The sequence below is a fragment of the Zhengella mangrovi genome, assembly GCF_002727065.1.
Classification (GTDB): domain Bacteria; phylum Pseudomonadota; class Alphaproteobacteria; order Rhizobiales; family Rhizobiaceae; genus Zhengella; species Zhengella mangrovi.
In genome coordinates, this window is sequence record NZ_PDVP01000003.1 from 171,919 (window position 1) to 228,709 (window position 56,791).

50 protein-coding genes, 1 other RNA gene and 1 pseudogene (1 of these 52 cut by a window edge) are annotated in these 56,791 nt (G+C 64.0%); 14 read left to right on the forward strand and 38 right to left on the reverse strand.

All coding sequences use genetic code 11. From position 1 onward, the window contains the following. On the reverse strand, window positions 1-145 hold the 5' end (the start) of the coding sequence (locus CSC94_RS07680; RefSeq protein ID WP_099305582.1) for a CreA family protein. 347 nt of this gene lie to the left of the window's left edge; only the first 145 of its 492 coding nucleotides appear in the window; its start codon is at window positions 143-145; its stop codon lies off the left edge, out of view. 142 nt (window positions 146-287) lie between these two features. On the opposite strand from CSC94_RS07680, the gene CSC94_RS24595 reads away from it, so the two are divergent. The 4 genes from CSC94_RS24595 to CSC94_RS07700 all read left to right on the forward strand — a co-directional run bounded on the left by CSC94_RS24595 (window position 288) and on the right by CSC94_RS07700 (window position 3,884). Further along, window positions 288-449 (forward strand): hypothetical protein, encoded by a 162-nt coding sequence (locus CSC94_RS24595; protein ID WP_099305584.1) that lies wholly within the window; start codon window positions 288-290, stop codon window positions 447-449. Window positions 450-479: 30 nt separating this feature from the next. Further along, window positions 480-1,058, forward strand: a complete 579-nt coding sequence (locus tag CSC94_RS07690) for an SCO family protein (protein WP_099305975.1) — start codon at window positions 480-482, stop codon at window positions 1,056-1,058. 97 nt (window positions 1,059-1,155) lie between these two features. Then, entirely contained in the window at window positions 1,156-3,015 is a 1,860-nt protein-coding gene (locus tag CSC94_RS07695) for a cation:proton antiporter (protein WP_099305586.1), read from the forward strand. Further along, on the forward strand, window positions 3,012-3,884 hold the full coding sequence (locus CSC94_RS07700) for a 50S ribosomal protein L11 methyltransferase (protein WP_099305588.1): 873 nt from the start codon (window positions 3,012-3,014) through the stop codon (window positions 3,882-3,884). The genes CSC94_RS07695 and CSC94_RS07700 overlap by 4 nt, the downstream gene beginning before the upstream one ends. A 154-nt stretch (window positions 3,885-4,038) precedes the next feature. Here the strand turns inward: CSC94_RS07700 and CSC94_RS07705 are convergent, their stop codons facing one another. Continuing rightward, window positions 4,039-4,221 (reverse strand): hypothetical protein, encoded by a 183-nt coding sequence (locus CSC94_RS07705; RefSeq protein ID WP_099305590.1) that lies wholly within the window; start codon window positions 4,219-4,221, stop codon window positions 4,039-4,041. A gap of 247 nt (window positions 4,222-4,468) precedes the next feature. Here CSC94_RS07705 and CSC94_RS07710 point away from each other — a divergent pair, with 247 nt between their 5' ends. After that, window positions 4,469-6,334, forward strand: coding sequence for an aminopeptidase P family protein (locus CSC94_RS07710; protein ID WP_099305976.1), 1,866 nt, complete (start codon window positions 4,469-4,471; stop codon window positions 6,332-6,334). Here CSC94_RS07710 and CSC94_RS07715 read toward each other — a convergent pair. From CSC94_RS07715 to mraZ, 25 genes and pseudogenes are all read right to left on the reverse strand, one after another. Beyond that, a complete protein-coding gene (locus CSC94_RS07715) occupies window positions 6,315-6,611 on the reverse strand; it encodes an AzlD family protein (protein ID WP_099305592.1) in 297 nt (98 codons plus the stop codon). The two genes, CSC94_RS07710 and CSC94_RS07715, sit on opposite strands and share 20 nt — an antisense overlap. Further along, window positions 6,608-7,342, reverse strand: coding sequence for an AzlC family ABC transporter permease (locus CSC94_RS07720; RefSeq protein WP_099305594.1), 735 nt, complete (start codon window positions 7,340-7,342; stop codon window positions 6,608-6,610). The genes CSC94_RS07715 and CSC94_RS07720 overlap by 4 nt, the downstream gene beginning before the upstream one ends. 83 nt (window positions 7,343-7,425) lie before the next feature. Beyond that, entirely contained in the window at window positions 7,426-7,839 is a 414-nt protein-coding gene (locus CSC94_RS25310; RefSeq protein ID WP_483446967.1) for a DUF2461 family protein, read from the reverse strand. Then, window positions 7,802-8,119: pseudogene (locus CSC94_RS25315) on the reverse strand (TIGR02453 family protein); the annotation flags it as partial. The gene CSC94_RS25310 and the pseudogene CSC94_RS25315, both read right to left, overlap by 38 nt. After that, on the reverse strand, window positions 8,095-10,209 hold the full coding sequence (gene ligA / locus CSC94_RS07730) for an NAD-dependent DNA ligase LigA (protein ID WP_099305596.1): 2,115 nt from the start codon (window positions 10,207-10,209) through the stop codon (window positions 8,095-8,097). The pseudogene CSC94_RS25315 and the gene ligA, both read right to left, overlap by 25 nt. A gap of 55 nt (window positions 10,210-10,264) precedes the next feature. Continuing rightward, window positions 10,265-11,941: a DNA repair protein RecN gene (recN, locus tag CSC94_RS07735; RefSeq protein WP_099305598.1), complete on the reverse strand. Its 1,677-nt coding sequence runs from the start codon at window positions 11,939-11,941 to the stop codon at window positions 10,265-10,267. A gap of 13 nt (window positions 11,942-11,954) precedes the next feature. Continuing rightward, window positions 11,955-12,827 carry an outer membrane protein assembly factor BamD gene (locus CSC94_RS07740; RefSeq protein WP_099305600.1) on the reverse strand — a complete coding sequence of 291 codons (873 nt, stop codon included), beginning with the start codon at window positions 12,825-12,827 and terminating at the stop codon, window positions 11,955-11,957. A gap of 165 nt (window positions 12,828-12,992) precedes the next feature. Continuing rightward, window positions 12,993-13,931 (reverse strand): UDP-3-O-acyl-N-acetylglucosamine deacetylase, encoded by a 939-nt coding sequence (gene lpxC / locus CSC94_RS07745; RefSeq protein ID WP_099305602.1) that lies wholly within the window; start codon window positions 13,929-13,931, stop codon window positions 12,993-12,995. 288 nt (window positions 13,932-14,219) lie between these two features. Beyond that, complete coding sequence (gene ftsZ / locus CSC94_RS07750; RefSeq protein ID WP_099305604.1) at window positions 14,220-15,965, reverse strand: cell division protein FtsZ; 1,746 nt, start codon at window positions 15,963-15,965, stop codon at window positions 14,220-14,222. 85 nt (window positions 15,966-16,050) lie between these two features. After that, a complete protein-coding gene (gene ftsA / locus CSC94_RS07755; RefSeq protein WP_099305606.1) occupies window positions 16,051-17,370 on the reverse strand; it encodes a cell division protein FtsA in 1,320 nt (439 codons plus the stop codon). Next, entirely contained in the window at window positions 17,367-18,293 is a 927-nt protein-coding gene (locus CSC94_RS07760) for a cell division protein FtsQ/DivIB (protein ID WP_099305608.1), read from the reverse strand. The genes ftsA and CSC94_RS07760 overlap by 4 nt, the downstream gene beginning before the upstream one ends. Beyond that, complete coding sequence (locus tag CSC94_RS07765) at window positions 18,281-19,207, reverse strand: D-alanine--D-alanine ligase (RefSeq protein WP_099305610.1); 927 nt, start codon at window positions 19,205-19,207, stop codon at window positions 18,281-18,283. The genes CSC94_RS07760 and CSC94_RS07765 overlap by 13 nt, the downstream gene beginning before the upstream one ends. A 349-nt stretch (window positions 19,208-19,556) precedes the next feature. Continuing rightward, entirely contained in the window at window positions 19,557-21,521 is a 1,965-nt protein-coding gene (locus CSC94_RS07770) for an acyltransferase family protein (RefSeq protein ID WP_099305612.1), read from the reverse strand. A gap of 8 nt (window positions 21,522-21,529) precedes the next feature. After that, on the reverse strand, window positions 21,530-22,501 hold the full coding sequence (gene murB, locus CSC94_RS07775; protein ID WP_099305614.1) for a UDP-N-acetylmuramate dehydrogenase: 972 nt from the start codon (window positions 22,499-22,501) through the stop codon (window positions 21,530-21,532). Then, window positions 22,501-23,907, reverse strand: coding sequence for a UDP-N-acetylmuramate--L-alanine ligase (murC, locus tag CSC94_RS07780; protein WP_099305616.1), 1,407 nt, complete (start codon window positions 23,905-23,907; stop codon window positions 22,501-22,503). The genes murB and murC overlap by 1 nt, the downstream gene beginning before the upstream one ends. 19 nt (window positions 23,908-23,926) lie before the next feature. After that, window positions 23,927-25,033 (reverse strand): undecaprenyldiphospho-muramoylpentapeptide beta-N-acetylglucosaminyltransferase, encoded by a 1,107-nt coding sequence (gene murG / locus CSC94_RS07785; RefSeq protein ID WP_099305618.1) that lies wholly within the window; start codon window positions 25,031-25,033, stop codon window positions 23,927-23,929. A gap of 3 nt (window positions 25,034-25,036) precedes the next feature. Continuing rightward, entirely contained in the window at window positions 25,037-26,203 is a 1,167-nt protein-coding gene (gene ftsW, locus CSC94_RS07790) for a putative lipid II flippase FtsW (protein ID WP_099305620.1), read from the reverse strand. Next, the gene (murD, locus tag CSC94_RS07795; RefSeq protein ID WP_099305622.1) at window positions 26,196-27,593 is read right to left on the reverse strand and encodes a UDP-N-acetylmuramoyl-L-alanine--D-glutamate ligase; all 1,398 of its coding nucleotides are present in this window, start codon (window positions 27,591-27,593) and stop codon (window positions 26,196-26,198) included. The genes ftsW and murD overlap by 8 nt, the downstream gene beginning before the upstream one ends. Window positions 27,594-27,597: 4 nt before the next feature. After that, entirely contained in the window at window positions 27,598-28,680 is a 1,083-nt protein-coding gene (gene mraY / locus CSC94_RS07800) for a phospho-N-acetylmuramoyl-pentapeptide-transferase (protein ID WP_099305624.1), read from the reverse strand. A 3-nt stretch (window positions 28,681-28,683) separates the two neighbouring features. Continuing rightward, complete coding sequence (locus CSC94_RS07805) at window positions 28,684-30,108, reverse strand: UDP-N-acetylmuramoylalanyl-D-glutamyl-2,6-diaminopimelate--D-alanyl-D-alanine ligase (RefSeq protein WP_245408306.1); 1,425 nt, start codon at window positions 30,106-30,108, stop codon at window positions 28,684-28,686. A gap of 23 nt (window positions 30,109-30,131) precedes the next feature. Continuing rightward, window positions 30,132-31,586, reverse strand: a complete 1,455-nt coding sequence (locus CSC94_RS07810) for a UDP-N-acetylmuramoyl-L-alanyl-D-glutamate--2,6-diaminopimelate ligase (RefSeq protein WP_099305628.1) — start codon at window positions 31,584-31,586, stop codon at window positions 30,132-30,134. A 49-nt stretch (window positions 31,587-31,635) separates the two neighbouring features. Beyond that, entirely contained in the window at window positions 31,636-33,351 is a 1,716-nt protein-coding gene (locus tag CSC94_RS07815) for a peptidoglycan D,D-transpeptidase FtsI family protein (RefSeq protein ID WP_099305630.1), read from the reverse strand. Next, window positions 33,348-33,722 carry a cell division protein FtsL gene (gene ftsL / locus CSC94_RS07820; protein ID WP_099305632.1) on the reverse strand — a complete coding sequence of 125 codons (375 nt, stop codon included), beginning with the start codon at window positions 33,720-33,722 and terminating at the stop codon, window positions 33,348-33,350. Before ftsL ends, CSC94_RS07815 begins: the two co-directional genes overlap by 4 nt. Window positions 33,723-33,730: 8 nt before the next feature. Further along, window positions 33,731-34,747, reverse strand: coding sequence for a 16S rRNA (cytosine(1402)-N(4))-methyltransferase RsmH (gene rsmH / locus CSC94_RS25015; protein WP_245408295.1), 1,017 nt, complete (start codon window positions 34,745-34,747; stop codon window positions 33,731-33,733). Further along, window positions 34,747-35,223 (reverse strand): division/cell wall cluster transcriptional repressor MraZ, encoded by a 477-nt coding sequence (mraZ, locus tag CSC94_RS25020; RefSeq protein ID WP_245408296.1) that lies wholly within the window; start codon window positions 35,221-35,223, stop codon window positions 34,747-34,749. Before mraZ ends, rsmH begins: the two co-directional genes overlap by 1 nt. A gap of 411 nt (window positions 35,224-35,634) precedes the next feature. Between mraZ and CSC94_RS07830 the strand changes: the two genes are divergently transcribed. After that, window positions 35,635-36,747, forward strand: a complete 1,113-nt coding sequence (locus CSC94_RS07830) for a cystathionine gamma-lyase (protein ID WP_099305636.1) — start codon at window positions 35,635-35,637, stop codon at window positions 36,745-36,747. Window positions 36,748-36,756: 9 nt separating this feature from the next. Here the strand turns inward: CSC94_RS07830 and rnpB are convergent. The 7 genes from rnpB to CSC94_RS07865 form a co-directional block, all read right to left on the reverse strand. Next, an RNA gene (rnpB, locus tag CSC94_RS07835) (RNase P RNA component class A) lies at window positions 36,757-37,193 on the reverse strand. A 90-nt stretch (window positions 37,194-37,283) separates the two neighbouring features. Next, window positions 37,284-37,820, reverse strand: a complete 537-nt coding sequence (locus CSC94_RS07840) for a lytic transglycosylase domain-containing protein (protein ID WP_099305977.1) — start codon at window positions 37,818-37,820, stop codon at window positions 37,284-37,286. A 454-nt stretch (window positions 37,821-38,274) separates the two neighbouring features. After that, complete coding sequence (locus CSC94_RS07845) at window positions 38,275-38,835, reverse strand: lytic transglycosylase domain-containing protein (protein WP_099305637.1); 561 nt, start codon at window positions 38,833-38,835, stop codon at window positions 38,275-38,277. A 194-nt stretch (window positions 38,836-39,029) separates the two neighbouring features. Continuing rightward, window positions 39,030-39,794 (reverse strand): N-acetylmuramoyl-L-alanine amidase, encoded by a 765-nt coding sequence (locus tag CSC94_RS07850; protein ID WP_099305639.1) that lies wholly within the window; start codon window positions 39,792-39,794, stop codon window positions 39,030-39,032. Continuing rightward, entirely contained in the window at window positions 39,791-40,501 is a 711-nt protein-coding gene (locus CSC94_RS07855; RefSeq protein ID WP_099305641.1) for a J domain-containing protein, read from the reverse strand. Before CSC94_RS07855 ends, CSC94_RS07850 begins: the two co-directional genes overlap by 4 nt. Window positions 40,502-40,575: 74 nt before the next feature. Then, a complete protein-coding gene (gene rraA / locus CSC94_RS07860) occupies window positions 40,576-41,076 on the reverse strand; it encodes a ribonuclease E activity regulator RraA (RefSeq protein WP_099305643.1) in 501 nt (166 codons plus the stop codon). Window positions 41,077-41,108: 32 nt separating this feature from the next. Continuing rightward, window positions 41,109-41,567, reverse strand: coding sequence for a winged helix DNA-binding protein (locus tag CSC94_RS07865; protein ID WP_245408297.1), 459 nt, complete (start codon window positions 41,565-41,567; stop codon window positions 41,109-41,111). Window positions 41,568-41,759: 192 nt separating this feature from the next. Between CSC94_RS07865 and CSC94_RS07870 the strand changes: the two genes are divergently transcribed. From CSC94_RS07870 to CSC94_RS07880, 3 genes are all read left to right on the forward strand, one after another. Continuing rightward, entirely contained in the window at window positions 41,760-45,425 is a 3,666-nt protein-coding gene (locus CSC94_RS07870; protein ID WP_099305647.1) for a hydantoinase B/oxoprolinase family protein, read from the forward strand. Window positions 45,426-45,506: 81 nt separating this feature from the next. Next, the gene (locus tag CSC94_RS07875) at window positions 45,507-46,226 is read left to right on the forward strand and encodes a VIT1/CCC1 transporter family protein (protein ID WP_099305649.1); all 720 of its coding nucleotides are present in this window, start codon (window positions 45,507-45,509) and stop codon (window positions 46,224-46,226) included. Window positions 46,227-46,317: 91 nt separating this feature from the next. After that, window positions 46,318-47,520, forward strand: coding sequence for a pyrophosphate--fructose-6-phosphate 1-phosphotransferase (locus CSC94_RS07880; protein WP_099305651.1), 1,203 nt, complete (start codon window positions 46,318-46,320; stop codon window positions 47,518-47,520). Window positions 47,521-47,535: 15 nt separating this feature from the next. Here the strand turns inward: CSC94_RS07880 and CSC94_RS07885 are convergent, their stop codons facing one another. Continuing rightward, entirely contained in the window at window positions 47,536-48,942 is a 1,407-nt protein-coding gene (locus CSC94_RS07885; protein ID WP_099305653.1) for a serine hydrolase domain-containing protein, read from the reverse strand. Window positions 48,943-49,072: 130 nt separating this feature from the next. On the opposite strand from CSC94_RS07885, the gene CSC94_RS07890 reads away from it, so the two are divergent. From CSC94_RS07890 to CSC94_RS07900, 3 genes are all read left to right on the forward strand, one after another. Beyond that, the gene (locus CSC94_RS07890) at window positions 49,073-49,858 is read left to right on the forward strand and encodes a glycoside hydrolase family 25 protein (protein ID WP_099305655.1); all 786 of its coding nucleotides are present in this window, start codon (window positions 49,073-49,075) and stop codon (window positions 49,856-49,858) included. Between the two features lie 81 nt (window positions 49,859-49,939). Then, window positions 49,940-50,722 (forward strand): HAD-IIB family hydrolase, encoded by a 783-nt coding sequence (locus CSC94_RS07895; protein ID WP_099305657.1) that lies wholly within the window; start codon window positions 49,940-49,942, stop codon window positions 50,720-50,722. After that, the gene (locus CSC94_RS07900; protein WP_099305659.1) at window positions 50,719-51,936 is read left to right on the forward strand and encodes a glycosyltransferase family protein; all 1,218 of its coding nucleotides are present in this window, start codon (window positions 50,719-50,721) and stop codon (window positions 51,934-51,936) included. Before CSC94_RS07895 ends, CSC94_RS07900 begins: the two co-directional genes overlap by 4 nt. Window positions 51,937-51,945: 9 nt before the next feature. On the opposite strand, the gene CSC94_RS07905 is transcribed toward CSC94_RS07900, so the two are convergent. From CSC94_RS07905 to tsaA, 3 genes are all read right to left on the reverse strand, one after another. Continuing rightward, the gene (locus tag CSC94_RS07905) at window positions 51,946-53,700 is read right to left on the reverse strand and encodes a sugar phosphorylase (protein ID WP_099305661.1); all 1,755 of its coding nucleotides are present in this window, start codon (window positions 53,698-53,700) and stop codon (window positions 51,946-51,948) included. 106 nt (window positions 53,701-53,806) lie between these two features. Beyond that, complete coding sequence (locus tag CSC94_RS07910) at window positions 53,807-54,142, reverse strand: DUF2293 domain-containing protein (RefSeq protein ID WP_099305663.1); 336 nt, start codon at window positions 54,140-54,142, stop codon at window positions 53,807-53,809. After that, complete coding sequence (gene tsaA, locus CSC94_RS07915) at window positions 54,142-54,582, reverse strand: tRNA (N6-threonylcarbamoyladenosine(37)-N6)-methyltransferase TrmO (RefSeq protein ID WP_342585946.1); 441 nt, start codon at window positions 54,580-54,582, stop codon at window positions 54,142-54,144. Before tsaA ends, CSC94_RS07910 begins: the two co-directional genes overlap by 1 nt. Before the next feature lie 198 nt (window positions 54,583-54,780). Here tsaA and CSC94_RS07920 point away from each other — a divergent pair, with 198 nt between their 5' ends. Both CSC94_RS07920 and metF read left to right on the forward strand, forming a co-directional pair. After that, entirely contained in the window at window positions 54,781-55,797 is a 1,017-nt protein-coding gene (locus CSC94_RS07920; RefSeq protein WP_099305665.1) for an ArsR/SmtB family transcription factor, read from the forward strand. 1 nt (window position 55,798) lies between these two features. Then, window positions 55,799-56,716, forward strand: coding sequence for a methylenetetrahydrofolate reductase [NAD(P)H] (metF, locus tag CSC94_RS07925; RefSeq protein ID WP_099305667.1), 918 nt, complete (start codon window positions 55,799-55,801; stop codon window positions 56,714-56,716). The last annotated feature ends 75 nt before the right edge of the window (window positions 56,717-56,791 follow it).

Genomic DNA, 56,791 nt, shown 5'->3' on the forward strand with positions numbered 1-56,791 from the left:
CCTGCGGGTCGGTGATCGCTTCGATGATGATGTCATTGCCAAGCCAGTCCACGCCGACTTCGCCAACCTGTTCGGCGCGCAAGGGCAGAGCCGATGCGGCGGCCACCAGGCAGCCTGCTGCAAGGACTTTGGCGAGTTTGATCATGGGTCGTTTCCTTTCGGCAGAGTGGCAGGCCAGGCGGGTAGGCTGCCCGTTCCGAAAGCCAATATGGGTAACCTGCCCGCCGAGTTCCACATGCGGCGCTTCGCCCTTTGCCGCGCCAGCTCCGGAGCGCTATAAGAGCGGCATGAACGAGGTCGGACATCACAAGCTGTCGGTCTATATCCTTGCAACGGCCGGTCTCGCACTCGTCGCAGGGGTAATCGGGCTGGCCTTCGCCGGCTGGCTGGACCATGGCGCAGCCTTGTTCCTGGCGCTGGCGGAAGCAGGCCTCTCACTCTGCATGTAGACTTCTCGAAAGCGGAAAGAAAACAACATGATGCGCGGCGTTCTCTACGCGATCCTTGCGGCCGTGGTGCTTGCGACAGGTGTACTCGGCTACACGGCCTATCGAACGGTGAACCAGAACGGTGGCACGTTCGGCGGCCCCTTCACCCTCACCGACATGTACGGCAACGAGATCACGGAGAAGGCGCTGCGGGGTCAGCCCGTGGCGATCTATTTCGGCTTTACCCACTGCCCGGAGGTCTGCCCGACGACCCTTTACGAGCTCAACGGCTGGCTATCCAAGCTGGGCCCGGAAGGCCGGAACATCAAGGCATTCTTCTTCACCGTCGATCCCGAACGCGATTCGCCGGAAATGCTCAAGGACTACATCACCAATGTCACCGACCGCGTTGTCGGCATTTCCGGCGATCCGGCGGAAATCGCCAAGGTGATCAAGGACTACAAGATCTACGCCAAGAAGGTGCCGACGGACGACGGCAAGGACTACACAATGGACCACACCGCCTCTGTCCTGCTGCTGAACGCCAACGGCGGCTTCGAGGGCACGATCGCCTATGGCGAGAATCCCGACACCGCCATGGCCAAGCTTCGCCGGCTGGCGGCGGGCTGAACCCTGCGGCGGCTGTCGCGTTGACCGCGCGCGCAAGCCCGGTAGAGTGACGGCAGGACGCTGGTCCTCCCGGCCGTGTTCATGATGGGGAACGACAATGGATGTGGTCGGCCTGAAGATGGCGAGCCTGGCGGCGGCAGGGATCGGTGCCCAGTGGCTGGCCTGGCGCATGAAGATACCCGCGATCGTCCTCCTGCTGGTGGCTGGCGCGCTGGTGGGCCCGGTGACCGGTTTCATCGATCCTGCCCGCGATTTCGGTGACATCTACCGTCCCGCGGTTTCCCTCGCCGTTGCCATCATCCTGTTCGAAGGCGGACTGACGCTCAATTTCAAGGAAATCTCCGAGACGTCGACAGCCGTCCGCCGCCTGATCCTGCTCGGTGGTCCCCTGATCTGGACGATGACCGCTCTGGCGGCCCACTATGTCGGCGGACTGTCATGGCCGACTGCGACCGTGCTCGGCGCCATCCTCGTCGTCACCGGTCCCACGGTGATCATGCCGCTGCTGCGCCAGGCGCGCCTGACGCAACGACCGGCCTCGCTGCTTCGCTGGGAGGCCATCGTCAACGACGCGATCGGCGCCCTGTTCGCCGTCGTGGCCTTCGAAATCTTCCTCGTACTGCATGGCTCGCACCAGGCCAACACGCTCATCGTGTCAGTCATCACGGCTTTTGTCGCCGCAGTTGCCGGCGGCATCATCGTCGGCCGGTTCATCGCCTGGACCTTCATTCGCGGTCTGGTGCCGGAATACCTGAAGGCGCCCATTCTCTTCGCCGCTGTCCTGATTGCATTCGTGGCTACCAACCTGATCCTCGAGGAAGCAGGGCTGCTTACCGTCACGGTGATGGGCATCACCCTGGCCAACACCCGCATCGCCAGCCTGACGGAAATGCGCCGGTTCAAGGAAACCGTGACGGTTCTCCTCGTATCGGCCCTCTTCGTGCTTCTGACCGCCGCGCTCGACGTCGACGCGATCCGGGCACTGGACTGGCGCGCCGCTGCCTTCGTCGGCCTCGTCATGTTCGTGATTCGCCCGGCTGCCGTTTTCCTTGCCACCTTTGGCACGAAGCTCACCTGGCGGGAGAGATTGCTTGTTGCCTGGATTGCCCCGCGCGGCATCGTTGCCGTCGCGGTCTCCGGACTGTTCGGCGCCGCGCTGGCGGACAACGGCGTGGAAGACGCGTCGCTCATGGTGGCCTTCGCCTTCGCAGTCGTCGTCACGACGATCGTTGCGCACGGCTTCACCCTCTCGCCGCTGGCCAGCACCTTGGGCCTTCGCTCTGCCGAAAGCCCCGGTGTACTCATCGTCGGCGGCTCGGGCTTTGCAACGAGCCTCGCCCGCAAGCTGAAGGAACTGAATGTACCGGTGCTCATCGCCGACACGGAGTGGGAACGCATCCGTGAAGCCCGCCTGTCCGATATTCCGGTCTATTTCGGAGAGGTGCTGTCGGAGGATGCGCATCACTCGCTCGCCCTGAACCGCTACCAGAACGTGATTGCCGCAACACCCAACGACGCCTACAACACCTTGGTCTGCACCGACCTGGGGCCGGAAGTCGGGCGCAGCCATGTCTTCCAGATTGGCAGCGCGAAGGAACGCTCGGAGCGGCTTGCGCTCAATTTCACGCTGGGCGGACGCCCCCTCACCCGCGAGCCGGCCCTGGGCTGGTTCGATTTCCAGGTCAACATCGCTCGCGGCTGGGGAATCCAGGCCACGCGCCTGTCGGAGGAGTTTACCTTTGACAAATATCTGGAAACCCGGGCAGAAGGCACGCGCATGATCCTGTGGCGCAAGCCATCGGGCCAGTTGGTCTTCGCATCGACCACCGGCAAGGATGTCGTGCCGCAGGCCGAAACCGTCATTCTTTCCTTCGCTCCGCCCAAGGCCGATGGCCAGGCAAGGTCCACCCGATCCAGGCAGGACGAGAAGGAACCGCAACCGGATATCCGAACGTGAGCCAGATCCGCTACCACTTCACAGCCCAAAAGAAACCGGCTTACGCAGCCAGTGATCGCCTCGAGTTCCAGTTCGAGGACGAAGCCTTTCCCATCGCGGTCCTCGAGGTGAACGAAGCGGCGGAACTCTTCGAGGTCTCGGTCTACGCCGAGGACAGCTTCGCCGGCATCGACGAGGCGATAGCGGCGGTGATGCGGGATCTGGGCATCGGCGGCCAGTTGCAGGCCGAAACCGTCCCCGACATTGACTGGGTCAGCAAGTCGCTCGAAGGTCTGGCGCCGGTGCGTGCGGGGCGCTTTCTCGTCCATGGCGGCCACGATCGCGACAAGGTGCGCACCGGCGACATCGCCATCGAGATCGAGGCCGGCCAGGCCTTCGGCACCGGCCATCACGGCACGACGGCCGGCTGCCTTGAAATGATCGACCGGATCGTGCAGCGGGAACGCCCGCTCAACGCGCTGGATCTGGGCACCGGGTCGGCCGTCCTGGCCATTGCCCTGGCCAAGCGGGGCCGCATCCCGGTCCTCGCCACGGATATCGATCCCGTGGCCGTCGATGTCGCGAGGAGCAATGTTCGGCTCAATGGCGCCGAGCGCCTCGTCACCTGCGTCACCGCGACCGGTTTTCGAAATCGCGCACTCATCGAGTCGAAGCCGTTCGACCTGATCGTCGCCAACATCCTCGCCCGGCCCCTGATGAAACTGGCGCCGGAGATGGCCAATCATCTTGCGCCAGGCGGGTCCGTGATCCTGTCGGGCATCCTCGCCGGGCAGCGCCGGGCCGTTATCGCAGCCTACCGCGGCCAGGGCTTTGCCCACGCGCGCACGATCTGGCGCGAAGGATGGGTGACGATCCATCTCAAGCGGTAGGGAAAGTCACAAGCGGGGTCAGGGAGACGGGACCGAAAGCCGATTCTCCGCCCTGGCGTCGGTCAATGCCCGGCGCGTGCACCAGACCCCATGCCTGACATGAAAAAAGCGGCCGTTGAAGGCCGCTTTTTTTCACTCGATCGGGGAAGCCCGATCAGAGATAGGAGGCGGAGTAGCCCTTGCGGCGCAGGTCCGAGCGGGAATAGCCGCGAGCCTTCAGCGTCTCGTCATCGAGCATCAGGAGGGCGCCGTTGACATACTGGTTGGCCTGGCGCTGGCGGGCTTCCACCATGGCGTCGTAGGCATTGCGAAGAAAACCGCGAGACTTGGTCGGCATTTGTCTGTCCTCTTTGTCTTGGACTGCTGAACTCTTGTTGAGTTGAAGATAGGCACGTCCAGGCCATGCAACCAGAGACAATGCTGCATGGCACCCTTGCGTATTGTGCATGTGCGAAATAACCATTTCGCAACGCACCATCCGAAGGATCGGACAGGCGCCCATGGACAGCGTGCATGGGCTTGGCTACCGTCCCGCCGGCTTCACCATTCGTAGCGCCAAGGCAAAGCCGAGGGGACCTTCCAACATGCACGGACCGCATTTCCAGTCATTCGAATCAGCTTCCGATGCCGGCCAGTCCGCGCCGAGGATGCAGCGTCTCCGCGCAATTCTCACCGAATGGAAGATCGATGGCGTCCTCGTGCCCCGCTCCGACGAACACCAGGGCGAATACGTCGCGCCTTACGCGGAACGGCTTTCATGGCTGACGGGGTTCACCGGTTCTGCCGGCGTGGCGCTGGCCATGGCGGAGAAGGCGCTCATCTTTGTCGACGGGCGATATACCGAACAGGTACGCCTGCAGACCGATGCAGCGATCTTTGGCTACGAGGACCTGGTGGCCAATCCTCCGGCATCATGGATCGAAGCCAACTGGCCGAAAGGTGCCCGCCTCGGTATCGACCCCTGGCTGCATACCATCGGCGAAGCCGATCGCCTGCGACAGGCCATCGAGAAGGCCGGCGGCGAACTGGTCATGCTGGATCGCAACCCCGTCGATGCCGTCCGGACGGACCGGCCTGCCCCGCCTCTTGAACCGGTCGTCATCCATCCGCTGGAAAGAGCGGGCGTTCTCGCCCGTGACAAGCTGGCCGGACTTGCGGCCGAGGTGGCGGCGGCACGAGCCGACGAATGCGTCATTACCGATCCGTCCTCGTTGGCATGGATGTTCAACATTCGCGGATCGGATGTGCCGCACACGCCGCTGGCGCTCGGCTTTGGCATCGTATCGGCCCGGGGCAACCACCAGCTCTTCATGGACAAGCGCAAGATGAGCCGGACCGTCGAGGCCTATCTCACGCAGCTTTGCGACATCCGCCCGCCGTCCGAACTGGATGACGCCGTTGTCGCCCTGGCGAAAGAAGGCAAGGCAATCGGCCTCGACCCGCAACTGGCCGCTGAAAAGCTGCGGCTGCTCGTCACCGGCAATGGCGGCCAGTGTGTCGCCATGCCGGACCCGGCCCGCCTTCCGCGCGCCTGCAAGAATGCAACGGAACTCCAGGGAAGCCGTGCCGCGCATCACCGGGACGGTGTCGCCATGGCCCGTTTCCTGGCCTGGCTGGACCGGCAGGAACCGGGAACCGTTACAGAGACCAGCGCGGTGACGGCTCTGGAGAGTGCCCGCGCACAGGCGGGAACCGAAGCCCAGATGCCGCTGAAGGACATTTCCTTCGATACCATTTCCGGCGCCGGTCCCAACGGCTCGATCATGCATTACCGGGTTACCAATCAGACCAGCCGTACCCTCGTCCAGGGAGAGCTCTACCTCGTCGATTCCGGCGGCCAGTATGAGGACGGAACCACGGACATCACCCGCACGGTTCCTGTTGGCGAGCCGACCGGGGAAATGCGCGAACGCTACACCATCGTGCTGAAGGGCCTCATCTCGGTCTCGACGATCCGCTTCCCCGCCGGCACCCGCGGCTGCGACATCGACCCGCTTGCACGGGCGGCCCACTGGAAGGCGGGGATCGACTTTGCCCATGGGACCGGGCACGGCGTCGGATCCTACCTGGCCGTGCACGAAGGGCCGCAGCGCATTGCCAAGTCAGGCATCCAGCCCCTCAAGGAGGGAATGATCCTGTCCAACGAGCCCGGCTACTACAAGCCGGGTCACTACGGCATACGGCTTGAGAACCTGATCGCAGTCACGCCCCTGCAGCATGTTCCGGGTGGCGATATCCCGATGCATGGTTTCGAAACGCTGACACTGTGCCCTTTCGACCGCCGCCTGATCGTTTCATCCATGCTGACCCGCGAGGAGGTCGACTGGCTTGATGCCTACCATGCGCGGGTGGAGCAGGATCTCGGACCGGCCCTGGAGGGCCCGGATCAGGCCTGGCTGAAAACCGCCTGCGCGCCGCTGGACCGGCCGGCTAGCCGCCCAACTGCCTGAGACCCACGATCAGCGCCCAGCCGCCAGCGAAGACCGCCACCCCGGGCAGACGGGTCACCGCGGCGCCAACCAGCACAAGCGTCAGCGCCTCGCGCCAGTCGCCCTTCAGGAAGGACGGCGCAACGAGAGTGGTCAGCACGGCAGCCGGAACCGCGTTCAGTGCACGGTCGACACGCCGCGGAATCCGCTCGAACCGTGACAGGATCAGGTACCCGCCGGCGCGCGTCGCATAGGTCGCCAGGGCACCGGCAATCGTGATCCAGAAGATGGACGTCATTCGATGCCTCCGGCGGGACTGGCGTCCTCCTTGGGAATCGGCATAGCCATGGCCACGGCGATTCCAACTGCGGCGCCGAGAGAGACATGCCAGGGCGACCCCACGACGTGCTCGGCAATGACGGAAGCGAGTCCGCTCGAGACGACGACCGGAATGAAGCTTTTACGCTGACGGAAGCCCATGACCATGATGAGAAAATAGATCGGCAGAACGAAGTCGAGCCCCAGCGCATGCGGGTCGCTGATCAGGTTGCCGAAACTGGCCCCGACCCACGTGTCGGCAATCCAGAAGGCGTAAATTGGCAGCGCCATGGCTGCATACCAGCGCCATGTCACGCGCAGACCGTGCTCGCGCCGCCGCTCGGTCTCGGCAAACTGGGGATCGACCAGAAGGAAAAAGGCGAGCGCCATCCGGGCGGTGCCCCAGGGCCGGAAGATCCGGCCCACCGCGGCGGAATAGAGAACGTGGCGGAAATTCACCGCGAAGATCGACAGCACGATCAACCAAGGCGCAACCGTCGTTCCGAACAGTTCCAGCCCCACCATCTGGCTGGCACCGGCGAAGATGGTGGCGCTCATGAACACCGCTTCAAAGGTCGTGAACCCGTGCTTGACCGCGATCGCACCGAACAGCAGGCCGAACGGCATCGACGACAGCACCACGGGAATGCTGGCTTTGAGCCCCTCGATGATTTCCGAGCGGGGCGGGCGAATGTCGGGCGGTTTGTGCATGGCCGGCGGACGATATGTCAGTCCTGCTGACCTGTCACGACAATAGTTCTGATGCGAGCCGCAAGCAGCACTGATGAGCCGGTTCAGATGGCGCCGATGCCCCAGTCGAACAGCGGCCGGGCCCTTGTGGCGAAATCCACGCAATCGTCGGCAAGGTTCGGCGACGTGATCCGCTCCGGGTCAATCGTCTGGCGCGTGATGAAATGCCGGTTGCGCACGCCGAGCGACAGGTCCTCCTCCGTCACGGATTCGAAGCCGCGCGGCAGCCGTTTCAGGGCATCGCTGGTGTCGAGCGCCAGCCCGTTGGCGGCCAGGTCCCCGATCATCGACCGGTAGCGCTCGGGCCACTCGACGATGGAATGGCGCATGCGCTTCAGGGCGTCCGGCGCAGGCGAATAGAAGGCCACGCCCATGAAACAGCCTTCGAGCCCGACATGCAGGTAGAAACAGCCGTCCGAGCGCTTCGTGCCGTCCGGCGTGAGAATGATCGAAAACATGCCGGTTGAACGGCCTCTTGTCCTTGGAAAAACGGATATCGCGATAGATACGGAACACCGATTTCTTCCGGTCGCCGCGAAACGGCAGTCCGGCTTTCGCAAACCGGGATGTCAGTTCCTCGATCAGGTCGCCGCGCGGCCCGTTCAACTCGCTTTCGTAGAGGTCCCGGTTCTCCTTGAACCAGTCCCGGTCCTGGTGAAAGTCCAGGGCCTTGAGAAACGGTAGTGCCTTGTCACCGAAGCCGTTGAAGACACTCATGCGCCGACCCTCTCGAACCATTCGTCTTCCGTGATGACCTCCACGCCGAGGTCCGTGGCCTTCTTGAGTTTCGATCCGGCACCGGGGCCGGCCACCACGAGATCGGTCTTCTTGGAAACGGAGCCGGCAACCTTGGCCCCGAGGTTTTCCGCCATGGCCTTGGCTTCGTCCCGGCTCATGCGTTCCAGCGATCCGGTGAACACGATGGTCTTGCCCGAAACAGGGCTGTCGCCCTTCGGCTTCTCGGCTTCGAGCACGGTCAGTTCCGCGACCAGCTCGTCCACCATGGCCCGGTTGTGCGCCTCGGAGAAATAGCGCGCGACGGCCTCGACGACAGCCGGCCCGATATCGTCCAGCGCATCCATCTCCTCGGCCGCCTGTGTATCCCCGCCGGCAATCGCCAGGGCCGCCTTTTCAAAGACGCCCCACTGGCCATAGGCGCGCGCAAGCGTCTTCGCCGTCGTCTCCCCGACATGGCGAATTCCGAGCGCGAAGATCAGGCGTTCCAGCGCAATCGTCCGCCGTTCCTCGATCGCGTCAAACAGCTTCTGCGCCGATGTCTCACCATATCCCTCGCGGTTCTTCAGCTTTTTCAGGCTGTTGGCGATGTCCCTTTTCGCAAGGGTGAAAATATCGGCCGGTGTGCGGATCGGCAGGTCGGGATCGTCGTAGAAATACTCGATCTGCTTGTCGCCCAGCCCCTCGATGTCGAAGGCCTTGCGGGATACGAACAGCTTGAGGTGTTCCTTGCGTTGGAAGGGGCAGGCAAATTCCCCGGAACACCGGCGCACCACCCCCTCTTCACCACTGGCGTTGGCCTCCCGGATCACGGGGGTCTTCAGATCGCACGGACAGACGGTCGGGAATTCGAAAGCCTCGGCATCCTCGGGCCGCTTGTCGGCCACGTAGCCCAGCACCTGGGGGATGACGTCGCCGGCACGCTGGACGATGACCGTATCGCCGATCATGATGCCGAGGCGCTCGATCTCCTCCGCGTTGTGCAGCGTCGCGTTGGTCACCACCACGCCGCCGACCGTGACCGGCTCAAGCCGGGCGACCGGCGTCAGGGCGCCCGTACGGCCCACCTGGATATCGATCCCCTTGAGCGGCGTCATCGCCTTTTCCGCGGGAAACTTGTGGGCGATTGCCCAGCGCGGACTGCGCGACACGAAGCCGAGCCGCTTCTGCAGGTCCAGCCGGTCGACCTTGTAGACGACACCGTCGATGTCATAGCCCAGTTCACCGCGCTCTTCCTCGATCGCGTGATAGTGGGCGATCAGTGCCTCCACCGAGATGAAGCGCTGCATCAGCGGGTTGATGGAGAAACCGAGATCCCCGAACCAGCCGACCATGTCCATCTGGGTCTCGAACGGCATGGCACTGATCTCGCCCCAGGCATAGGCGAAGAATTTCAACGGCCGGGCCGCCGTTACCGAACTGTCGAGCTGGCGCAGCGAGCCGGCCGCCGCGTTGCGCGGATTGGCAAAGGTCTTGCCGCCGCTTTCGGCCTGGCGCGCATTGAGCGCCTGGAAATCCTTGTGTCCCATATAGACTTCGCCACGCACCTCCAGAACGGCCGGCACGTCACCGGAAAGGTGCTGCGGGATGTCGTCGATGGTGCGCGCGTTGACGGTGACGTTCTCGCCGGTCTGCCCGTCCCCCCGCGTCGCAGCACTGACGAGCCGGCCTTCTTCGTAGCGCAGGTTCAGCGACAGCCCGTCGATCTTCGGCTCTGCCGTCAACGCCAGCTCGGCGTCGTCTTCCATCCGAAGGAACCGGCGCACGCGGGCGGCGAAATCGCGCACGTCCTCGTCGGAGAAGGCGTTGTCGAGCGACAGCATCGGCACGGCGTGCGTGACCTTGTCGAATTTCTCCGAAACGGCGGCCCCGACCAGAAGCGACGGCGAATCGGCGAGCACGAGGTGAGGAAAGCGGGCCTCGATGGCAGCATTGCGCCGGCGCAGCGCGTCATAGTCCGCGTCGGAAATTTCCGGCGCGTCCTCTGCGTGATAGAGGCGGTCATGATGCGCGATCTCTTCTGCCAGCCGTTCCAGTTCGGCCTTCGCTTGCGCTTCGTTCAGCGTCTCGATGGAGATGGACTTGTCGGACATGGAAACCGCCGCGCATGTGGAATCGGCGGCAACAGTAGACCATCTTTCCGGCCGCTCAAGAGCGGGCGGACGCATTCTCCGCCAACAGGCGCCCGGCAGCCGCCCGCGCTTCGTCGGTAATGGTTGCACCGGCCAGCATGCGCGCCAGTTCCTCCGCGCGCTCATCGCTGTCCATGACCGAGATACGTGTCGCCACGCGATCGCTGTCGCCGCCCTTGGCAATGAGGTAGTGGGTCGATGCCCGTGCGGCCACTTGCGGCGCATGGGTCACGGAAAGGACCTGCACCTTGTCCGCCAGCCGGGCCAGCCGCTGGCCGATGGCGTCGGCCACGGCTCCACCAACGCCCGTGTCGATCTCGTCGAAGACGAGTGTCGGGGCCGAGCCGCGGTCCGCAAGCGCCACTTTCAGGGCCAGGAGAAAACGTGACAATTCACCGCCCGACGCCACTTTCATCATTGGCCCGGGCCGGGTTCCCGGGTTGGTCTGGACCCAGAATTCCACCGTGTCGCATCCCTCAGAGGCACGGCTCTCCGGGTCGCTCTCGACCTGCACGATGAACTGAGCCCGCTCCAGCTTCAGCGACGGAAGCTCGGCCATAACCGCGCGGGCCAGCGTTTCCGCCGCCCCGTGCCGCTTGGCCGAAAGACTGGCCGAGAGCGTGTCATAGCCAGCCAGTGCGTCGCGGGCAGCCTGTTCCAGTTGCGGCAGTCGCTCGGCCCCGGCATCAAGATCGGCAAGATCCGCCGCCATGCTGTCGCGCAATTCGGCGAGATCATCCACCGGCACATTGAACTTGCGCCCGGCCGCACGGAGCGCAAACAGCCGCTCCTCGGTCGCCTCTAGCCGCTGCGGATCGTACTCGGCGGCGCGCAGCGCTTCGTCCACTCCCTGGGCCGCCGCATCCAGCGAGATCAATGCCTCGTCCAGCGACTTGATCACCTCGTCCAGCATGCCCGGAACCTCCGCCGACTTCCGTTCCAGCCGGCGCAAGAGCGATGACAATTGCGGGATCGGCGACCCATCGCCGGAAAGAACTGTTTGTGCATCCGAGATCTCCGACGCGATCTTCTCGGCCCGCATCATGGAGGCCCGCTCGTCGGCAAGCAGGGTCTCCTCGCCCGGTTGCGGATCGAGTTGCTCCAGTTCCACGACCGACGCCCGCAGGAAATCCGCTTCCCGCGCCGCGTCCTCCACCCTCTGGCGGTGCTTTCTCAAGGCCGTCTCTGCCTCGCGCCACGCTCCATGCGCCTGCGCGACGGCCATGGCCTCGCCAACGTGCCCGCCAAAGGCATCGAGCAGTTCACGGTGGGCTGCCGGGTCGACCAGCGCCCGGTCGTCATGCTGGCCGTGGATTTCGACCAGCGCGAGCCCGACCTGCCGCATCAGCGCGACACTGGCCGGCTGATCGTTGACAAAGACGCGGGTGCGCCCGTCGGCGTTCTGCACCCGGCGAAGCAGGATATCGCCGTCATCCGGGATATCGTTCTCTTTCAGGATCAACCGGGCGGGATGGTTCGCAGGCACGTCGAAGACGGCCGTCACCTGGCCCTGTTTCGCACCATGGCGAACCAGCGAGGCATCGCCGCGCGCGCCGAGCGCAAGCGACAGCGAATCGAGGAGGATGGACTTTCCCGCTCCGGTTTCACCCGTCAGAACGGAAAGCCCCTTCGCAAACTCGATGTCGAGCCTTTCTATCAGGACGATATCGCGGATCGCTAGATGGCAGAGCATCTGGCCTGCCGTGTCAGCTCGCGCTTGATGTCAGCCTGCGCGCGGCGCGGGAAATCCACGACCCCTGATTTTCTTCAGGAGAGTAGCCGCCCTTCTGCAACAGGGAGTAGGCGTCCTTGTACCACTTCGAGTCCGGGTAATTGTGCCCGAGGACTGCGGCGGCCGTCTGCGCTTCGTGAACGATTCCCATCGCCAGGTACGCCTCGGTCAGGCGGGCGAGCGCCTCCTCGATATGACGGGTATTGGAATAGGTCTCGATCACGGTACGGAAGCGCTTGATCGCGGCAATATACTCGCGGCGCTCCAGGTAATAGCGGCCGACCTGCATTTCCTTGCCGGCCAGCTGGTCACGGCCGAAACGGATCTTGGACTCGGCGTCCGGCGCATATTCGGAATCGGGCCAGCGCTCGACCACCTCGTTCATGGCCTGGATCATGAGCTTGGCTTCACGCTGGTCCTGCGTCACGTCGCGAACCTGGCGGAAATGGTTCAACCCGATGATGTACTGGGCGTAGGCCGCATCGTCGGTATTCGGGTAAAGCGTCAGGTAGCGCCGGGAGCTGTTGATGGAATCTTCGTAATTGCCCTGCCGGTATTCGGTGAAGGCGTTCATCACCAGCGACTTGCGCGCGAATTCCGAATAGGGATGCTCGCGGTCGACCGCCTTGAACTTGGCCGACGCCTCCTTGAGACGGCCGGCCTCGAGATTGGCAAGGCCCTGGTTGTAGAGCTGATCGGCCGGATCGGTTTGCTCGACATAGGTCGACAGGTCGATATCGTCGTTCGATGCGCAGCCGGCAAGAACGAGAGGGCCGAACGCAAGCGCGAAAAGCGCACGCTGCAGGACCCGCCTGAAGGCGTTATTGTCTCGAAAACGAAGGTTCATGCATCCGTCCTGCCACTAAGGGCGAAATATCGTCCATCGCCATAAAACATATCGCCGCCAAACCGGCAATGCCATCGCCTGCCAATCGCGCAACATTGTGGCGCAAAAAGGAAATGCCGGCACTTGCGATGCCGGCACCAGGAAACGGTTGATGACGGTATGCCGTCAAAGCGCCCATGGCGCGTAAACCGGCGTGCTGACCGCAACCAGGTCAGCACCGCGACCCGTGGAACGACGGTTCGTCTCCACGATCTCGAACGCCGACGGATCGCTCAGCAGGGCCCGCAGCGCCCGCGCATTCAGCTTGTGCCCGCCGCGGAACGAACGGAAACAGCCAAGGATTCGCGCGCCGGCAAGGGCGAGATCGCCCAAGGCATCGAGCGTCTTGTGGCGCACGAATTCGTCAGTGTAGCGCAGGCCTTCCATGTTGATGACCTTGTGATCATCGCCGATGACGACCGAGTTTTCCAGGGATGAACCAAGCGCGTAGCCGGCGGCCCAAAGCCGTTCGACGTCCTTCATGAAACCGAACGTGCGTGCCCGCGCGATGTCGCGCCGGAAAACGTCCGGCGAAAGGTCTGCACCGAAGGCCTGGCGCCCGATCGCGGGACTGTCGAAATCGATCTCCACCTCGAAACGGGTCCGGTCATGCGGGCGGAACTCGGCCCAGGACGGACCGTTTTCGACGCGAACCGGCTTCTTGACCCGGATGAAACGGCGCTTGGCCGCCTGGCTGACGATCCCCGCCTGTTCGAAGGCATCGACGAAACAGGCCGAGCTGCCGTCAAGGATGGGAACTTCCGGGCCATCGATCTCGATCACGAGATTGTCGATGCCCAGGCCATAGAGCGATGCCATCAGGTGCTCGACGGTCGCGACGAACACGCCGGCCGGATTGCCAAGGACAGTTGCCAGGTCGGTCGCGCCGACCTCGGAAGCCAGAGCACGAATCTCGGTGAAGTCACCGTCCTTGCCGGCCCGGTGAAAGACGATCCCCGTGTCGGGATCCGCCGGCTGGCAGTGGATGGTGACAGGTTTTCCGCTGTGAACGCCAATGCCACTCAATGACACGCGAGAGTTCAGCGTTTTCTGAAAATCCGACAAAATTGCGCCCCTTGACCCCTGTACGAAGCAGCCGGTGCACGAAGGCCCGGCGCCGCTTTGGTTGACTGGCTCGCAACGATCCCCAACATCGTCTGCGCCCCCGCCTGATCGGGACAGACCATACTGTGGCACCCCCCTGAAACCAAATCACGGTTTCTTACCTTTTGTAACCACGGGATAGACAGCCAGAAGGCAGATCAAGATATTGATTTCATTAACATAAGCGAGGGAGATGACGGTTTCCCGATCACCCCCCTCACCCGATCTGTTACACGCAGTTACGTTGACCTAGTTGGCTTGCCGGCGAAGGAACGCCGGAATCTCCAGTTGATCGTCATCGTGGCCGGACGGAGCCGACGGCGTGATTCGTCCAGTATCGTCGAGCTGGCCGCGGCGCGGCGCATAAAGCTGTGCGTCCTGGGGCGCGGCGCGCCGCATCTCGGGCGCCGGCTGACGCAGCTGCGGTTCGCGCGGAGCGCTCGCCGCGGTCGCAGGCTTGAGCGAGGCGGAGGGTTCGTCCTCGCGCCGCGACAGGCCGTTCGTCAGGCGCTTGAGCAGCCCCATGGGACCACGCTCCTCATGGTCGCCTGCCGGTGCGGCAGACGCCGTGCGGGCTTCCATTTCCGCCTTCACGACCGGCGGGAAGTCTTCCACGCGCGGCATCCGGGGAGCCTCGGCCGCCGGCTGCTGCGGAACCGGCCGCGGCTGGGCGGCGACCGGTGCCTGGACAGGCGCGGCCTGGGCTGCCGGCTGGACCGGCGCAGGGGCCGGTTGCGGCCTCGCCTGAGCGGCAGCCTGTTCCGGCTGGCCCTGGAAAAGGCGGCTGGCCGGACGGAAATCCTCGGCCTGCGGCTGGGCGGAAAATTCCGCTTCGGCGCGGGCGATCGCAGAGGCAACCGGGTCGGCAGGACGCGGTGCGGCCTGCTGGGCGGTTGCGGCCGGCGCCATCTGCGGGCGGGCCTGCGGCTGCACCGGTGCCTGCGCGGGTGCGCTCGCCGCAGCCGGCTGCTGTGCGGCCGGCTTGGCCATGCTGCGCACTTCCAGCGGCGGGGCCTTCGCCGCACCGGCCGTGTTCTCAATGCCGGTCGCGACGACCGACACGCGGATCACCCCCTCGAGGTCTTCATCGAAGGTCGCGCCGAGAATGATGTTGGCATCCTGGTCGACCTCTTCGCGAATGCGCGTTGCCGCCTCGTCCACTTCGTAGAGGGTCAGGTCGCGACCGCCGGTAATGGAGATCAGCAGGCCCTGGGCGCCCTTCATCGAGGATTCGTCGAGCAGCGGGTTGGCGATCGCCGCCTCGGCCGCTGCCATGGCACGGCCTTCGCCGGAGGCCTCGCCGGTGCCCATCATCGCCTTGCCCATTTCGCGCATGACGGAGCGGACGTCGGCGAAGTCGAGGTTGATCAGACCTTCCTTGACCATGAGATCGGTGATGCAGGCCACGCCCGAGTAGAGCACCTGGTCGGCCATGGCGAAGGCATCGGCGAACGTGGTCTTCTCGTTGGCGATCCGGAACAGGTTCTGGTTCGGGATGACGATCAGCGTATCGACGCTCTTCTGCAGGTCCTCGATGCCGGTATCGGCCAGGCGCATCCGCCGCTGTCCCTCGAAATGGAACGGCTTGGTGACGACGCCGACGGTCAGGATGCCCTTCTCACGGGCGGCGCGCGCCACGACGGGAGCGGCGCCGGTGCCGGTGCCACCGCCCATGCCCGCGGTCACGAAGCACATGTGGGTATTGGAAAGATGATCGATGATCTCGTCGATGCATTCTTCCGCCGCGGCGCGTCCCACTTCCGGCTGCGATCCCGCGCCGAGCCCCTCGGTGACATGGGCGCCGAGCTGGATGATGCGTTCGGCCTTGGACATGGCCAGCGCCTGGGCATCGGTATTCGCGACAACGAAATCAACGCCGCGCAGACCGGCGGTGATCATGTTGTTGACGGCATTGCCGCCGCCGCCGCCGACACCGAAGACGGTGATGCGTGGCTTGAGTTCCGTGATGTCGGGTTTCTGAAGGTTGATGCTCATGGTCCTGTCCTTGTCCGCCTTTTCGTCTCGCCGCTACATGCCGCCGCGGCCTGTTTCCGTTCGGAGCTGCATGCTCCCGATGTTCTCAAAGATTGTCTCGCAGCCACTGGCCGACCCGGCTGAGCCGGCCACCGGTTCCCGTCAGCTTGCGGTTCCAAATCGAATGTTTCATCGCGCTGGTCTCCAGTCCTGCCACTTGCGGGTAGATCATCAGGCCTACCGTCGTCGAAAACGCCGGCCCCTTCGCTGCTGCCGGCAATCCGGCCACACCAAGCGGGCGGCCGACGCGCACGTTGCGCCCCAGGATCCGCCGCGCCACTTCGGGCAATCCGTTGAGCTGCGCCGCACCGCCGGTCAGCACCACGCGGCGTCCGACCACGGCGCCATACCCGGAGGCATTGAGGCGATCGCGCACCTGCTCCAGCATTTCCTCGGTCCTGGCGCGGATGATGCGCGTCACGACCGCACGCGGCACCTGCTGGCCGTCCGTGGCATCACTGTCCTCGCCGTCGATGGCGGGAATGGACACGATATCCCGGTCGTCTGCCGCGCTCGGCAGGGCCGAGCCGTACATGGCCTTCAGCCGCTCGGCCGCTTCGACGCGCGTCGACAGGCCCCTCGCGAGGTCCATCGTGATGTGCCGCCCGCCCACCGGGATCGAATCCCCGTGAACGAAGCGGCCATTGACGAAAACCGCCATGGTCATCGTCCCGCCACCGATATCGATGCAGGCCGCGCCCATTTCCGTCTCATCGTCGACAAGGGCCGCAAGACCGCTGGCATAAGGCGTCGCCACCATGCGTTCGACGGACAGGTGACAGCGGTTCACTGCCAGTTCCAGGTTGCGCAGCGGCGCCGCATCGCCGGTCAGAACGTGCATGTCGACACCCAGCGTGTCGCCGATCATGCCGAGCGGATCGCGGATGCCGCGCTCGCCGTCCAGCACATAGCCGGTCGGAAGCGAGTGGATGACCTGGCGCTCGGCCGCCTGCGCCTGGCGGGCACCGGCCTCGAGCACCCTCTTGATGTCGTGCGCATCGGCCTCTTCGCCACCCAGGTTCACGGTCGCGGAATAGGTCTCGCTTTTGATCCGCCCGGCCGACACGTTCACGATCAGGGAATCGACCATGATGCCGGCCATGCGCTCGGCCGCGTCCACGGCATGGCGGATCGCTTTCTCGGCCCCGTCCAGATCGGTGATGACACCGGACTTGACCCCTTCGGAACGATGGTGGCCGATCCCGATCACGCGGATGTCATGCGTGCGTCCGCGCAGCATCGCGCCTTCGTCGCGGGGCATCAGCTTGGCGATGATGCAGCTGACCTTGGAGGACCCCACGTCGAGGACCGTCACCACGCCTGTGCGCCGCGCGGGGGAATTGGAAGATCCGGAAAGAAGGTTCATGTCCGCCCCCGCCGCTTTTCGTCATGGACGATCTTGTCCATTTTCTCGCTGCGTTCCTTGGCGGCCGCCTCGCTCAGACGCACCGCGATCCGCTCGTCGAGCCGCATGTCGATGGCCACGATATCCTTGTCGAGCAGGCCCTGGTCGGCCTGCAGCGCTACCAGCTTCTGGACAGCGGCAAGCTCGCCGCGTTCCGGCAGCTTCACCGTCACGCCGTTGTCGAGGATCAGGTCCCACCGGCGGTCCGCCACGCGGACATACCCCTTCACGCGGCCGGCAATGCTCGGAAACCGCTTCATGCCCGCGATGAACATGCTCGCCTTCTCAGCCGCGCCGTCACCCACGACCAGCGGCAGGGCAGCAAACTTGCCATTCCTGTAGGGCGCGATCACCTTGCCGTCCTGCTCGATGACCGAGATCGCGTCGCCCTGCTGCCAGAGCGCGAACGGTGTTCTTTCCGCCAGTTTCACCTGCAGCGTACCGGGATAGACCTTCTGGACAGAGGCTTCCTGGACCCAGGGCAGTTCGGCGATGCGCTCGCGCGCAGCTTCCGGCGAGAAGCCGGGCAGCGCCGTCCATCCGTCGAGATGAATGGCCCCCATAACGTCGATCTCGGACGTTTCGGAATTGCCGGCGATATCGATCTGCGAAATCGCGAAACCGGTATTGGATGCCAGCGCCGTGACGATGGCCGGCATGTGCCCGCCGAGAACCGATCCGTAAAGCACGGTGGCGCCGAGAAAGCCGGCCGTCAGCACGCCGAAGGCATGAGACGGAACCTCGATGTCGCCGGATACGAGCCGGGCGGCATGGCGCATCGGGCGGCGCAGGAGGCGCGGCAGGACAATCCGCGACGAGGCGATGGCCGCGCCTGCGCGTCCTTCCGTCCGGTATCCTGCCTGTCCCTGTCTCAACGCATGCATGATGCGTCCTCCACCATCCAGCTCACGAACTCACCGAAGCTATGGCCTGCATGCTGTGCCAGTTCCGGCGCCAGCGATGTGGGCGTCATTCCCGGTTGCGTGTTGACCTCCAGCCAGATGAGTTCGCCCTGTTCGGAGTGGCGATCGTCGTAACGGAAATCGGAACGGGTCACCCCGCGGCATCCGAGGACCTGATGAGCCTTCAGCGCCAGTGTCTGTATTTTTTGGTAAATATTTGGTGAAAGATTTGCGGGACATTCATGCCGTGACCCGCCTGTCACGTACTTTGAATCATAATCGTAGAACTGGTGGCCGACCGGGACGATCTCGGTGACACCAAGCGCAACATCGCCCATCACCGCGCATGTCAGTTCGCGGCCGTGAATGAAGCGCTCGACCATGACACGGTCACCGTATTTCCAGTCGGCAGACGTGATGACCTGGGGCGGATGCGGCTGGTCCTCCTTGACGATCACGACACCGAAACTCGAGCCTTCGGCCACCGGCTTCACCACGTAGGGCGGCTTCATCGGGTGGGCGGAGGTGAAATCGAAACGGTTCATCACCTTCGACTCGGCCACGGGCATGCCAGACGCCTTGGCGAGTTTCTTGGACTTCTCCTTGTCCATGGCCAGCGCTGACGCGAGAACGCCGGAATGCGTGTAGGGTATCTGCAGATACTCCAGCACGCCCTGGATCGTGCCATCCTCGCCGAAGGGGCCGTGCAGCGCATTGAAGGCAACGTCCGGCTTCAGGTCGGCGAGCACGCTGGCAACATCACGATCGACATCGACGCGGGTGACCTCGTAGCCTTCCGACTCGAGCGCATCCGCGCAGGCCGTTCCCGAAGCCAGGCTGACGGGACGCTCGGACGAAAAACCGCCCATTAGCACCGCCACATGCTTCCTAGCCATTTGCCGATCCCTCTCCCGCATCCCGATGGGAAATGCGCAATACAAAATTCCTCGACCGGACCGATTGCCCGGCCGCGCACCACGCGCGCCTACGCGACTCAATGATGAAACCCCTGACACCAAGGAATCAGAGAGTTGATTCTCTGGCAAGAGCGGAGGCCAAAATCCTGATTCGGACGCGCACTGGTAACGGACCGACGGTGCGCCCGAGAAAGTTAACAGCGCGTTTACCTTGTTCACTAACCGGATAAAAAGTTTTGCCGGTGACGGCCCCGCTCGGGACCGCGTTCCAGTTCGCTTTGCGCCGGATCATGGTCCGGCGCCATCGCCCTGCAGAACGCTGCCGATATCAGCCGGAGGAAGCCGAGCGATCAAAAAGCCATTGGAAATAAGACGGATAGCGCTCGACGATATGATACACGCCGGAAGGGAACAGGTGATCCCGGTCACGAAAGAACAGGACACCCTCCGTGTCTGGACGGCAGGCATCGGCTTGGCAGAAGGCTGGCAGGACATCTAGCGCCTTCACATCGGCTTCGTCCCGGGCAACAGCGGCAAGTTCGTCGATGACGCCACCATAGAGCGCTGTCATCTCTGGCGTTGAAATCGCGCAGCCGTCTTTGCCCCTTCCCTGCAGGGTCGCCGTATGGACGCATTCCAGGGCATTCCGCTCGAAGCGCGGGACCGGGCCGAGCAGCAGCACGCGGGCGCCGATCCCGGTGAACCGGCGAACCAGCGAAGCCAGGACTGACCGGTCCGGCACCGATCCAGGGGCAAACAGTGACGTCAGGATGACAGCGACAGGCTTTTTCTCCGCGGAAACAATGGTTTCGAGCGGTCCGATGAGATTGGCGCATCGGTTCTTCAGCCCGGCCTCCCGGTTCTCCGGGGCAAACCAGCGGAGTTGACAGCCTCCGCGCGCGAGAGAGACCGTGTTCAGCCCGTTCCTGCGGGCGATTGCCGCCATGGCCGGGTAGAGCGCATCGGCATGGGAATCCCCCAGGATAAGCACGTAGTCTTCCTGCAGGCAGTGCCCCGGAATACTGGCATCGGTCCGGATGCGGCAACCCGTATCCAGCACGCCTTCGCCGTCCACCGAGTAGGTTTGGCGGATCTCGTGGTCATTGGCCAACAGACCGAGATAGGTGACGCCGCCGCCGGCTCCGGCCATCAGGAAGACGCTGGCAAACCCGGCGGCGAAAATCCGGCCCGATTTGCGGCTGAGCACGCCCGTCTGGCGCCAGCGGCGGACCGGGCGCTCGACGAGAATATAGGTGGCGCTTGCCAGGACCAGGCCAAGCACGCCGCCGAGCATGAGGTCCGCGAAAAGATCGGGGGCAACGCGCGTCATCCGCCCGAAGGCGAGCAAGGGCCAGTGCCAGAGGTACCAGCCATACGAGACCAGGCCGATGGCGACCGCGGGCCGAAGCGACAGCAGGCGCGCGACGCCTGTTGTCGGATCCGCCAGGGATACCGCGATCATCAGGACGGTGCCGGCGACCGGGAGGATGGCCAGCCAGCCGGGCCAGAGGCTGGTTTCCGACAGCAGGGTGACCGTCAGGGCGACGAGCACGGCGCCGGCATATCCGAGCACCTCGAGCGCGAACCGGGGAAACCGGGATAGTGCGGCCACGGCGGATGGCACGATCATGCCGCCGGCAACGAACTCCCAGGCCCGGAAAGGTGTCAGGTAGAAGGCTGCGTTCCGATCGGCAGTGCTGGTCCACAGGATGCAGGCGACGAGCGAGACCACGCCGATTCCGAGCGCGGCACCGGGTCCGGCATGGCGAACACCGCGCCGGCCAAGCCAGGCGAGGAACAGGATCAGCACGGGGACGACCAGGTAGAACTGTTCTTCGACCGACAGCGTCCAGGTATGCAACAGCGGCTTGAACTGGGCCGCTGTATCGAAATAGCCCTGCTCCAGGAAAAACAGGATATTGCTGATCATCAGGGGGGCAGCGACGGCCGACTTGGCAAAACTCTCGTAGGCGTCGGGCACGAACAGGAAAAGCGGCGCTGCCAGTACAGTGCAGGCAAGCACGAGCAGGAACAGCGGGAGGATGCGCAGGGTCCGCCGGGCATAGAACCGCACGAGAGAGAATTCATCCCGCACGACTTCGGAGCGGATGTGGCCGATGATGAGGAAGCCGGAAATCACGAAGAACATGTCGACGCCGGCGTATCCGCCGGAGAAACCGGGCAACTTGCTGTGGTTGAGGACGACCGCGAGGACGGCAATGGCGCGCAGGCCATCCACGAACGGCATGTAGCCTGTGAAAGCAACATGTTCCGTCTGTTCCGAACGCGCCATGGGGATCGTCAGTCCGCCTGTCCCAGGAAGGGCATGACCTCCCCGCCGGCACGGAATTCACCCAGGCGCTTGATCTCCCAGTGCAACGCGATGCCGCTTTGGGCGAGAACACGCGCGCGCACCGTCTCTCCCAGCAGTTCGAGATCGTGGCTGGAGGCTTCCCCCGTATTGATCATGAAATTGCAGTGAAGCGGCGACATCTGCGCCGCCCCGATCATCAGTCCACGGCATCCGGCCCGGTCGATTTCCTTCCAGGCCGATGTGCCGTCAGGGTTCTTGAAGGTCGAACCCCCGGTCTTTTCCTTCACCGGCTGAACGGTCTCCCGGTGAAGCTGGACCTCGTCCATGGCCGCCTGGATTGCAGCTTTTTCCCCGGGTTCGCCGCGCAGCAGCGCCGAGGTGAAAAAGTAGGCGTCCGGAGCGTTGGAATGGCGGTAGGAATAGCCCATGTCGGCGTTCGACAGCACGTGCAGGTTTCCCTGCCGGTCAATTGCGCGAACCTCGACGACGCGCTCGCGGGTCTCCACCCCGTTGGCACCCGCGTTCATGCGCAAGGCACCGCCGATGGCTCCCGGGATGCCATGGTAGAAGTGAAAGCCGGCAATGCCGGCGTCGCGGGCAGCCGCGGCCAGTGCCTTGTCCGGCACACGGACGCCGGCCCGAAGCGTCAGGTCATCCACCTGGTCGATCTTGCCGAACCCCTTGACGGACGGGCGCACGACGAACCCCTTGATACCGCCGTCCCGCACAAGCAGGTTGGACCCGACGCCGACCGGCAGGACGGGAATGTCATCCGGGATCGCACGCATGAAAGCCGCGAGGTCGTCTTCGTCTGCCGGCTGAAACAGGACCTCGGCCGGCCCGCCGGTACGGAACCAGGTCACCGCGTTCATCGGCGCATTCGGCGTCAGCGAGCCGCGCAGCCCGTCAAGCCGGCTGCCAAGGGACTTCAGCAGGGTCTCGCCGTCAACGGCCGCCATCAGTTCTCCCCGCCGTTGAGATCCTTGGGCAACTGATAGGCCCATGCGGAAATGTTGCCTGCACCGAGCAGGACGACGTAGTCGCCGGGCTTGGCAAATTCGCGGACGAACGGCGCGATGGCCGGCTGGCCGTCGAGCAAGCGGACGTCGCGATGGCCGCCGGCCCGGATCTTTTCCACCAGCGTGTCCGAGCTGACGCCTTCGATGGGGTCTTCACCCGCCGGGTAGACCGGCACCACGCCGACCACGTCGGCATCGTTGAAGCAGGCCGCAAAATCATCGAAGAGATCGTGCAGGCGGCTGAAGCGGTGCGGCTGCGCAACGGCGATGACCCGGCCGCCGCAGGCGTCGCGGGCGGCGCGCAGCACCGCGCGGATCTCGACCGGATGGTGGCCGTAATCGTCGAAGATCTCGACGCCGTTCCACGTTCCGGTATGGGTGAAACGGCGCTTCACGCCGCCAAAGGCATTGAGGCCGCTGCGAATGGAATCGGGCTCGAGGCCGAGTTCATGGGCCACCGCGATCGCCGCGACCGCGTTGGAGACATTGTGCCGGCCAGGCATGGGCAACCTCAAGCCGTCAAGCCGTGTTTCCGCGCCGGTCTTGCGGTCGCGGATCATCACGTCGAACACGGAAACCGGTCCATCCATCCGGTGGTTGGAGAACCGCACATCGGCCTGCGGGTTTTCGCCGTAGGTGATGATGCGGCGATCCTCGATCCGGCCGACAAGCGCCTGGACTTCCGGGTGATCGATGCACATGACACCGAACCCGTAGAACGGCACGTTCTCGACGAACTGCTTGAACGCATCGCGAACCCGGTCGAACGAGCCGTAGTGATCCAGGTGCTCCGGGTCGATATTGGTGACCACCGCCACGTCCGCCGGCAGCTTCAGGAAGGTCCCGTCGCTCTCGTCGGCTTCAACGACCATCCACTCGCCTTCGCCCATGCGCGCATTGGTGCCATAGGCGTTGATGATCCCGCCGTTGATGACGGTCGGGTCAAGCCCGCCGGCATCAAGCAGTGTCGCGATCATCGACGTCGTGGTCGTCTTTCCGTGTGTGCCGCCCACCGCGACCGCCTGTCGGAAACGCATCAGCTCGGCCAGCATCTCGGCACGCCGCACGATGGGCAGAACGCGGGCCCTTGCCGCCTGCAGTTCCGGGTTCGATTTCTTGATGGCGGTCGAGACAACCACGACTTCGGCCTCGCCCAGGTTTTCGGCCTTGTGACCGACATGCACCGTGATCCCCTTCTCGCGAAGGCGCTGGACGTTGGCATTGTCGGCCTGATCGGACCCCTGGACCTCGTAGCCGAGGTTGTGAAGCACCTCGGCGATGCCGCTCATGCCGATGCCCCCGATGCCGATGAAATGCACCGGCCCAATGTTCTGCGGCATCTTCATGCGCGCGCTCCCTGGTAGCTCAAGATCCAAACGTCTTGCCGGAGGCAATAGCCTCTGCGAGGTCGGCAAGCAACTGCGTGGCCTCCGGTTTGCCGGTGCGCCTGGCCGCCTCGGCCATGGCCGACAGCTTGTCCGGATCGGCGACCAGGCTTTCGATCCGCTTCGCCAGGTCTTCGGGCTGGAGATCCTTTTGCTCCACGACTATGGCACCGCCCTGCTCCTTGAGCGCCGCGGCATTGGCCGCCTGGTCATGGTCGAGCGCATAAGGGTAGGGAACCAGGATGGACGGACGGCCGATCGCGGCCAGTTCGGAGACGGTCGACGCGCCGGACCGGCAGATCACAAGGTGGGCGCCGGCAATGCGCGTCGCCATGTCGTTGAAGAAGGGAGCCACGTCCGCCGGAACACCGAGATCATGGTAGGCGGCCTTGACCCCGGCCTCGTCCTCCGGACGCGCCTGCTGCGTGATGTCGAGACGCTGGCGCAGGCTGTCAGGCAGCAGGCGCACCGCCGCCGGCAAAGCTTCGGAAAAAAACTGCGCGCCCTGGCTGCCGCCGAAGACGAGCAGCTTGACCTTGCCGTCCCCGGGCGGGGCATAGGGGACGTCCTTGGCTGCCAGGACTTCCGGACGAACCGGGTTCCCGGTGACCCGGATGGTGTTGGCCGGCCCTTCGCCCTCCGGAGCCAGGAAGCCGCCGGCAATGACGCTGACGCGGCTCGCCAGCGCCTTGTTGGCCCGTCCCATCACCGCGTTCTGTTCATGGATCATGGTCGGCAGGCCGGCCCGGGTGGCTGCGAACAGCGGCGGCAGGGTCGGGTAGCCGCCAAAACCGATGACGGCCTTCGGCTTGAGGCGGTCATAGAGGCTGCGCGCGATGCGAACGCCCCGCCACAGGGTCCAGAGCGTTTTCAGCAGCGCGATCGGGTTCTTCGATCCGAGCGTCGCCGAAGGAACGATGTGGATTTCCTCGGCGGGAAAGGCGCGCGCATAGCGGTTGGCGCGTTCGTCGGTAGCAAGATGAACCGACCAGCCCCGCGCCGTCAGTTCGTGCGCCAGCGCTTCGGCGGGAAACAGGTGCCCGCCCGTGCCCCCGGCAGAAAGGATGATGACTCCCTTGCCCGCCATGGCCTACTCCGCCGGCTCGGGCCGAAGGTCGTCGTGGTGCGAGCGGACCGGCCAGCCGATCTGGGTGCGTTTTTCCGGCCGGACACGGGTCAGCGCCAGCACCATTCCCATGGAAATCGCCATCGCGACGAGCGATGAACCGCCATAGGAGATGAACGGCAGCGTCATGCCCTTCGCCGGGAGCAATTGCAGGTTGACTCCCATGTTGATGACCGACTGGAACCCGAACAGCGTCACCAGGCCCGAAATGGCGAGCCGGGTGAAATCGTCACGCTCGCGCAGCGCGATCATCATCGCGCGCATGACGATGAAGGCGAACAACGCCATGATCGCAAGGCAGAGCACGATCCCGAATTCCTCCGCCGCGACAGCGAAAACGAAATCCGTGTGGCTGTCGGGAAGCACCCGCTTGACGGTGCCCTCGCCCGGTCCCTGCCCGAGCCATCCGCCACGCACGATGGCGTCGAGCGCGCGGTCGACCTGGTAGGTGTCGCCTTCCCCGGTCAGGAAGCGGTCGACGCGCCCGGCGACATGCGGAAACGTCACATAGGCACCGAAGGCGCCCGCCACGCCGATCCCGCCGAGGAACAGGATCCAGATCCAGGGAAGTCCGGCGAGGAAGAACATGATGCCCCAGGTCGCCGTCACGAGCATCGTCTGGCCGAGGTCAGGCTGGGCGACCAGGAGCGCGACGACCAGCCCCAGCAGGATGATGGCGAAGAGGTTGCCCGGAATTTCCGGGTTCTTGGCGTGCTCGGAGAACATCCAGGCGCATATGATCACAAAGGCCGGTTTCAGGTATTCCGAAGGCTGGATGGAAACCCCGAACAGGTAGATCCAGCGACGCGAGCCCTTGACTTCGATCCCGAAGAAGAGCGCGGCGACCATCATCAGCAACGAACCGATGAGCATCAGGAGAGCGATGCGGCGGATGTTCCTGGGACTGAGGAAGGAGACCCCGATCATGGCCAGGAGCGCGGGAACCATGAACACGATCTGCCGCGTGACGAAATGGTTGCTTTCCAGGCCGATACGCTCCGCGACCGCAGGGCTTGCGGCAAACGATAGCACGACGCCCAGCACCATGAGAACGATGAACGCCGACAGGAGCCAGCGGTCGACGGTCCACCACCAATCGGAAACCTGTCCTCGTTCTGCGCGGCTAACCATGGCTTTGCTCCCCGATGCTGGTGGCATTCCCTAGCGAAAGAACGGCCTCGCGAAAGGCGTCTCCACGCGTCTCGAAATTTCGGAACTGGTCGAAACTGGCACAGGCGGGCGACAGCAGGACAACGCCGCCGCCGGCAGCCGCATCGGCCGCCGCATGCGCGACGGCAACCGCAAGGGTGCCGGATATCTCGAAGGGCACCGCATCGCCAAGCGTCGCGGCGAATGCCGGGGCCGCTTCCCCGATCAGGTAGGCCTTGGCCACCCGGGGAAAGAAGGGGCGAAGCGCCTCGATCCCGCCGCTCTTGGGCAGTCCCCCGGCAATCCAGTGAACCCGCTCGAACGACGACAGCGCCGGCGCGGCGGCCTCGGCATTGGTTGCCTTGGAATCGTTGATGAACAGAACGCCTTCGCGGGTTCCGACTTGCTCCATCCGGTGCGCAAGTCCGGGAAAGCTCTGCAATCCGGCACGAATGTCATCTTCACCCAGGCCGATCGTCAGGCAGGCCGCAACGGCTGCAAGCGCATTCTGGGCATTGTGCCGCCCGCGCAGCGATCCGATCCCCTCCAGCGAGGCGATCCGGCGTTGCTGGCCGTTCTGGGCCAGCAGGACATCGGGCCCGTCACAGAACAGGCCGTGCCCCAGATGCTTCGTCACGGAAATGGGAACCACCCGCCTGCCTGCCGCTTCCAGGCGGCCGGCGATTGCGTTGCACCAGTCATCGTCCACGCCGATGATGGCGGTTTCGCTTCCGGCGACGAGCCGTTCCTTGATGCTGGCGTAGTGTTCCATCGATCCGTGCCGGTCCAGATGGTCCGGCGTCAGGTTGAGCAGGATCCCGGCGCTCGGATCGAGCGATGGCGCCAGGTCGATCTGGTAGGAGGAACACTCCACGACGTAGTGACGCTGCGGCTCCGGCGGATCCAGCGTCATGATGGCGCGGCCGATATTGCCGCCCATCTGCGCATCGCGGCCGGAGGCGGCAATGAGATGGGCAATCAGCGCCGTGGTTGTGGATTTCCCGTTTGTCCCGGTGATCGCGATGAACGGCGCCGTCGGAGCGCGGCGCTTTCGTTCCCGGACGAAAAGTTCGATGTCGCCGATGACAGGCACGCCCGCAGTGGCCGCGAGATCGACGGTCCAGTGGGGTTTCGGATGCGTCAGCGGAACGCCCGGGGAAAGCACCAGAGCTTCGAAACCCGACCAGTCCGCACTGCGCAGGTCTGCCGTCACGATACCCTCGGCATCGGCCTTCGCAACACTGTCCGGGTTGTCGTCCCAGCACACGACCGACGCACCGCCGCTCGCCAGCGCCCGGGCCGTGGCAAGGCCAGAGCCGCCCAGTCCGAACAGAGCGATCTTGCTGCCGGAAAACGACGTGGCCGCGATCATTTGCCTACCTCAGCTTCAGGGTCGACAGGCCGACGAGGGCGAGAATGAACGCGATGATCCAGAACCGGACCACGACCTGGCTCTCCGTCCAGCCCATCTTCTCGAAATGATGGTGGATCGGCGCCATGAGGAAGACCCGCTTGCCGGTCAGCTTGAAGGAGGCAACCTGGATGATCACGGACAGGGCCTCGACGACGAAGAGGCCGCCGATGATGCCGAGTACGATTTCGTGTTTCGTGGCCACCGCGATCGTTCCGATCAGCCCTCCCAGCGCCAGCGAGCCCGTGTCCCCCATGAAGATGGCGGCCGGCGGCGCATTGAACCACAGGAACCCGAGACCCGCACCGATGACCGCGCCGAGCACCACGGCGAGTTCGCCCGTGCCCGGCACGAAATGGATCTGCAGGTAATCCGCGAAGATCGCGTTGCCCGAAACGTAGGCAATCACGCCGAAGGATGCCGCCGCGATCATGACCGGCATGATGGCAAGTCCGTCGAGGCCATCGGTGAGGTTCACCGCGTTGCCGGCGCCGACGATGATGATCGCGCCGAACGGGATGAAGAAGAGACCGAGATCAAGCAGCCAGTCCTTGAACACCGGAAAGGCCAGCGACGACGAGAATGGCTGCTGCCCGGCCTGCATGATCACCCAGCAGGCGATGCCGGCGATCAGGAATTCGGCGCCGAGCCGGGCCTTGCCGGAAAAGCCGAGGTGCGACTGCTTGGTCACCTTCAGGTAATCGTCGTAAAACCCGATGATCCCGAAGGCGAGCATCACCAGCAGGACCACCCAGACATAGACCGACGAAAGGTTTGCCCAGAGCATGGTGGAAATGATGATGCCGAACAGGATCATCAGCCCGCCCATGGTCGGGGTGCCGGCCTTCTTGAAGTGCGTCTGGGGACCGTCGGCACGAATCGGCTGACCCTTGCCCTGGCGGACGCGCAGCGAATTGATGATCCGCGGCCCGAACAGGAAGACCAGCACCGCCGACGTGATCAGCGCTCCGCCGGTTCTGAACGTGATGTAGCGGAAGATGTTGAAGGCAGAGACCTGGTCGGTCAGATCCACCAGTTGGAAGAGCATCGTTCAGCCTCCACCCGCCGCAGCGTCCGGCACCCCGTCGTTCGCCGGGGCATGGGATTTCAGGATGGCGTCGACGATCTTCGAGAAGCCGATGCCGTTGGAAGATTTGATCATGATGACGTCGCCGGGTCCGATCCGTTCGCCGAGCGCATCGCGCAGTGCTTCGGCGGTCTCGAACCAGTCGGCCGGCTGATCCTCCGGAAGCGCTTCCTTCAGAGCCTTCATCTCCGGTCCGGCAAGGAGGATGCTGTCGGGCGCCGCCGTCGCGAGGGGTCCGGCGAGCTCTGCGTGCAGCTTCGCCGCGTGTTTCCCCAGTTCCAGCATGTCGCCCAGAACGGCGATACGGCGTCCTTCACTGCCGGCAGGCGTGGCCGCCAGCACGGCCAGCGCCGCGCGTACCGAGGCCGGATTGGCATTGTAGCTCTCGTCGATCACCGTGAACGTGCCGCCGGCAGGATGGCGCAGCACATGGCGCCGCCCGCGTCCGGCTTCCGATGCAACGGTCGACAGTGCCCTGGCCGCCTTGCCGATATCGGCTCCGGTCAGGTGCGCAGCGCCGAGAACGGCGAGCGCATTCTGCACGATATGACGGCCCGGAGCACCGGTGCGCAGCTTCACCATTTCCGCCCCGACACGGGCCTTGATGTCCGATCCGAGCGCATCGAGGTGGCAGTCGGTCAGCCGGTAGTCGGCCTTCGCATGTTCTCCGAAGGACAGCACGTGCTCGACCCCCGCGTCATGCGCCAGCTTGTCGAGCAGCTTGTACTTGCCGTCGTCGCGATTGATGAGGGCATACCCCCCCGGCACGATCCCGGAAAAGATCTCCGCCTTGGCATGGGCGATCTCGTCGAGGTTCTTGAAATGCCCAAGGTGTGCCGCGCCGATCATCGTCACGATCGCCACATGGGGCTGAACCAGGCCGACCAGCGGCGTGATTTCGCCGGGGTGGTTCATGCCGATCTCGAAGACCCCGAATGCGGTGTCTTCCGGCATCCTTGCCAGCGAAAGAGGCACGCCCCAGTGGTTGTTGAACGATTTCGACGATGCGTGGACGCTGCCGGAGGGCGCAAGGGCGGCCCGAAGCATTTCCTTCGTGGTCGTCTTGCCCGCCGAACCGGTCACCGCGAGGATCTGGCCCTTGCATCGCGCCCGGGACGCGGCCGCCAGGCGCCCGAGCGCCTCTAGCACGTCATCGACAACGATCATCCCGATTTTGAGCCGTCCGAGCGCCGGGAGTTTCGCTTCCGACACCACCATCAGGCCGGCGCCCGCAGCCATGGCGGCGGTCGCGAAATTATGACCGTCGAACTTCTCGCCCTTGATCGCGAAAAACGCTTCGCCCGCCGACAATGTCCTCGTGTCGATGGAAAGGCCCTTGACGCCTGCGGGAAGGTCGCCGAAAGGGCGCCCCTCCATTGCCTCGACCATGGCTTCGGCTGTCCACAACCAGGTCAAGATGCCTCCTCCTGCAATGCGTTGGCCACTTCCTCGTGGTCGGAAAAATGGTGTGTCTCGGAACCGACGGTCTGCCCGACTTCATGCCCCTTGCCGGCCACGATCAGCGTGTCGCCCTTGCCGAGCATGGACACCGCCTCCCGGATGGCCTTGCGCCGGTCACCGATCTCGATGGCGCCGGGCGCGGCGGCAAGGATCTGCGCCCGGATGGTGGACGCCTCTTCCGAGCGCGGGTTGTCATCGGTCACGATCACGACATCGGCGAGACGGGTCGCGATGGCGCCCATGATCGGGCGTTTTCCGGTGTCCCTGTCGCCGCCGCAGCCGAAGACCACGACCACACGGCCGGTCGTGAAAGGCCGGACCGCCTCCAGGACGTTTTCCAGCGCTTCCGGCTTGTGCGCGTAGTCCACGTAAGCCTGGGCGCCGGCCCGCGAATGCCCGACGAGATCCAGCCGCCCCGGCGCACCCTTCAGGCTTTCAAGCGCCTTCATGGCCGTCGCAGCAGGTGTGCCGGTGGCAATCGCCAACCCCGCGGAGACAAGCGCGTTGGCGATCTGGAAGTCACCCGCCAGCGGCAGCGCGATTTCATGGGTCTCCCCGGCATGAACGATTTCCGCGTGCTGACGGAACCGCTCGTGCTCGGCACGCTTGAGGCACAGGTAATCGCCCTTGCGCCCCACCGTCAGAACATCCAGCCCCGCGCTCCGCGCCGCCGTGATCGTACGGTCCGACCAGGCGTCGTCGGCAAAGATCACCGCCGGCGCACCTGTTGGCAAAAGCGTATCGAACAGCCGCATCTTGGCGGCGTGATAAGCCTCGACTGTCGGGTGGTAGTCCATGTGGTCGCGGCCGAGATTGGTGAAGCCTCCGGCGGATAGCCGGACGCCGTCGAGGCGCCGCTGGTCGAGGCCGTGACTGGAGGCCTCCATCGCACCGTGCGTGACGCCGGCCTGCGCAAGTTCGGCAAGCAGCTTGTGAAGCGCAACCGGATCCGGGGTCGTCAGCGACCCGTACTCGTCGCGACCGGGCGCTACCACGCCGGTGGTGCCGATCGATGCGGCCGCGTAGCCCGCATGATCCCAGATCTGTCGGGTGAAAGCCGCCACCGAGGTCTTGCCGGCGGTTCCGGTAACGGCCACCATCGTTTCCGGTTGCGCGCCGTAGAAGCGGGCAGCCGCCATGGCGAGACTGTGCCTGGCATCGGCCACGCGGATCACAGGGATATCGAGACCGTCGAGGGCGGCATGGTCATCGGCAATCACCGCAACCGCGCCGCGGGTGGCCGCATCACGGGCAAATTTCGCGCCGTCGGCCTTGCTGCCGGCGAGCGCGGCAAACAGATCTCCCTGCGTCACCTGGCGGGAATCGGCACGGATCCCCTTCACTTCGGTCCTGCCGGTTTCGGCCGGAACACCGGGCAACAGGTCGACGAGGTCCTTCAATAACATTGCCATTCAATCTCTTATGCACCGCGGAACAGGGCCCGCCAGCGCAGAATCAGCGGTAGGAGGCGAGCAAAGCCCCACTTTCATGACCGAATTCGGGCTTCACGCCAAGAAGTGCGGCCGATCGCCGGATGATGTTGCCGACCGTGGGCGCCGCATTCATGCCCGCCGTGGCGCCCACGCCGGGGTGCTCAGGCTTCGGTTCATCGATGATCACCAGCACGACGTATTGCGGATCATAGATCGGGAATCCGGACAGGAAGGCATTGAACCGCTTGCTGGACGAATAGCGGCCGTTGACGACCTTTTCCGCGGTTCCGGTCTTCCCGCCCACGAAATAGCCGGGAACGGCCGCCCGCTTGCCGGAGCCCTTCTCGACATTGAGGCGGAACAGGTACCGCATTTCCCGGCTCGTACGCTCCGAAACGACCGTCTTGGCGATCGCATCCGCCTCCTCGCGGGTACGCGGCAGCAGGGTCGGTTCGATCAGCTTGCCCCCGTTCAGAAGCGCGGCCGCGGCCACCGCCGTCTGCAGCGGCGTCGTCGCCATGCCATGGCCGAACGAGATCGTGATGGAATTGAGCTGCTTCCAGACCTTCGGCTCCGTGGGCGTCGCCACCTCGGGCAGTTCAAGCTGGACACGGTCGAGGAGGCCGATGCGTTTCAGAAATTCGCGGTGACCGTCGACGCCGATCTTTTCGGCCATCTTGGCCGTTCCGATGTTGGAGGAATAGATGAAGATTTCCGGCACCGAAAGCGCCCGGTGCTTGCCGTGGAAGTCGTGGATGGTGAAGCGCGCGATCCGGATCGGACGTGATGCATCGAAGTGATCGTGGATCGAGACCTGGCCGGAATCCAGCGCCATCGCGGTCGTGAACGCCTTGAAGGTCGACCCCATCTCGTAGACGCCTGCCGACATGCGGTTCAGGCGGTCCTTGTCATTGGCGTTGAACGGGTTGTTCGGGTTGAAGTCGGGCAGCGAAGCCATGGCCACGATCTCGCCCGTATGCACGTCGAGAACCACCGCACCGGCCGCGATGGCCTTGAAGCGGGCCATCGCATCTTCCAGTTCGTCGCGGACGATATGCTGCACCCGTTCGTCGATCGACAGTTTGAACGGCGCCAGGTCGTCGGCGGTCGCCAGGCCGGCATTGCGCAGGTCGGCCAGCCCCTGGCTGTCGATGTACTTCTCCATCCCGGCGATGCCCTGGTTGTCGATGTTGACCAGCCCCAGGATGTGGGCCGCGGTCGGACCGCCGGGATAGAAACGCCGCTTCTCGGCCCTGAAGCCGATGCCGGGGATGCCAAGTTGGTGGATCCTGGCCTTCTGCGCCGGCGTCAGTTCGCGCTTCAGCCAGACGAAACCGGCATCGCTTTTCAGGCGGCGATAGGTCTGTTCGTAGTCGAGATCCGGCAGCACCGTGGCCAGTTGCTCGATAGCCTCGTCCGCATCGACAATATTGCGCGGCTCCGCGTAGAGCGACGCCGTCGTGATATCGGTTGCCATGACCTGCCCGTTGCGGTCCACGATATCGGGACGGGACGCCTGCTGATGGGCGATCGATGGCCCGCCTTCCCTGGGCTGTTCCATGGCCAGCATGGCCAGGCGGCCGCCGATCACCGCGTAAATGCCCAGGAACACCGACATCGTCATCAGCACGCGCTGGCGGGCGCGTCCGCCGGAAAACTTTCTCGCGCCCTGCACGACAATGCCCGTTTCCGTGTCCTGGCTGGCCGCCGGTTTGCGCGAAAGGAGGGGTCTGATCATGGCTTCACCGCACCCGTCTTGATGCCGTCGGCCCCGGCGGGCACCGCAGCCTCCCTCATGTCGGTGTCATCGCCCGGCACCCCGGCCGGGCGCGGGGGCAGCGATGCGATATCGCCCACCTGGGTCGGTTCGATCTGCTCGAGACCCAGCTGCTGCTCGAACTTGTCAGCCATGATCTGGATGCGGGAAGGCTGCGTCAGCAGCGCCCAGTCCGCGTTCAACACGTCGATCGTGTCTTCCTCGTGCCGGATCTGCTCGGCGATCGAACGAATGCTCCGCTTGACGGATTCTGTTTCGTGCTTCGTCTCGTAGGTGAAGGCGGCTGCTGCCACCATCGCCGCTATCAGCAACATGTCGAAGGTTCTGAACATCGGCGGTCCTATCGCTCCATGGTCCCGTCTGCCAAAGGCAGTCTGGGAAGTCCGAAGATTGAAAAGTCATTCGTGCCGGCTGGCGCTTCCGTGCGGACGGCCGCCCGAAGCTTGGCCGAACGGGCGCGCGGATTGCTTTCCGCCTCCGCGGCCGAAGCGGCCACGACGCTGCCGGCCTTGGCAAAGGTCGCCGTGGAAACAGGCGTCTCCGGCAGGTGGCGCGAACCGCCTCCCGACCCGGACCGCGCCTGGAGAAACTTCTTCACGATCCTGTCTTCCAGCGAATGGAAGGAGACGACAACGAGCCGCCCGCCCGGCTTCAGCGCTCGTTCCGCGGCAAGAAGGGCGCGGGCCAGTTCGCCAAGCTCGTCGTTGACGAAGATCCGCAGGGCCTGGAACACGCGCGTCGCCGGATGGATCTTGTCCCGCGGGTTCCTTCCGACGACCGAGACGACCGCGTCGGCAAGATCGAGCGTCCGCTCGAAGGGCCGGTCAGCCCTGCGGCGCTCGATGGCGCGCGCGATCCGCCCGGCATGGCGTTCCTCGCCGAGAAAGGAAAAGATACGCGCCAGGTCCCCGGCCTTGAACCGGTTCACAACGTCGGCGGCCGTGACGCCGGACTGGGCCATGCGCATGTCGAGCGGACCGTCCTGCCGGAAGGAAAACCCGCGCTCAGCCTGATCCAGTTGCATGGACGACACCCCGATATCCAGCACGACGCCGTCCAGCGGCACCCCTGAAAGAACATCGAGCCCCGAAAAGGCGCCGGCTTCGAATCGGAAGCGGTCGCCGAATTCCCGGCTGAACGTGACTGCCACCGCCAGCGCAGCAGGGTCGCGGTCGATCGCGATAACATCGGCGCCGGTAGCAAGGATCGCGCGGGAATAACCGCCCGCACCGAAGGTCCCGTCGCAGATGATCGAACCGGGTCCCGGCTGCAACGCGTCGAGGACCTCGTCGAGCATGACGGGGACGTGCGGCGCACCGTCACCGGGACTGCCTGGCTGGTGTTTGCTGACGGGCATCAGGCCATGTCCTCCGCAACCGGACCGCGGGCCCGGGCCGTCATGTCCTGCCGCAGCTTCAGAAGCCGGGTCCGGACCTGTTCGCGATGGGTTGCGAATTGCTGAGGTTCCCAGAGCTGGAAGAATTGCCCGCGCCCGACAAAGGCGACGTCCGTCGTGATCCCGGTATGGTCGCGGATGAAATCCGGCACCGTGATCCGCCCCTCGGCATCCACTTTCACGAAAGCACCATCCCCATGGCAGAAGAAGGACATGTCGTCCGCCGTCTGCAGGAACGGGTCCTCGTTGGCGAGCCTGGCTTCGTAGCGGTCCAGCAGATCGAGACCACCCATGTCGATGGCCGGCACGTCGAGGGCACGCAGCGCGTAGAGTTCCTGGAAACCCCGCTTCTGGACAACGGCCCGAAAATGCGCGGGCACGGAAACGCGCCCTTTCGCATCGATCCGGTTTACCGCGTTCGATAGAAAACGGTCCATTCCCCTCCCGGCCCGGATAGCCCGGCCGGTCCTCTGTCAATCCGCGTTCGGCAGGTATGTCCCCCTGCTCGTCTTGGTCGCCGTAAACGCCTGTGTTTCCAATGCAAAAAGTCAACCGCCGGGTGCCGCACCCGGGCGGAGGATCATTCCGCGAACTGAAAACTGAAACAGACTGGCGATGTGAGTTTTTGGGTACCATGGGACATCTTGGGCGTCAATGGGATTTACCGCCCCTGCCCCGTCCCGGAGACGATTGCACGGCCGGCATTGGAACTCGTCTGTCATGGTTTATGACGGCTTAAGATTAAGGAACCGTTAGGCATTCCCTTCACGGCCGCATCTTGCTCCGCACGGCCGTCGGCCCTAGGAGTTGACGGACAGTGCAAGCCGGCCTTCCGGCAGGGAGACGAAATGACGGATTCTGCAGAAAGCCGCGCCGCGCGGCTTCTTCATCTCAGGGCGCAAACCATGTCCAAGGGCGATCCTGTTGCCCTGCCGCTCACCATGGCATCGATGTATCACCTGCCGGGAGATCCGGCCGGTTTCGCCCAGTACGGACGCTTCTCCAACGCCACCTGGGAGCATGTCGAGGGCGCGCTGGAACTGCTGGAGAACGCACCGTCCGTGATTTTTCCTTCCGGCATGGGAGCCATCGCCGCCGTCTTCTACAGCACGCTGCGCCAGGGCGACCGTGTGCTGTTGCCATCGGACGGCTACTACACCACGCGGGTGCTGGCGGATCGCTTCCTCACCCCGCTCGGCATCGCCTTTGATACGCGCCCGACCGCGAGCTTTCTCGACGGCGGGTTTTCCGGCTACCGCATGGTCTTCATCGAAAGCCCTTCGAACCCGGGCCTCGACATCTGCGATATTGCCGCCGCCGCCAGGCAGGCAAGAGAGGCAGGCGCGCTGACGGTGGCCGACAACACCACGATGACGCCGCTTGGCCAGCAGCCGCTCGATCTCGGTTGCGACCTGGTGCTTGCATCCGACACGAAGGCCATGAATGGCCATTCCGATGCCCTCTTCGGTCATGTCGCCACGCGCAACGAAGCCCTGCTGACAGCGCTGAAGGACTGGCGCAAGCTTTCGGGCGCCATTCCCGGCCCCTTCGAGGCATGGCTGGTCCATCGCGGGATGGAAACACTCGAAGTCCGGTTTGACCGGATGTGCCGGACTGCCGGCGTGATCGCCGAGCGGCTGGCCGGCCACGCCGCCGTCCGGACCATCCGCTACCCGGGCCTGCCGTCAGATCCAGGGCACGCTCTTGCAGCCAGTCAGATGAGCCGCCACGGCTTCCTGATCGGGCTGACCCTGGCCAGCGAACAGGCAGCGGAACGGTTTATCAGCCATTGCCCGATGATCCAGCCGGCGACGTCCTTCGGTGGCGTCCACACGTCGGCCGAGCGGCGGGCCCGCTGGGGCGACGCCGTTGACCCGGGATTCGTGCGCCTGTCCATCGGCTGCGAGCCGGCGGAAGAACTCTGGCATGCGCTCGATGAAGCCCTGAACACAGCCGGATGATCAGAAAAAGGTGTCAGCCGGCCTGTAAGCCGGGTTCTGTATGGCCCATGTCCCGAGGGGCATGAACGTGGCGACCATTCCTCTGGGATGTCCGTTGCCGGACACCTCGAGCAACCTACCCGGATGACTGGAGCCGGAAACAGCCCCGGCTTTCGCCGCGTCATCCCTATTCGGTCTTGCTCCCGGTGGGGCTTGCCATGCCGCCGACATTGCTGCCCGCGCGGTGGGCTCTTACCCCACCCTTTCACCCTTGCCCCGCCGCCGTTCAGGCCTTCATCGCCTGCACTCTGGCAGGCCGGAAGGGTGGCGGGGCGGTTTGCTTTCTGTGGCGCTTTCCCTGGGGTTTCCCCCGCCGGGCGTTACCCGGCACCGTGTTTCCATGGAGCCCGGACTTTCCTCGACTGCGGCCTTTCGGCACCTGCAGTCGCGGCCGCCCGGCCGGCTGACATCGCCTCCTTAGCCGCTTGTCGGCAGCGTTCCAAGAAAAAACCCGCCGGCACCGGGCCGGCGGGTTTTTCCAGCGTCCTCGCGGCCGGTTACATGTAGCGCTTCACCTTGGCGCAGTAGCGGGCCGAGACCGGGTTCATCCGCTTGGCGCCATGCCCTGCATTGTACTTGAGGATCGTGCCGCAAACGGACCCGCCGCCCAGCTTGTGTGCCATGGCCAGGTACTTCATGCCGAACTTGATGTTCGTTTCGGGATGATAGAGGCCCTTCGCGGAACCGCTGTAGCCCATCATCCGGGCCGTCGACGGCTTCACCTGCATCAGCCCGATCTCGCCGGCCGAACCGCGCGCATTGGCCCGGTAGTTGCTCTCGACCCGGATCACGGCATGGGCCAGTTGGGACGGAACCCCGTACTTGGCCGCGTACTGGTTGATCAGCGAGGAATACTTCCGGCCGGTCACGGGCTTTGCATAGCCCGCCGAAACCGTATGGGTGCTTTCCTTCGTGACATGCTTGACCGAGCCGGTCTTGATGCTCCGGTCGACGGCGACCTTGTGGCGATAGTAGGACGCACCCGCCCTGTCCGACTCCGCGTTCGCCGGAGAAATGGCGGCAAAAAGAACCATCCCCGCGACCGTGGCCGCAGCGGCAAGAAACCTGTTTTTCATAGTACCCCGATTTGGTTTGTGTGCCGGCAAGACGTTGCCGGCTGCCCTGAAAACAACAGTGGTGGGAAAGGCGCGGCCGCACCGCTCAACCTTTCATGGAGCGCTTCTCGCGGCGGCGGACGGCGCGAGTATGGCGAGTCCAATCACGTTTCACGACGAATTGTTTCGCACTGCAGCAAGATATTGTTTTATATTGTTTTTCCACACCACCAAGGGCAAGCCGCTCGACGGACCCCGGCGACTGAACCGCCACTTTCAGGGCAATCAGGGCAGCCGCCACAGGGCCGATCACGCGAATTGGACACGCAGAAGCCCGCCGGGTTGCCGCCCGGACACCGGTTTCACCGCCTTGCCTGAAGGAGAGAACCACCGCCCGTCGAGGCTGCGCGGGATCGTCCGGCCAGCATGGCCGTCACATGTAGCGCTTGACCTTTGCGCAGTAACGCCTCGAAACCGGGTTCATCCGCTTGGCGGCATGCCCTGCATTGTACTTGAGGATCGTGCCGCAGATCGTTCCGCCACCCAGTTTGTGGGCCTTGCCCAGGTATTTCATCCCGAACTTGATGTTGGTCTCCGGGTGAAACAGTCCCCTGGCCGATCCGTGGTATCCCATCAGCCGTGCGGTCGAGGGCTTCACTTGCATCAGTCCGATCTCGCCGGCCGATCCGCGCGCGTTGGCGCGATAGTTGCTCTCGATGCGAACGATCGCATGGGCAAGCTTCGGCGGAACGCCGTATTCAGCGGCATAGTGTTCGATCAGCGCCGAGTACTTGCGACCGGCGACCGGCAAGGCATATCCGGCAGAAACATTGTGGTTCAGTTCTTCGGAGTGATGCTCGCCGGATTGGTTGACGACCACATATCCCCGTTCGATGGATGAAACAGAGCCGGGTTCCGCATACGCCTGCGCTGCGGAAAACGACACGCCTGCCGCGACGGCAATCGCCATCGCCCGGTAATTGAAAATCTTCATGTTGCCCCGGTCTTGGTACTCGTATGCCGGCTATCGCGCTCAAGCCGGCGACACTCTCCTTTGATCAAAAGGTGCGGCGCACACTCCGCTCAACCTTTCGGCGAGGGTTATGGACGAAACCGGACGGCAAGGGCAAGCCACGCGCGATCACGTTTCACGACAGAACATTTCGCACTGCAGCATAATAAACTGAATTATGAAAAGGCGTCAGGAAGACGATCCAGAAGCGCTTCGAGTGTCTTCACGGTCGACGGGTCGGCGATGCCATCGACCTTCCGGGCCCGGTACCGGCGCTGGAACGCCGTGACGCAATCGCGTGTGCGCTCATCGAAGTTCCCGCTGATATCCACGCCGTAGCCCACGAGCGCAAGCATCGATTGCAGCTTTTCCACAGCTTCGCCCTTGGCTCCGGCCTGCAACAGGTCACCCTTATCAATGGCGGCCGGTTCGACGTAGATGCACAGGCCCGCATCGGCGAGCCGTGACCATGGGAATTTCTCGCCCGGATCGCATTTCCGGCCCGGTGCCACGTCCGAATGGGCGAGAACGTTTTCCGGATGAATGCCGTGACGCTGCACGATGCCCCTTGAAAGATCGATGACGGCATCGATCTGGGCTTGCGGGAATTCGGGCAGTTCGCCCGCATGGCCGGGGTTCACGATCTCGATACCGATCGAGGCCGAATTGATATCGGTTTCGCCGGCCCAGTAAGCCGCGCCGGCGTGCCAGGCGCGGTCTGCCTCACGCACCATTTGCACGATCCGGCCGTCTTCGTGGACGATGTAGTGGCAGGATACGTTGCTGGCAGGGTCGCAAAGCCAGCTCTCGGCGGCCTCGCCGGTCTCCATGCCGGTGTAATGGAGCAGGAGAATGGTTGGCGCCTTGTTGTCGCGGCGTGGTCCGAAGTTGGGCGAGGTACGCACGTCGGCACCCGCATGATCGGGCCTGAATCCGGTCATGCGGTGGCCAGTTCCTTTTCGATCGCGGCGTAGGCTGCATTGATGGCAGCCATGCGATCATGGGCGATCACGATGAACTCCTCCGGCATCCCGCGGGCGATCAGCCGGTCCGGATGGTTTTCCCGAACCAGTTCGCGGTAGCGCTGGCGAACGAGTGTGAAGTCCACGCCCCGCTCGAGTCCGAGAACCGTGTAGGGATCGCTCTCGCCGAGATCGACATGCCGGGCCGAGATCCGCCTGAACCCGTGATCGTCGAAGCCGAAAATGTCCGAGACGCGCTTCAGGAAAGCCATCTCGTCCTCGTGCACCACGCCGTCCGCCTTGGCGATATGGAAGAGCCCGTCGAGGATGTCTTCCATCACCGGGCATCCCGGCTCGCCGGCGCCGCACAGCGACGACATCTGGCGCGCGTAGGATTCGTAGCCGGAGATATCCTGCTTGGCGAGATCGTAGAGACGGGAGACGTTACGCCGTTCGGAGTCAGGCACATGGAAGATCTGCTGAAAGGCACGGACCTCGTCCTGCGTGACAACGCCGTCCGCCTTCGCCATTTTGGCCGAAAGCGCGATCATCGCGATGGAAAAGGCAACGTTGCGCCGCGTCTCGGGATCGCCCTCGAACACGGTGCGCACGGCATCCACGACTCCGGTCAGCGCACCGGTTGAGATGCGCGACACGAAAGTTCCGAGTTTCGTCCAGATAGACATGACCCTGTCTAGGCGATCCGTCTCGCGAGGAAAAGGGAGGCTGTTCAGGATTTGATCCTGAAAGGTTTCGCCACCTATGGCAAGACCGCGGCCACGATATCGGGATCCGGCCGCAGGCACACCACTCCGTCACCATCCATGACGAGGATGTCGCCAGGGCGGACGATGGCGCCGCCGATCAGGACCGGGACATGTTCGGCTCCTTCACCAGCCTTCGCGCTCTTGCGCGGCGCGGTTCCGAGCGCCTTGATGCAGACGGCTTCGGCAAGGCACTCATGCGCATCCCGAACGGCGCCGTCGATCACGACCCCCGCCCACCCGTTTCCGGCGGCCAGCTTTGCCAGGTTGCCGCCAAGCAGCGCAGAGCGCAACGAACCGCCGCCCGCGACGACAAGGATACGCCCCTCCCCCTCGGTTTCCAGCATCGCGCGGACCTGGGCGTTGTCTTCGAACACCAGCAACGTTGCCGCACGCCCTGCGGCCCCGCTTCGGCCGCCGTAGTCATTCCAGGCGAGTGCCAGCGAACGGCAACGGTTTTCGTAGGCGTCGCTGAGATCGGTCGTATGCAGTGTCATCTTTGCCTTCCAGGCTTCAGGTCAGGAACCGGTCAGATGCTCGCCGCAGCCCGGGCAGCCTGGTCATACTGTCCGGAGAGCACCCGCATCAGGGCAGCAAGCTCCGAGAGCCGCTTCTCGTCAAGCCCGAGCTGCTTCATGCCCGAGACCAGGAGAGCCTCGCGAACCTCGCGGTATTTCAGGCACAGCGCTTCACCCGCTGCCGTGATGCGCACGGTCTTCTCCTTGCCGCGCCGTCCCGCCTCGACCAGCTTCTGGCCTTCGAGCTTTTTCAGCGCATAGGTGACCACGTGGGTATCCTCGATGTTGAACATCATGGTCAGTTCGCTGAGGCTCTTGTCGCGGGCACGGTGGTTGACGGCATGGAGGATCTGCACTTCCATGGCGGATAGCCCCTCGCCGCCGGCAGCCGCCATGCAACGGGCGATCCAGCGGTGATAGGCATTGGTCTGGATGACGAGTGCGAATTCCATTTCGGACAGGGCCGGCATCGCTCCGTCCGCCAGGTGCGCCGCAGAAACGACCGGGATCGCGGCCTCTTGTCCATGCTGTCGTCTGGTTTTTTCAGCCATACTCATACCAACATTTTATCGATATTTTGTTGACATTATGCAATCATCATGGCCTATCCTGCGCCAGGACGCAATGCGCGTTCATGGCCAGGCAAGATCAGGGAAACGGACATGACCGAAGGCAAGTGGGATTTCTGGATCGACCGCGGCGGCACGTTCACCGATGTCATTGGCCGTGCACCGGACGGCTCGCTGCATCCGCGCAAGCTGCTGTCCGAAAACCCGGAAGCCTACCGCGATGCCGCCATCCAGGGCATTCGCGACCTGCTCGGCCTCAAGTCGGGTGAACCGGTTCCGCCGGGCCGGATCGGCGATGTCAAAATGGGCACGACAGTGGCCACGAACGCGCTCCTGGAACGCAAGGGCGACCGGGTTGCCCTCCTCGTCACGAAGGGGTTTCGCGATGCGCTCCGCATTGCCTACCAGGCGCGGCCGGACATCTTCGCCAAGGAGATCGTCCTGCCCGAGCAGCTTTACGAGCGCGTGATCGAGATCGACGAACGCATCCTGGCCGACGGAACGACCGAAGCGACGCCGGATCCCGAGACGATCGAGGCGGCGCTGAAACAGATCAAGGCCGACGGGATCGATTCCGTGGCCATCTGCTTCATGCATGCCTGGAACTACCCCCAGCACGAGGAACTCGCCGCGGGTTGCGCGCGCAGGATCGGCTTCGGCCAGGTATCCGTCAGTCACCAGGTTTCGCCGCTGATCAAGTTCGTCGGCCGCGGCGACACGACCGTGGTCGATGCCTACCTGACGCCGATCCTCGGGCGCTACGTCCGCCAGGTGGCCGACGAACTGGGCGCTGACATCGGCGGCGACCAGCAGGACGCGTCCGACCGGCCCCGGCTGATGTTCATGATGTCGTCGGGCGGCCTGACGGCTGCCGACCTGTTCCAGGGCAAGGATGCGATCCTTTCCGGCCCGGCCGGCGGTGTTGTCGGCATGGTGGAGACGGCCCGCCTGGCCGGTTTCGACAAGGTGATCGGTTTCGACATGGGCGGCACCTCGACCGACGTCGCCCATTATGACGGCGACTACGAACGGGCCTTCGACACGGAAGTGGCAGGTGTGCGGATTCGCGCTCCCATGATGCGCATCCACACGGTGGCAGCCGGTGGCGGCTCGATCCTTCATTTCGACCAGGGCCGTTTCCAGGCCGGTCCCGATTCCGCCGGTGCCAATCCCGGCCCCGCCTGTTACCGGCGCGGCGGCCCGCTGGCCGTCACCGACGCCAATGTCATGCTGGGCAAGCTCCAGCCGGACCAGTTCCCGGCCATCTTCGGCCCTGACCAGAACCAGCCGCTCGATCGCGATGTCGTGGCAAGCCGGTTCGCCGAACTGGCCGCCCAGGCCCGGGACGGAAAATCGCCCGAGGAAGTCGCCGAGGGATTCGTCACGATCGCCGTGGAGAACATGGCGAACGCCATCAAGAAGATCTCCGTGCAACGCGGCTACGATGTGACCAGGTATCTCCTGAACTGCTTTGGCGGCGCCGGTGGCCAGCATGCCTGCATGGTGGCGGACGCCCTTGGCATGGAATCAGTCCTGATCCACCCGCTGTCCGGTCTTCTGTCGGCCTATGGCATCGGGCTTGCCGCGGTGTTCGCCTCGCGCCAGCAGGCACTCCTGAAGCCGCTTGGCGAGGCCGCCGTCTCCGAGATCCGCGACATCGCCGAACAGCTGCGGGACCAGGTTTTCGATGAACTCGCGGGGCAAGGCATCCCCGAGGATGCGATTGGCTGGCGCCCCCTCCTGCAGATCCGGTACGACGGGACGGACACGACCCTGCCGGTGGATTTTGCCGGGTATTCTCCCGAGGCGGCCAAGGCGGCCTTCGAATCCGCCCACAAGGCCCAGTTCGGCTTCATCTACGACGACAAGCCGCTGGTCATCGAAAGCCTGTCGGTGGAGGCGTCGGATATCCGGGATCCCGGCGGCATCGAACCCGAACTCGAGGTCGACGGCCGGGATTTCGAGACCGGCGAGACCCGCAAGGTCTTTTCGGGCGGGCGCTGGCACGACGCCAGGCTGGTGCGCCGGGAAAACATGACACCGGGCGCACGGCTGAAAGGCCCTGCCCTCGTCATCGAGGCCAACCAGACGATCGTTGTCGAGCCGGGCTGGCAGGCCGAGATCACGGCCCGCGACCACGTGCTCCTGCGCCGGATCGAACGGATGGAGCGCATGGCGGCCCTCGGCACGACCGGCGAGGACGGCAAGGGTGCCGACCCCATCCTGCTGGAAGTCTTCAACAATCTCTTCATGTCGATCGCCGAACAGATGGGCGTGACGCTGCAGAACACGGCCTACTCGGTCAACATCAAGGAGCGCCTGGACTTCTCTTGCGCCGTCTTCGACCGGACCGGTGCCCTGGTCGCCAATGCACCGCACATGCCGGTGCATCTCGGCTCGATGGACCGCTCCGTGGAAACCATCATCAAGCTCAACGAGGGCAGGATCCAGCCTGGCGACGTCTTCGCGCTGAACGCGCCCTACAACGGCGGAACCCACCTTCCCGACATCACGGTCGTCACGCCGGTTTTCGATGACGACGGCAGCGAGATCCTGTTCTGGACGGCCTCGCGCGGTCACCATGCGGATGTCGGCGGCTCGGCGCCGGGCTCCATGACGCCTTTGGCCACGACGGTCGACGAGGAAGGCGTGCTCATCGACAATTTCCGGCTCGTTGAAAAGGGCCGGTTCCGGGAGGCGGAACTCGTCGATCTGCTGACAGACCACCCCTTCCCCGTACGCAACGTGCATCAGAACGTCGCCGACCTGAAGGCGCAGATTGCCGCCAACGAGAAGGGCGTGGCCGAACTGCGCCGCATGGTGGCGAACTTCGGCCTCGACGTGGTCGAAGCCTACATGGGCCATGTCCAGGACAATGCCGCCGAGGCGGTACGCGAGGTCCTGTCGCGCCTTCCCGACGAGAGCGCCTATGACTACCCGACTGACACGGGTCAGACCATCAGGGTCCGGATCACCGTGGACCGGGAAAAGCGCGAGGCAACGGTGGACTTTACCGGCACCTCGTCTGTCATGAAGAACAATTTCAATGCACCCGAACCGGTCACCCGCGCGGCGGTCCTCTATGCCTTCCGCGTCATGGTCGAGGGCAACATTCCCATGAACGCGGGCTGCCTGCGTCCCATCAACATCATCATCCCGGATGGCTGCATGCTGCGTCCCGCCTACCCTGCCGCGGTGGTGGCCGGCAACGTCGAAACGTCACAGCATGTCACCAACGCGCTCTTTGCCGCCATGGGCGCACTCGCCAATGCGCAGGGGACGATGAACAATCTCACTTACGGCAACGACAGGCACCAGTATTACGAGACGATCTGTTCAGGCTCCCCCGCTGGCACGATGAATGACGGCCGCGGATTTGCCGGTACGTCGGGCGTTCACACCCACATGACCAATTCCCGCCTGACCGATCCGGAAATCCTCGAACTGCGTTTTCCCGTGGTGCTGGAAGACTTCCACATTCGCGAGGGCTCCGGCGGCAAGGGTCGCTGGAATGCCGGCGACGGAACCCGGCGAACCGTCCGTTTCCGCGAGAAGATGGATTGCGCCATCCTGTCCTCTCACCGCAACCGGCCGCCGCAAGGCATCGCCGGCGGCGGTGAAGGCCAGGTCGGCCTGACCCAGGTCCGGCGCCGCGACGGCTCCGTGGAAACCCTGAAAGCCTGCGATCAGACCATCCTGGAAGCCGGCGAAGCCGTTATCGTGACGACTCCGACGGCCGGCGCTTTCGGCAAACGCTGACCTGGGGCGATCTCGATCAAGGCGGGCAAGCTCGCCGTCTGTCATGGTAGCCTTCGCTTGCTCTCCGGACAGGGAACCGCCATGCCGCTCGAACACAGTCACGACGCTGATGCCATCGCGACGCGCCTCGCCGATGGCGGTCACCGGTCCTACCTGCGCGATTTCGTCTATGGCGGGATCGACGGGTCGGTGACGACCTTCGCCGTTGTCGCCGGCGTGGAAGGCGCCGGCCTCTCCTCCGGTGTCGTGCTCATTCTGGGCCTCGCGAACCTCGTGGCCGACGGCTTTTCCATGGCCGCCAGCAATTATTCCGGCACCAAGACGGAACTGGATGACCGGGACCGGATACGCGAAATCGAACAGAAGCATATCCGGCTTGAACCCGATGGCGAGCGGGAGGAAGTCCGCCAGATCCTTGCGGCCAAGGGCCTGTCCGGCACCACGCTGGAAGACGCGGTCGAGGCCGTGACGTCGGACCGGGAAACCTGGATCCGCCTGATGCTGACCGACGAATACGGCCTTTCGTCCGTGGATCCCTCGCCGCTGTCGGCCGCCGGTGTCACCTTCCTCGCGTTCCTGCTGTGCGGGATTGTCCCGCTGATCCCCTTCGCGTTTTCCCTTCCGTCCCCGTTCACGGTGTCCATTGTCATGACAGGTGCCGTATTCCTTTCCATTGGCGCGGCGAAGTCGCTGTGGTCGCTGGCACCCTGGTGGCGTTCGGCACTGGAAACCCTGTTGATCGGATCCGCCGCATCGTCGCTGGCCTACGTGGTCGGCGTCCTTCTGCAGGGGCTTGCCTGACGGCCGCATTGACGACGGGTGGATGGACATCGCTTCCATGTCCGGATATAGTTAAATCGATTTAATTATCTTCGGATTCTGTGGAAAAGCCATGCCTGCCAAGCGCAAAATCGCCCTGCTCACGGCTGGCGGCCTCGCCCCGTGCCTTTCGGCCGCCGTCGGCTGCCTCATAGAGCGCTACAGCGAGATCGCTCCCGAGATCGAGATCGTCGCCTACCGGTCCGGCTACTCCGGTCTGCTGAAGGGCGATATCCTGCCGGTGACGCCCCAGGTCCGCGCCAACGCCCGGGCGCTGCTGCACCACGGCGGCTCACCGATCGGCAATTCCCGCGTGAAACTGACCAACGCGCAGGACTGCGAAAAGCGGGGCCTCGTCAGGCCGGGAGAAAACCCGCTCGATGCAGCCGCACGCAGGCTGGAAGCAGACGGGATTACCATTCTCCACACGATCGGCGGCGACGATACCAACACGACGGCGGCCGATCTCGCGGCACACCTCAAGGCCGACGGATTCGACATGACGGTCGTTGGCCTGCCCAAGACGGTTGACAACGATATCATTCCGATCCGGCAGTCGCTGGGCGCCTTGACGGCCGCCGAAGTGGGCGCCCGCTTCTTCGATCACGTCTCCAACGAGCAGAGTGCAACGCCGAACACCTTCGTCGTGCATGAGGTCATGGGACGCCATTCTGGCTGGCTGACTGCCGCGACGCTGCGATCCTACAACGAGCGCATCGAAGGACGGGCCTATTGCGAGGGCCTGATGATGAACCACGCTCTCAAGGACGTTGATGCGGTCTACATCCCGGAAATGCCCTTCTACGCCGAAGGAGAGATAGAACGCCTGAGAAAGGCGATGAAGGATACCGGCTACGCGACCATCTTCGTGTCGGAAGGCGCCTGTGTCGATGAAATCGTCGCGGAGCGCGAAGCGGCCGGCGAGACCTTGCCGCGCGATGCTTTCGGTCATGTCCGGCTTGATGATGTCAAGGTAGGTGACTGGTTTGCAAGGCAATTCGCAAAGGCGATCGGTGCCGACAAGACGCTGGTCCAGAAATCCGGCTACTATGCCCGCTCTGCCCCGGCCAATGCGCAGGATCTTCACCTCATCAAGGGCATGGCCGACCATGCGGTAACCAGCGCGCTGGATGGCATTGCCGGCGTCGTCGGCCATGACGAGGGTCATGGCGGCCGCCTTCGGACGATTGAATTCGACCGCATCGCCGGCGGTAAACCGTTCGACCCGGAAGCCGGCTGGTTCCAGGATATCCTTGCGCGGACCGGGCAGGCCTGACAAGAGCCGATCCGGCTATTGCATGACGGCCTTTGCGAGCGCCGCGACCAGCGCCTGCGGCTTGTAGCCCAGGCTGGAAGGCGTCAGGCCCATGCGTACCACGACGAGATTGCGGGAAGGAACAACGGCAACGGACTGGCCGTCATGGCCCAGCATCCAGAATGCATCCTCCGGCAGATCGAAACCGGCGTCGGGGTTTTCGTCCTTCGGCGTGCCGCCTTCCGGCCCGACCAGCCAGACCTGGTGGCCGTATTCGTATCCGCCCCACGCCGTCTTTGAGGCCTCTTCCGGACTGGTCATCCAGGTCACGTAGTCGGGTGGCAGGAGCGCCTCCCCCTTCCATGTCCCGCCCTGGAGCAGGAACTGCCCGAAGCGGGCCCAGTCCCGCGGCGTGGCATAGAGATAGGAAGAACCGACGAACGTGCCGGATGAATCGGTCTCGAAGGTCGCACTGGCCATGCCGACGGGTTTGAACAGCGCCTCCCACGGATAGGAAATGGGCTGGCTCACCGCCCGCATCCAGACATCCGAAAGCATCACCGTGGTTCCGGATGAATAGTTGAACAACCGGTCGCCGTCCGGATTGCCGTGAACCGGATCATAGGGCTTGGAAGCGGCAAAGGCCGCCATGTCGCCTTCGAGATAGAGCATCCGTGTCACGTCGGATACGGCGCCGTAACCTTCGTTCCAGGCCAGTCCCGACGCCATGCCCATCATCGATGCCAGTGTGACCTTTGCGCGCTCGTCCTGTTTCCAGCCCTCGAACAGACCGGCCTGGTCGAGGCTCAGTTTTCCGCTTCCGACCACCGTGCCGATAATCGCAGCGGTGACGCTTTTCGTCATCGACCACCCGAGCAGGGGCACGTCGGCATCGAAACCGGTCCCGTAGCGCTCGCCGATGATCCGGCCGTTGTGAACGACCACCACGCCACGCATGCCGGGACCGGTGAGCTGGTCGTTGTCGAGGATTTCCGCGATCGCCGCATCTTGCGATGGCTCGACACGTTCGCCCTCCGGCCAGAGCGCATCGGCATCAACGGCAGGGACCGCCGGAATGGCATCCTCGACCTTCGGTACAGGTGCGCCATCTGGAACGATGGAACAGCCAAGCCGCTCTCCACGCCAGATGGCTTGCCCGTTCCCGAACAGGCCGAACAGGCGTGCCTTGACCCGCGGTGGCGTCGCGTCCCTGTCCACATCCACGGAGATGAGCTTGAAGATCAGGATGCCGGGCGCTTGCATGTCCGTCTCGATGACGTCGTCGGCGCCACGGCCGGACACGAAGACGCTCGAGCAGACGATCTTGGCTGCATAGTTCGTTGCCACGCGGATCACTGCCGGCGGTGCGATGGCAAGCCACCCGGCCCCGACAATCAACGCGACGCCAATCAGTCCGCCAAGCCACTTCGCAATGCGCCCCATGCCTGCTCTCCCCTTCTCGGCCTGTTGCGAGCGTGGCCCGAAAGCAGATGCTGATCAAGAGCGCGAGGGGTGACGCAAGGCGAACCTTGCAATACGTTGATGGCAAGCCTTTCAGGATTGATTCGACCTCATGCGCCGAACCGCTTCCGCCATCGCGATGGCCCTTTCACTGACAGCCTGCACCGCCTCCAATGTCGACCAGGCGCTGGATTTGCGTGTCGCGGTGAGCAGCCCCCGCTTTGGAGACAATGATCCGCATGAGTGGACGGGGCGGACACCGTGGCATTATCCCGTCCATGGCATCGACGTCGCCAAGTACCAGGGCCAGATCGACTGGCGGGCCGCCAAGCGCGCCGGCGTCGCCTTTGCCTTCATCAAGGCGACCGAAGGAGGCGACCGCGTCGATGACCTGTTCCTTGCCAACTGGCAGGCGGCCGGAAAGGCGGGGCTGCCACGCGGTGCCTACCATTTCTTCTATTTCTGCCGTCCCGCCTTCGAACAGGCGCTGTGGTACAAGAAGAACGTGCCGGTGGACCGGAAGGCCCTGCCCCCGGTGCTCGACATGGAGTGGAACCACAAGTCGCCAACCTGCACCTTCCGGCCGGAGCCCGACGCCGTACGCAAGGAAATGGACGTCTTCCTGCGGCAGGTTGCACGCCACTATGGAAAGACTCCGATCATCTACACCACCGTCGACTTTTTCGAGCACAACCAGCTCTGGAAGATCCGCGGCTATCCCTTCTGGCTGCGCTCCGTTGCCGGCCACCCCTCGGAAAAATACGGCGACCAGAACTGGACCTTCTGGCAGTACACAGGGACCGGCGTCGTGCCCGGCATTCGCGGCGACACCGATATCAATGTCTATCGCGGCTCCCAGGCCGACTGGCAGCGCTGGGTATCGGCGAATACGAAATAAACCTTTTGAAATCCTGCGGAAACAGCTTTGTCTTGCGCCACATCAAGTTGAACGGCGCCGGGGCCGGCCTATAGTTGTCTTATGATCATCTTTACCGATCTCGACGGCACCTTGCTGGATCATGAGACCTATTCCCTGAAGGCTGCGCGACCGGCGCTGGGAGAATGTGCAAGGAGGGGCATTCCCGTTGTTCCCGCGACATCGAAGACGGCCGCCGAAGTAGCCCCCATCATGCAGGAAGCAGGACTGGCGGGACCTGCCATTGTCGAAAACGGCGCGGGCATCGCCTGGCCCGGAAGCGAGGCCGGTGACCGGTCGCAGTGGCAAGCGATCCGCGATGCCCTCGAACAACTTCCTGGTCGACTGAGGCGCCTCTTCGAGGGGTTCGGCGACTGGACGGTTGAAGAAGTGTCCGTCCGGACCGGCTTGCCGGAAGAGGCAGCCCGCCTCGCCAAACAGCGGAATTTTTCTGAACCGGGCATCTTCACGGGCGACGCGCAGGATGAGGCTGCCTTCGTGGGCGCACTCGCCGCGTCCGGCATCGAAGGCATAAGAGGCGGCCGGTTCCTCACCCTCTCGCACGGCCTCTCCAAGGCTTCGCGAATGCACGAGGTCTGTACGCACCTGGGGGCCAGCGGTCCGGTCGTTGCGCTGGGCGACGCCCCGAATGACGTCGCCATGTTGCAAGAGGCCGATATCGGCATTGTTGTAGCCAATCCGGCCCATTCGCCTTTGCCCGCCCTGGCCGGCGAGACAGCGGGAAAAATTGTCCGCACCACGCTGGCAGGGCCGGAGGGCTGGAACCAGGCCGTTCTGTCCATCATTGAGAAACACGCCGAAACAGGGAAACAAGCGATCCGATGAGTGATTTTCACCAGACAGGCGCCATCACCACCTTGCACAACCTGACCCGACGTCCGCTGGAGGACTTGGAGGCGGAGGTCGCCCGTTTCGCCAGGATCCGGCCCGTCACGCTGACGCTGCCGTCCCTGTTTTCGGAACTGGAAGGCGATGCCCTGCCCCGCATCATCGACGTTCTCAAGGATATTCCCTACATCTCTGAAATCTATATCGGATTGGATCGCGCCGACCGCGACCAGTTTCATCATGCCAAGGCGTTTTTCGACAAGCTGCCGCATCATCACCGCGTGATCTGGAATGACGGGCCGCGCATGACGGCCATCCATGAAAAGCTGGATACGCTTGGCCTGGCACCGACCGAACTCGGCAAGGGGCGCAATGTCTGGTACATGATGGGCTATGCGCTTGCGGCGCAGCGCGGCAAGGTTCTGGCCCTGCACGACTGTGACATCGTCACCTATGACCGCGGGCTGCTCGCCCGGTTGATCTACCCTGTCGTCAATCCGGATTTCCCCTACCTCTTTGCCAAGGGGTACTATTCGCGGGTCGCCAACAACACGCTGAACGGCCGCGTCTGCCGCCTGCTGGTCACGCCCTTCCTCGAAGCCCTCGAAATGACCTGCGGGATGCACAACTACACCCGCTACCTGTCGTCCTTCCGCTATCCGCTCTCCGGTGAATTCGCCATGCGCACGGAGGTCGTTCCGGACATCCGCATTCCCTCCGACTGGGGCCTTGAAATCGGCTTCCTGTCAGAGCTTCGGCGCAACTCGTCGCAGCGCCAGATCTGCCAGGTCGATATCGCCGACATCTACGACCACAAGCACCAGGACTTGTCCGCCGAGGATGCCAGCAGGGGCCTTTCGCGCATGTCGACCGACATCGTCAAGGCGATCCTGCGCAAGCTGGCGACCGAAGGCATGGTCATGTCGAGGGCAACCTTGCGGGCCGTGAAGGCCGCCTACTATCGCAATGCGCTGGACCTGATCGAAAGCTACCACGCGGATGCGGTCTTCAACGGGCTGACGCTGGACCGGCACAAGGAGGAACAGGCCGTCGAACTGTTCGCCGCCAACATCATGAATGCCGCCGAGGTCTATTTCGACAATCCGTCTGCCACGCCGTTCATCCCCAACTGGCGGCGGGTTTACGACGCCTGGCCCGACGTGTTCCGTGAAATGGCGGCCGCTGTGGAGGCCGACAACGAGGCAAGCTGAGGGACAAGGTCAGAGCTCTGGGAGCACGTTGGAAATCCACCGGCACTGGTAGGGCGCCAGCACGATTTCCCCGTGCGGCTCCTCCACTGGTTCGCCGCTGAGCAGATCGACCCAGGGCTCGTTCTCGATCAGGTTGATGCGGTCCAGCGGAACCACCTGTTCGCGCGCCGTGACGTTGTGGATGGCAAAGATCGACTGGGTGCGGTCTCCACTCTGGCGCCAGATTGCGAAGATGCCAGGCCCGAAATCCATCGTCATCTGGGTCGCGTTGGGGTGAAACGCCCGCTGGCGCGTCCGCACCGCAAGGCGACGGAGCATCTCGCCATAGACCCGCGCCGTATCGGATTGCGGATCCGAGAGACGTTCTTCCAGTTCGGGATAGTTCCACTGGTGGCGGTTGATGGACCGGTTGTGTCCGGTCCGTTCCACCCGGTCCAGGTCATTGGGCGTCGCGAGCAGGGAATGGATGTAGATGCCCGGGATGCCCTCCAGGGCCATCATGATCGTCTGGGATGCCATGAAGCGCTCGAACCGCATCTCCGCCCCACCCGGACCCGCCAGCATCGCATCCCATAGCGATACGTTGATCTCGTAAGGCCGGACGGACCCGTCCGGCATCGCCCGCATGGACACGAGCCCGCCGATGCCGCGGATCGCCTCGATCATCCTGTTAAGTTGATCGTCCGTCAGGAACCCCTCCGCGGCCCGCACACCGATGCCGTCGTGGCTGGCCGTGAAGTTGAAATAGAAGGAGCCGGCCGGCGACGGCGGCATCCGCCGTTGCCAGCGGGTCAGCACCGAGGCATCCCCCGTCAGCAGCGCATGCAGGGCAAGCGGCGGCAGCGGAAAATTGTAGATCCCGTGCGCTTCGTTCCGGTTGCCGAAATAGGACAGGTTCTCGCGGTTGGGGACATTGGTCTCGGTGATCAGAACCATCGGTTCGCGGGAATAGTCAGCAAGCGTGCGCATCAGCCGGATGATCTCGTGTGTCTGCGGCAGGTGGATGCAGGTCGTCCCGATCTCCTTCCAGATGAAGGCGACGGCGTCCAGGCGGATCGTGGTGATGCCCTTGTCGAGAAACAACCGCAGAATGCGGATGAACTCCAGGAGGAGGTCGGGATTGGAGAAATCGAGGTCCACCTGGTCATGGCTGAAGGTGCACCAGACATTCTTCACGCCATGGGCTGTTTCGACCTCCCGCAAAAGGCTTTGCGGCCGCGGCCGCACCACCTGGCTGAGATCGGTCGCGGGATCGACCTCGATGAAATAGGCCCGCCCCGGTTCCTGGTCCTGACGGTACTGGATGAACCACGGATGCAGGCTGGAGACATGGTTGAGCACGAGGTCGGCCATCAGCTTGTGATGCCCCGAGATGCCCGTGAGATGATGCCAGTCGCCGACGTCGCCATTCACTTTCGTGTAGTCGACCACGGCAAATCCGTCGTCGGACGTCCAGGGAAAGAAGGGCAGCACGTGGACCGAGTTGATGGCTGACCCTAGGTGATGGGTCAGGAAATCGTCGAGCAGCGTCAGAGGCGTGTTCTCACCGTCCACCAGCGTATTGCCGTAGGTTATCAGCACGGCATCGCTTTCCGACCAGACCGGCGCGTTGAGCCGCCGGCGCATCGGGCGGCAAAGATCGTCCCGATCGCCGGGCCAGAAGGCATCGAGTACCGCTTCGGTCAAGGCGGCATGATCGGCCTGCGGGTAGATGAATTCGAGATGCGCTTCGAGCCGTGAGCGCAGGCGATCGGGAAAAGGCATGCGGCTGGATCCCTCGGTGATTGCGTTCTGCTCAAAACTTAAGCGAAATTACCCGCCGATGAAAAGATGCGCAGTTCGGATTTCACCAATGCACGGCCGGCGGACGTCAGGCCGGCGCCGGCGTGTCGTCCTCGTCCGGGCTGTCCGGGTCCACGAGACGCGTGGCGCGCCATTGGGTCAATTGGTCATTGATGGCATCGGCCGTGAAGTGACGGGCGCTTTCCTTGTCATATCCGGCGTCGCGCAGGTCGTCATAATCGGTATAGCGATGCCGCACGTGGGCGACAGTCGCCAGCCAGACGGCAATCGCCGGCGGCAGGTCGCGCATGTGGCGCGCCGATGCGGCCGCGCGAATCGCTTCGATATCGGCATAGGGCGCCATCGGAAGAAGTGCGGTCAACGACTTGGCAATGGCGCGCTGACGGCCCGTGCGTGCAGCCATCAGGCGGACGATCCCGCCCGCCCGGTGTCGGCATCGGGAATGGCGTCGATGGCAGGGATGTAAGGCTTGATGTCGACCACCGGCGTTCCATCGAGCACGTCGATTGCCTCGAGATCGATCACGCCCATTGCAGCGTCGAAACCGGTGACGCGGACGACATGCAATCCGATCGGGTTCGGTCGCGCCGGGGATCGCAGGGCAAACACGCCCTTTGCCGATGCCGCGTGCCGCGGATGTTGGACGATCAGGTTGCGCGGCGAATGATTGAGCCACGACAGGATGACGAGATGGCTCGTCGTTTCCAGGCCGGCAAGACCATCGCGATAGGAAGGTTCAATGATCAGGCGTGCCGGCTTTCCGGCTTCCCGCGCCCGGGTCATGTTGCGCGGACAGGTATCGCGATCCGTCCACGGCGTCTCCAGGTGGCCGATGAAGACCACGTGCCCCTGCCCGGCAGCGGCGGCCGGATCAAAGGGAAGGCTCTTCTCGCCTTCTCGCTGTTCAAACATGCTCATCCCTTTTTGCTGACGACGGAAACGACGCAGGCGGGCGAAAAAATGACGCTTCGAAGCTATTCCGCTTGTATCGTCGACAAAAATGACATAAACATATCTTTATATCTTTCTCCGGAGTGCCCAATGCTCAACCGCACGAACCTGTCCCTGCCCAGTCTGGTTGATACACTCAAGGCCGCCGCCGAATCCAGCCGCCTGCGGATTCTGGCGCTTTTGTCGCGCGGCAACCTGACCGTTTCGGACATGACGGAAATCCTGAACCAGTCGCAGCCGCGGGTGTCACGCCACCTCAAGCTGCTCATGGAAGCGGGACTTGTCGAACGCTACCAGGAAGGGTCCTGGGCCTGGTTCCGGCTGGCCGACACGGGAAGGGCCAATGACCTTGTTGAACTGCTTGTTGCGCGGCTCGATCCCTCCGACCCGCAGATCGAACGCGACAACGAACGCCGGTCGACCGTCAAGGCACGCCTGCGAGACCGGGCCGCGGATTATTTCGCCCGCAACGCCGGCGAATGGGACGAATTGCGCAGGCTCCATGCGCCCGACCGGGCCGTGGAAGAAGCGCTCGTCGAACGCGTCGGGTCCACGCCGGTGCAGACCATGCTCGATATCGGTACGGGTACCGGGCGAATGCTGGAGTTGTTTGCGCCCATCTACCTTCGCGCCACCGGGATCGACGCGTCCCGGGAAATGCTGTCGGTCGCCCGCGCCAATCTCGACAATGCCGGCGTCATGCATGCCCAGGTGCGCCTCGGGGACATCCTGGCCCTCCCCGTCGAACGGGAAAATTTCGACCTGATCACCATTCATCAGGTTCTGCACTATCTCGACGATCCGGGTCTGGCGATTGCCGAGGCTGCTCGCGCGCTGCGTCCGGGAGGCCGGATCGTCATCGTCGACTTCGCGCCCCACACGCTCGATTTCCTGCGGGACGATCACCACCACATCCGCATGGGCTTCTCCGACGAACAGATCGGCGACTGGTTCGATGCCGCGGGCCTCGACATGACCTCGGCGACCGAAGTCGCCGCGCCCGACGGCAAGCCGGACAAACTCACCGTCAAGCTGTGGATCGGCCATGACCGCCGGACCCAGATTGCCGACGAAATTGCAACACCGACCTCATCGGAGCTCGCCTGACATGGCTTCCCCCCGCTTCACCCGCACCCCTGGCTCCGGCCAGCCGCTCAGTGTTTCTTTCGAGTTCTTCCCGCCGAAGAACGAGAAGATGGCCGAACGCCTTTGGGAGACCGTCCAGCGCCTGGCGCCGCTGGCACCGGATTTCGTGTCCGTCACCTATGGTGCAGGGGGGTCGACGCGGGAACGCTCACTCGACGCGGTCCGGCGGATCATTGCAGAAACCGACCTGGATGTGGCCGCCCACCTGACCTGCGTGGATGCCACCCGCGAAGAGGTCGATACGGTGATCGACGAATTCGTTGCCTCCGGCGTGCGTCGCTTCGTGGCGCTACGCGGTGACCCGGCAGACGGCGTCGGCGCGCAGTTCAAGCCCTTTCCCGGCGGATACGTCAACGGGGCTGATCTCGTCGGCGGCTTGCATGCCAAGGGCGATTTCGAGGTCTATGTCTCGGCCTACCCGGAGAAACATCCTGAAAGCCCGGATTTCGCCACCGACATCGAGATGCTGAAGCGCAAGGTTGAAAACGGCGCGACGAAGGCGATTACCCAGTTCTTCTTCGACAACGACAACTATGAACGCTACGTCGAACGCGCCAGGCGGGCCGGCATCTACATCCCGATCGTGCCTGGCATCCTGCCCGTGCATGCGTTCACGCAGGTCGCCAGCTTTGCCGGCCGCTGCGGTGCCAGCATCCCGCAATGGCTCGCCGACCGGTTCGAAGGACTTGAAGACGATCCCCAGACCCACCAGTTGGTCGCCGCCGCCGTTGCCGCCGAGCAGGTTCTCGACCTGATGGAGCGTGGCGTCGATGACTTTCACTTCTACACCATGAACAAGCCGGACCTGGTCTTCGCCGTCTGCCACCTCATCGGCATCCGCGCGAACAAGCCGGATGAACCCGGAGCGAAGGCCGCCTGACGCAGGCAATGAAAAGCGGCGATGGCCGGAGTTTGCCTCCGGCCATCGCCTTGTCATTCAATCCCATTTATCAGG

Excerpts from the sequence above, each read along its gene's own strand:
- CSC94_RS07840 (WP_099305977.1), bottom strand. The coding sequence starts at position 37,820 with ATGGTTCTTTTTGCCGCCATTTCTCCGGCGAACGCGGAGTCGGACAGG.
- CSC94_RS07895 (WP_099305657.1), top strand. The coding sequence starts at position 49,940 with ATGATCATCTTTACCGATCTCGACGGCACCTTGCTGGATCATGAGACC.
- CSC94_RS07845 (WP_099305637.1), bottom strand. The coding sequence starts at position 38,835 with ATGAAGATTTTCAATTACCGGGCGATGGCGATTGCCGTCGCGGCAGGC.
- CSC94_RS07815 (WP_099305630.1), bottom strand. The coding sequence starts at position 33,351 with ATGATCAGACCCCTCCTTTCGCGCAAACCGGCGGCCAGCCAGGACACG.
- ligA (WP_099305596.1), bottom strand. The coding sequence starts at position 10,209 with ATGTCCGACAAGTCCATCTCCATCGAGACGCTGAACGAAGCGCAAGCG.
- CSC94_RS07705 (WP_099305590.1), bottom strand. The coding sequence starts at position 4,221 with ATGCCGACCAAGTCTCGCGGTTTTCTTCGCAATGCCTACGACGCCATG.
- ftsL (WP_099305632.1), bottom strand. The coding sequence starts at position 33,722 with ATGTTCAGAACCTTCGACATGTTGCTGATAGCGGCGATGGTGGCAGCA.
- murC (WP_099305616.1), bottom strand. The coding sequence starts at position 23,907 with ATGAAGATGCCGCAGAACATTGGGCCGGTGCATTTCATCGGCATCGGG.
- CSC94_RS07850 (WP_099305639.1), bottom strand. The coding sequence starts at position 39,794 with ATGACCGGATTCAGGCCCGATCATGCGGGTGCCGACGTGCGTACCTCG.
- metF (WP_099305667.1), top strand. The coding sequence starts at position 55,799 with ATGGCTTCCCCCCGCTTCACCCGCACCCCTGGCTCCGGCCAGCCGCTC.
- CSC94_RS07695 (WP_099305586.1), top strand. The coding sequence starts at position 1,156 with ATGGATGTGGTCGGCCTGAAGATGGCGAGCCTGGCGGCGGCAGGGATC.
- ftsA (WP_099305606.1), bottom strand. The coding sequence starts at position 17,370 with ATGAACCTTCTTTCCGGATCTTCCAATTCCCCCGCGCGGCGCACAGGC.
- CSC94_RS07715 (WP_099305592.1), bottom strand. The coding sequence starts at position 6,611 with ATGACGTCCATCTTCTGGATCACGATTGCCGGTGCCCTGGCGACCTAT.
- CSC94_RS25310 (WP_483446967.1), bottom strand. The coding sequence starts at position 7,839 with ATGTTTTCGATCATTCTCACGCCGGACGGCACGAAGCGCTCGGACGGC.
- CSC94_RS07855 (WP_099305641.1), bottom strand. The coding sequence starts at position 40,501 with ATGTCTATCTGGACGAAACTCGGAACTTTCGTGTCGCGCATCTCAACC.
- CSC94_RS07870 (WP_099305647.1), top strand. The coding sequence starts at position 41,760 with ATGACCGAAGGCAAGTGGGATTTCTGGATCGACCGCGGCGGCACGTTC.
- CSC94_RS07910 (WP_099305663.1), bottom strand. The coding sequence starts at position 54,142 with ATGGCTGCACGCACGGGCCGTCAGCGCGCCATTGCCAAGTCGTTGACC.
- rraA (WP_099305643.1), bottom strand. The coding sequence starts at position 41,076 with ATGACACTGCATACGACCGATCTCAGCGACGCCTACGAAAACCGTTGC.
- CSC94_RS24595 (WP_099305584.1), top strand. The coding sequence starts at position 288 with ATGAACGAGGTCGGACATCACAAGCTGTCGGTCTATATCCTTGCAACG.
- CSC94_RS07740 (WP_099305600.1), bottom strand. The coding sequence starts at position 12,827 with ATGAACCTTCGTTTTCGAGACAATAACGCCTTCAGGCGGGTCCTGCAG.
- CSC94_RS07830 (WP_099305636.1), top strand. The coding sequence starts at position 35,635 with ATGACGGATTCTGCAGAAAGCCGCGCCGCGCGGCTTCTTCATCTCAGG.
- CSC94_RS07710 (WP_099305976.1), top strand. The coding sequence starts at position 4,469 with ATGCACGGACCGCATTTCCAGTCATTCGAATCAGCTTCCGATGCCGGC.
- CSC94_RS07875 (WP_099305649.1), top strand. The coding sequence starts at position 45,507 with ATGCCGCTCGAACACAGTCACGACGCTGATGCCATCGCGACGCGCCTC.
- CSC94_RS07760 (WP_099305608.1), bottom strand. The coding sequence starts at position 18,293 with ATGCATGCGTTGAGACAGGGACAGGCAGGATACCGGACGGAAGGACGC.
- CSC94_RS07920 (WP_099305665.1), top strand. The coding sequence starts at position 54,781 with ATGCTCAACCGCACGAACCTGTCCCTGCCCAGTCTGGTTGATACACTC.
- CSC94_RS07905 (WP_099305661.1), bottom strand. The coding sequence starts at position 53,700 with ATGCCTTTTCCCGATCGCCTGCGCTCACGGCTCGAAGCGCATCTCGAA.
- CSC94_RS07885 (WP_099305653.1), bottom strand. The coding sequence starts at position 48,942 with ATGGGGCGCATTGCGAAGTGGCTTGGCGGACTGATTGGCGTCGCGTTG.
- CSC94_RS07880 (WP_099305651.1), top strand. The coding sequence starts at position 46,318 with ATGCCTGCCAAGCGCAAAATCGCCCTGCTCACGGCTGGCGGCCTCGCC.
- murD (WP_099305622.1), bottom strand. The coding sequence starts at position 27,593 with ATGATCGCGGCCACGTCGTTTTCCGGCAGCAAGATCGCTCTGTTCGGA.
- ftsZ (WP_099305604.1), bottom strand. The coding sequence starts at position 15,965 with ATGAGCATCAACCTTCAGAAACCCGACATCACGGAACTCAAGCCACGC.
- CSC94_RS07720 (WP_099305594.1), bottom strand. The coding sequence starts at position 7,342 with ATGCACAAACCGCCCGACATTCGCCCGCCCCGCTCGGAAATCATCGAG.
- CSC94_RS07690 (WP_099305975.1), top strand. The coding sequence starts at position 480 with ATGCGCGGCGTTCTCTACGCGATCCTTGCGGCCGTGGTGCTTGCGACA.
- CSC94_RS07770 (WP_099305612.1), bottom strand. The coding sequence starts at position 21,521 with ATGGCGCGTTCGGAACAGACGGAACATGTTGCTTTCACAGGCTACATG.
- CSC94_RS07805 (WP_245408306.1), bottom strand. The coding sequence starts at position 30,108 with ATGGTCGAGGCAATGGAGGGGCGCCCTTTCGGCGACCTTCCCGCAGGC.
- murG (WP_099305618.1), bottom strand. The coding sequence starts at position 25,033 with ATGGCGGGCAAGGGAGTCATCATCCTTTCTGCCGGGGGCACGGGCGGG.
- mraY (WP_099305624.1), bottom strand. The coding sequence starts at position 28,680 with ATGCTCTTCCAACTGGTGGATCTGACCGACCAGGTCTCTGCCTTCAAC.
- CSC94_RS07890 (WP_099305655.1), top strand. The coding sequence starts at position 49,073 with ATGCGCCGAACCGCTTCCGCCATCGCGATGGCCCTTTCACTGACAGCC.
- ftsW (WP_099305620.1), bottom strand. The coding sequence starts at position 26,203 with ATGGTTAGCCGCGCAGAACGAGGACAGGTTTCCGATTGGTGGTGGACC.
- mraZ (WP_245408296.1), bottom strand. The coding sequence starts at position 35,223 with ATGGACCGTTTTCTATCGAACGCGGTAAACCGGATCGATGCGAAAGGG.
- CSC94_RS07900 (WP_099305659.1), top strand. The coding sequence starts at position 50,719 with ATGAGTGATTTTCACCAGACAGGCGCCATCACCACCTTGCACAACCTG.
- CSC94_RS07810 (WP_099305628.1), bottom strand. The coding sequence starts at position 31,586 with ATGTTATTGAAGGACCTCGTCGACCTGTTGCCCGGTGTTCCGGCCGAA.
- CSC94_RS07865 (WP_245408297.1), bottom strand. The coding sequence starts at position 41,567 with ATGCCGGCCCTGTCCGAAATGGAATTCGCACTCGTCATCCAGACCAAT.
- murB (WP_099305614.1), bottom strand. The coding sequence starts at position 22,501 with ATGGCGGCCGTTGACGGCGAGACCCTGCTGAAGTCCCTTGGCAGCCGG.
- rsmH (WP_245408295.1), bottom strand. The coding sequence starts at position 34,747 with ATGCCCGTCAGCAAACACCAGCCAGGCAGTCCCGGTGACGGTGCGCCG.
- recN (WP_099305598.1), bottom strand. The coding sequence starts at position 11,941 with ATGCTCTGCCATCTAGCGATCCGCGATATCGTCCTGATAGAAAGGCTC.
- CSC94_RS07765 (WP_099305610.1), bottom strand. The coding sequence starts at position 19,207 with ATGGCTAGGAAGCATGTGGCGGTGCTAATGGGCGGTTTTTCGTCCGAG.